General features: G+C 72.1%; 58 protein-coding genes (1 of these 58 only partly in view). 42 read left to right on the top strand and 16 right to left on the bottom strand.

The genetic code is table 11. The annotated features are described in order from the left end of the window. From MY526_RS15320 to MY526_RS15250, 15 genes are all read left to right on the top strand, one after another. Nucleotides 1-542 carry the 3' portion of a LuxR C-terminal-related transcriptional regulator gene (locus MY526_RS15320; protein ID WP_436704360.1) on the top strand. 163 nt of this gene lie to the left of the window's left edge, so the window shows 542 of its 705 coding nt (coding positions 164-705); the start codon falls outside the window, past its left edge; its stop codon occupies nt 540-542. A 164-nt stretch (nt 543-706) separates the two neighbouring features. Beyond that, entirely contained in the window at nt 707-1,483 is a 777-nt protein-coding gene (locus tag MY526_RS15315; RefSeq protein ID WP_436691793.1) for a ribonuclease HII, read from the top strand. Continuing rightward, nucleotides 1,480-1,800, top strand: a complete 321-nt coding sequence (locus tag MY526_RS15310; RefSeq protein ID WP_091445653.1) for a DUF2469 domain-containing protein — start codon at nt 1,480-1,482, stop codon at nt 1,798-1,800. Before MY526_RS15315 ends, MY526_RS15310 begins: the two co-directional genes overlap by 4 nt. Before the next feature lie 131 nt (nt 1,801-1,931). Then, nucleotides 1,932-2,291, top strand: coding sequence for a YraN family protein (locus tag MY526_RS15305; RefSeq protein WP_436704359.1), 360 nt, complete (start codon nt 1,932-1,934; stop codon nt 2,289-2,291). Then, nucleotides 2,288-2,551, top strand: coding sequence for a magnesium chelatase domain-containing protein (locus MY526_RS15300; protein ID WP_436704357.1), 264 nt, complete (start codon nt 2,288-2,290; stop codon nt 2,549-2,551). The genes MY526_RS15305 and MY526_RS15300 overlap by 4 nt, the downstream gene beginning before the upstream one ends. Before the next feature lie 15 nt (nt 2,552-2,566). Continuing rightward, the gene (locus MY526_RS15295) at nt 2,567-3,991 is read left to right on the top strand and encodes a recombinase family protein (protein ID WP_436704355.1); all 1,425 of its coding nucleotides are present in this window, start codon (nt 2,567-2,569) and stop codon (nt 3,989-3,991) included. Further along, entirely contained in the window at nt 3,988-4,431 is a 444-nt protein-coding gene (locus tag MY526_RS15290) for a hypothetical protein (protein WP_436704353.1), read from the top strand. Before MY526_RS15295 ends, MY526_RS15290 begins: the two co-directional genes overlap by 4 nt. 169 nt (nt 4,432-4,600) lie before the next feature. Next, on the top strand, nt 4,601-4,813 hold the full coding sequence (locus MY526_RS15285) for a hypothetical protein (protein WP_436704351.1): 213 nt from the start codon (nt 4,601-4,603) through the stop codon (nt 4,811-4,813). Beyond that, nucleotides 4,810-5,085, top strand: coding sequence for a hypothetical protein (locus MY526_RS15280; RefSeq protein ID WP_436704350.1), 276 nt, complete (start codon nt 4,810-4,812; stop codon nt 5,083-5,085). Before MY526_RS15285 ends, MY526_RS15280 begins: the two co-directional genes overlap by 4 nt. Then, the gene (locus MY526_RS15275) at nt 5,082-5,264 is read left to right on the top strand and encodes a hypothetical protein (RefSeq protein WP_436704348.1); all 183 of its coding nucleotides are present in this window, start codon (nt 5,082-5,084) and stop codon (nt 5,262-5,264) included. The genes MY526_RS15280 and MY526_RS15275 overlap by 4 nt, the downstream gene beginning before the upstream one ends. 5 nt (nt 5,265-5,269) lie before the next feature. Continuing rightward, the gene (locus tag MY526_RS15270) at nt 5,270-7,102 is read left to right on the top strand and encodes a hypothetical protein (protein ID WP_436704346.1); all 1,833 of its coding nucleotides are present in this window, start codon (nt 5,270-5,272) and stop codon (nt 7,100-7,102) included. Nucleotides 7,103-7,514: 412 nt separating this feature from the next. Continuing rightward, complete coding sequence (locus MY526_RS15265) at nt 7,515-7,910, top strand: hypothetical protein (protein ID WP_436704345.1); 396 nt, start codon at nt 7,515-7,517, stop codon at nt 7,908-7,910. Next, nucleotides 7,907-8,200, top strand: coding sequence for a hypothetical protein (locus tag MY526_RS15260; RefSeq protein ID WP_436704343.1), 294 nt, complete (start codon nt 7,907-7,909; stop codon nt 8,198-8,200). Before MY526_RS15265 ends, MY526_RS15260 begins: the two co-directional genes overlap by 4 nt. Before the next feature lie 184 nt (nt 8,201-8,384). Next, entirely contained in the window at nt 8,385-9,761 is a 1,377-nt protein-coding gene (locus MY526_RS15255) for a phage major capsid protein (protein ID WP_436704341.1), read from the top strand. 297 nt (nt 9,762-10,058) lie between these two features. Next, nucleotides 10,059-10,817, top strand: a complete 759-nt coding sequence (locus MY526_RS15250) for a DUF3800 domain-containing protein (RefSeq protein ID WP_436704381.1) — start codon at nt 10,059-10,061, stop codon at nt 10,815-10,817. Between the two features lie 260 nt (nt 10,818-11,077). Here the strand turns inward: MY526_RS15250 and MY526_RS15245 are convergent, their stop codons facing one another. Next, nucleotides 11,078-11,917 (bottom strand): TSUP family transporter, encoded by an 840-nt coding sequence (locus tag MY526_RS15245; RefSeq protein WP_436704339.1) that lies wholly within the window; start codon nt 11,915-11,917, stop codon nt 11,078-11,080. 243 nt (nt 11,918-12,160) lie between these two features. On the opposite strand from MY526_RS15245, the gene MY526_RS15240 reads away from it, so the two are divergent. Beyond that, nucleotides 12,161-13,435: a YifB family Mg chelatase-like AAA ATPase gene (locus tag MY526_RS15240; protein ID WP_436704379.1), complete on the top strand. Its 1,275-nt coding sequence runs from the start codon at nt 12,161-12,163 to the stop codon at nt 13,433-13,435. After that, the gene (locus MY526_RS15235) at nt 13,432-14,058 is read left to right on the top strand and encodes a DNA-processing protein DprA (RefSeq protein ID WP_436704337.1); all 627 of its coding nucleotides are present in this window, start codon (nt 13,432-13,434) and stop codon (nt 14,056-14,058) included. Before MY526_RS15240 ends, MY526_RS15235 begins: the two co-directional genes overlap by 4 nt. Nucleotides 14,059-14,194: 136 nt before the next feature. Here the strand turns inward: MY526_RS15235 and MY526_RS15230 are convergent, their stop codons facing one another. The 6 genes from MY526_RS15230 to MY526_RS15205 form a co-directional block, all read right to left on the bottom strand. Beyond that, nucleotides 14,195-14,581: a hypothetical protein gene (locus tag MY526_RS15230; RefSeq protein ID WP_436704336.1), complete on the bottom strand. Its 387-nt coding sequence runs from the start codon at nt 14,579-14,581 to the stop codon at nt 14,195-14,197. A 422-nt stretch (nt 14,582-15,003) separates the two neighbouring features. Then, nucleotides 15,004-17,157, bottom strand: a complete 2,154-nt coding sequence (locus tag MY526_RS15225; protein ID WP_436704335.1) for a hypothetical protein — start codon at nt 17,155-17,157, stop codon at nt 15,004-15,006. Beyond that, entirely contained in the window at nt 17,154-18,893 is a 1,740-nt protein-coding gene (locus MY526_RS15220) for a hypothetical protein (protein WP_436704333.1), read from the bottom strand. Before MY526_RS15220 ends, MY526_RS15225 begins: the two co-directional genes overlap by 4 nt. A gap of 92 nt (nt 18,894-18,985) precedes the next feature. Next, nucleotides 18,986-20,500 carry a hypothetical protein gene (locus MY526_RS15215; RefSeq protein WP_436704331.1) on the bottom strand — a complete coding sequence of 505 codons (1,515 nt, stop codon included), beginning with the start codon at nt 20,498-20,500 and terminating at the stop codon, nt 18,986-18,988. 445 nt (nt 20,501-20,945) lie between these two features. Continuing rightward, a complete protein-coding gene (locus tag MY526_RS15210; RefSeq protein ID WP_436704329.1) occupies nt 20,946-21,275 on the bottom strand; it encodes a hypothetical protein in 330 nt (109 codons plus the stop codon). Between the two features lie 261 nt (nt 21,276-21,536). Beyond that, nucleotides 21,537-21,851, bottom strand: coding sequence for a hypothetical protein (locus MY526_RS15205; RefSeq protein ID WP_436704327.1), 315 nt, complete (start codon nt 21,849-21,851; stop codon nt 21,537-21,539). A gap of 221 nt (nt 21,852-22,072) precedes the next feature. Here MY526_RS15205 and MY526_RS15200 point away from each other — a divergent pair, with 221 nt between their 5' ends. The 8 genes from MY526_RS15200 (at nt 22,073) to whiG (ending at nt 31,997) form a co-directional block, all read left to right on the top strand. After that, nucleotides 22,073-22,579 carry a helix-turn-helix domain-containing protein gene (locus MY526_RS15200; protein ID WP_436704325.1) on the top strand — a complete coding sequence of 169 codons (507 nt, stop codon included), beginning with the start codon at nt 22,073-22,075 and terminating at the stop codon, nt 22,577-22,579. A gap of 270 nt (nt 22,580-22,849) precedes the next feature. Beyond that, the gene (locus MY526_RS15195) at nt 22,850-24,610 is read left to right on the top strand and encodes a site-specific DNA-methyltransferase (RefSeq protein WP_436704323.1); all 1,761 of its coding nucleotides are present in this window, start codon (nt 22,850-22,852) and stop codon (nt 24,608-24,610) included. Between the two features lie 5 nt (nt 24,611-24,615). Beyond that, entirely contained in the window at nt 24,616-27,099 is a 2,484-nt protein-coding gene (locus tag MY526_RS15190) for a DEAD/DEAH box helicase family protein (protein ID WP_436704321.1), read from the top strand. 347 nt (nt 27,100-27,446) lie between these two features. Further along, nucleotides 27,447-28,454, top strand: a complete 1,008-nt coding sequence (locus tag MY526_RS15185) for a ComEC/Rec2 family competence protein (RefSeq protein ID WP_436704320.1) — start codon at nt 27,447-27,449, stop codon at nt 28,452-28,454. Nucleotides 28,455-28,464: 10 nt separating this feature from the next. Beyond that, nucleotides 28,465-29,169, top strand: a complete 705-nt coding sequence (locus tag MY526_RS15180) for a hypothetical protein (RefSeq protein WP_436704318.1) — start codon at nt 28,465-28,467, stop codon at nt 29,167-29,169. Between the two features lie 179 nt (nt 29,170-29,348). Further along, complete coding sequence (locus MY526_RS15175; protein WP_436704377.1) at nt 29,349-30,065, top strand: DNA-processing protein DprA; 717 nt, start codon at nt 29,349-29,351, stop codon at nt 30,063-30,065. 85 nt (nt 30,066-30,150) lie between these two features. Next, nucleotides 30,151-31,086 carry a tyrosine recombinase XerC gene (locus MY526_RS15170; protein ID WP_436704316.1) on the top strand — a complete coding sequence of 312 codons (936 nt, stop codon included), beginning with the start codon at nt 30,151-30,153 and terminating at the stop codon, nt 31,084-31,086. A gap of 116 nt (nt 31,087-31,202) precedes the next feature. Further along, the gene (gene whiG / locus MY526_RS15165) at nt 31,203-31,997 is read left to right on the top strand and encodes an RNA polymerase sigma factor WhiG (RefSeq protein ID WP_436704315.1); all 795 of its coding nucleotides are present in this window, start codon (nt 31,203-31,205) and stop codon (nt 31,995-31,997) included. A 71-nt stretch (nt 31,998-32,068) separates the two neighbouring features. On the opposite strand, the gene MY526_RS15160 is transcribed toward whiG, so the two are convergent. Beyond that, nucleotides 32,069-32,560: a M23 family metallopeptidase gene (locus MY526_RS15160; protein WP_436704313.1), complete on the bottom strand. Its 492-nt coding sequence runs from the start codon at nt 32,558-32,560 to the stop codon at nt 32,069-32,071. Nucleotides 32,561-32,864: 304 nt separating this feature from the next. Between MY526_RS15160 and rpsB the strand changes: the two genes are divergently transcribed. From rpsB to MY526_RS15135, 5 genes are all read left to right on the top strand, one after another. Then, entirely contained in the window at nt 32,865-33,794 is a 930-nt protein-coding gene (rpsB, locus tag MY526_RS15155) for a 30S ribosomal protein S2 (RefSeq protein WP_436691800.1), read from the top strand. A 112-nt stretch (nt 33,795-33,906) separates the two neighbouring features. Continuing rightward, complete coding sequence (gene tsf / locus MY526_RS15150; RefSeq protein WP_436691801.1) at nt 33,907-34,722, top strand: translation elongation factor Ts; 816 nt, start codon at nt 33,907-33,909, stop codon at nt 34,720-34,722. 160 nt (nt 34,723-34,882) lie between these two features. After that, nucleotides 34,883-35,668: a UMP kinase gene (gene pyrH, locus MY526_RS15145; RefSeq protein WP_436691802.1), complete on the top strand. Its 786-nt coding sequence runs from the start codon at nt 34,883-34,885 to the stop codon at nt 35,666-35,668. A 74-nt stretch (nt 35,669-35,742) separates the two neighbouring features. Continuing rightward, a complete protein-coding gene (frr, locus tag MY526_RS15140) occupies nt 35,743-36,300 on the top strand; it encodes a ribosome recycling factor (RefSeq protein WP_436691803.1) in 558 nt (185 codons plus the stop codon). Nucleotides 36,301-36,320: 20 nt separating this feature from the next. Then, nucleotides 36,321-37,331 (top strand): phosphatidate cytidylyltransferase, encoded by a 1,011-nt coding sequence (locus tag MY526_RS15135; protein ID WP_436691804.1) that lies wholly within the window; start codon nt 36,321-36,323, stop codon nt 37,329-37,331. Between the two features lie 11 nt (nt 37,332-37,342). Here MY526_RS15135 and MY526_RS15130 read toward each other — a convergent pair whose 3' ends face one another. Continuing rightward, the gene (locus MY526_RS15130) at nt 37,343-38,113 is read right to left on the bottom strand and encodes a polyphosphate kinase 2 family protein (protein WP_436691805.1); all 771 of its coding nucleotides are present in this window, start codon (nt 38,111-38,113) and stop codon (nt 37,343-37,345) included. A gap of 23 nt (nt 38,114-38,136) precedes the next feature. Then, on the bottom strand, nt 38,137-38,799 hold the full coding sequence (locus MY526_RS15125) for a TrmH family RNA methyltransferase (RefSeq protein WP_436691806.1): 663 nt from the start codon (nt 38,797-38,799) through the stop codon (nt 38,137-38,139). A 162-nt stretch (nt 38,800-38,961) separates the two neighbouring features. On the opposite strand from MY526_RS15125, the gene MY526_RS15120 reads away from it, so the two are divergent. From MY526_RS15120 to MY526_RS15110, 3 genes are all read left to right on the top strand, one after another. Beyond that, nucleotides 38,962-39,945: a hypothetical protein gene (locus MY526_RS15120; RefSeq protein ID WP_436691807.1), complete on the top strand. Its 984-nt coding sequence runs from the start codon at nt 38,962-38,964 to the stop codon at nt 39,943-39,945. Between the two features lie 64 nt (nt 39,946-40,009). Next, nucleotides 40,010-41,185 (top strand): 23S rRNA (adenine(2503)-C(2))-methyltransferase RlmN, encoded by a 1,176-nt coding sequence (gene rlmN / locus MY526_RS15115; RefSeq protein WP_436691808.1) that lies wholly within the window; start codon nt 40,010-40,012, stop codon nt 41,183-41,185. Next, on the top strand, nt 41,182-41,898 hold the full coding sequence (locus MY526_RS15110; RefSeq protein ID WP_436691809.1) for a VIT1/CCC1 transporter family protein: 717 nt from the start codon (nt 41,182-41,184) through the stop codon (nt 41,896-41,898). The genes rlmN and MY526_RS15110 overlap by 4 nt, the downstream gene beginning before the upstream one ends. A gap of 76 nt (nt 41,899-41,974) precedes the next feature. Here MY526_RS15110 and MY526_RS15105 read toward each other — a convergent pair whose 3' ends face one another. From MY526_RS15105 to MY526_RS15095, 3 genes are all read right to left on the bottom strand, one after another. Next, nucleotides 41,975-42,895 (bottom strand): LPXTG cell wall anchor domain-containing protein, encoded by a 921-nt coding sequence (locus MY526_RS15105; RefSeq protein WP_436691810.1) that lies wholly within the window; start codon nt 42,893-42,895, stop codon nt 41,975-41,977. A 129-nt stretch (nt 42,896-43,024) separates the two neighbouring features. Then, nucleotides 43,025-43,915, bottom strand: coding sequence for an LCP family protein (locus MY526_RS15100; RefSeq protein WP_436704310.1), 891 nt, complete (start codon nt 43,913-43,915; stop codon nt 43,025-43,027). Between the two features lie 115 nt (nt 43,916-44,030). Then, nucleotides 44,031-44,366: a DUF2631 domain-containing protein gene (locus MY526_RS15095; protein ID WP_436704308.1), complete on the bottom strand. Its 336-nt coding sequence runs from the start codon at nt 44,364-44,366 to the stop codon at nt 44,031-44,033. A gap of 81 nt (nt 44,367-44,447) precedes the next feature. Here MY526_RS15095 and dxr point away from each other — a divergent pair, with 81 nt between their 5' ends. The 5 genes from dxr to MY526_RS15070 all read left to right on the top strand — a co-directional run bounded on the left by dxr (nt 44,448) and on the right by MY526_RS15070 (nt 51,106). Further along, complete coding sequence (dxr, locus tag MY526_RS15090; protein WP_436704306.1) at nt 44,448-45,644, top strand: 1-deoxy-D-xylulose-5-phosphate reductoisomerase; 1,197 nt, start codon at nt 44,448-44,450, stop codon at nt 45,642-45,644. Further along, nucleotides 45,583-47,013: a M50 family metallopeptidase gene (locus MY526_RS15085; RefSeq protein ID WP_436691814.1), complete on the top strand. Its 1,431-nt coding sequence runs from the start codon at nt 45,583-45,585 to the stop codon at nt 47,011-47,013. The genes dxr and MY526_RS15085 overlap by 62 nt, the downstream gene beginning before the upstream one ends. 65 nt (nt 47,014-47,078) lie before the next feature. After that, nucleotides 47,079-48,239, top strand: a complete 1,161-nt coding sequence (gene ispG / locus MY526_RS15080) for a flavodoxin-dependent (E)-4-hydroxy-3-methylbut-2-enyl-diphosphate synthase (protein WP_436704304.1) — start codon at nt 47,079-47,081, stop codon at nt 48,237-48,239. An 8-nt stretch (nt 48,240-48,247) separates the two neighbouring features. Next, the gene (locus tag MY526_RS15075; RefSeq protein ID WP_436691816.1) at nt 48,248-49,099 is read left to right on the top strand and encodes a GNAT family N-acetyltransferase; all 852 of its coding nucleotides are present in this window, start codon (nt 48,248-48,250) and stop codon (nt 49,097-49,099) included. Nucleotides 49,100-49,216: 117 nt separating this feature from the next. Beyond that, nucleotides 49,217-51,106, top strand: coding sequence for a penicillin-binding transpeptidase domain-containing protein (locus MY526_RS15070; RefSeq protein ID WP_436704302.1), 1,890 nt, complete (start codon nt 49,217-49,219; stop codon nt 51,104-51,106). Here the strand turns inward: MY526_RS15070 and MY526_RS15065 are convergent. The 3 genes from MY526_RS15065 to MY526_RS15055 form a co-directional block, all read right to left on the bottom strand. Next, nucleotides 51,097-51,816, bottom strand: a complete 720-nt coding sequence (locus tag MY526_RS15065; RefSeq protein ID WP_436704300.1) for a hemerythrin domain-containing protein — start codon at nt 51,814-51,816, stop codon at nt 51,097-51,099. The two genes, MY526_RS15070 and MY526_RS15065, sit on opposite strands and share 10 nt — an antisense overlap. Before the next feature lie 107 nt (nt 51,817-51,923). After that, a complete protein-coding gene (locus MY526_RS15060) occupies nt 51,924-52,388 on the bottom strand; it encodes a ferritin-like domain-containing protein (protein ID WP_436704298.1) in 465 nt (154 codons plus the stop codon). A gap of 27 nt (nt 52,389-52,415) precedes the next feature. After that, the gene (locus MY526_RS15055; protein WP_436704296.1) at nt 52,416-52,919 is read right to left on the bottom strand and encodes a hypothetical protein; all 504 of its coding nucleotides are present in this window, start codon (nt 52,917-52,919) and stop codon (nt 52,416-52,418) included. Nucleotides 52,920-53,139: 220 nt separating this feature from the next. On the opposite strand from MY526_RS15055, the gene rimP reads away from it, so the two are divergent. The 4 genes from rimP to MY526_RS15035 form a co-directional block, all read left to right on the top strand. After that, nucleotides 53,140-53,724, top strand: coding sequence for a ribosome maturation factor RimP (rimP, locus tag MY526_RS15050; protein WP_436695928.1), 585 nt, complete (start codon nt 53,140-53,142; stop codon nt 53,722-53,724). Beyond that, the gene (gene nusA / locus MY526_RS15045) at nt 53,721-54,854 is read left to right on the top strand and encodes a transcription termination factor NusA (RefSeq protein WP_436695929.1); all 1,134 of its coding nucleotides are present in this window, start codon (nt 53,721-53,723) and stop codon (nt 54,852-54,854) included. Before rimP ends, nusA begins: the two co-directional genes overlap by 4 nt. An 8-nt stretch (nt 54,855-54,862) precedes the next feature. Further along, nucleotides 54,863-55,270, top strand: a complete 408-nt coding sequence (locus MY526_RS15040) for a YlxR family protein (protein WP_436704294.1) — start codon at nt 54,863-54,865, stop codon at nt 55,268-55,270. Between the two features lie 61 nt (nt 55,271-55,331). After that, a partial coding sequence (locus tag MY526_RS15035) for a translation initiation factor IF-2 N-terminal domain-containing protein (protein ID WP_436704292.1) occupies nt 55,332-56,082 on the top strand: 751 nt, incomplete at its 3' end.

The raw sequence follows: 56,082 nt of genomic DNA, 5'->3' as shown, positions 1-56,082 counted from the left end.
AGACCGCCCGCCCCGACGCCGTCGTGGTCGAGCTGGGCTCCGGCCGGGCCGCCACCCTCAACGCCTGCCGGGACCTCCGTCGCCGGTTCCCGCAGGTCACGATCGTGGCGCTGGGCACCTCCGAGGACCCCGCGATCGTGAACGAGGCGCTGGCCGCCGGTGTCCGCGGTTACCTCCTGATCAACACGTCGCCGACCCTGCTGGGCTGGGCCATCCTCGCCGCCCGCGCCGGCCGCACCGTGGTCGACCCGCAGATCCGCCGCGTCGAGCCCTCCGCGACCCCGGCCTCGAAGCCGTTCGCGCCGGAGGTGCCGCTCACCCGGCGGGAGTCCGACGTGCTCGACGAGCTGATCCAGGGTCAGTCGAACCGGCAGATCGGCCGCAACCTGTTCATCAGCGAGGACACCGTCAAGTCCCACGTCAAGGCCATCCTGCGCAAGCTGGGTGCCCGGGACCGGGCCCACGCGGTCTCCCTGGTGCTCTCCTCGCGGACCCCGGGCTGCTCCTGCGGTGCGCACAGCCTGGCCGCCGCCGAGGTCTGATCGATCCCGACTCCGGGCCGCACCGCGGCACGGTGAGCCGGCCGCTCCGCGGCCACCGCCACAGGCCGGTCCCCTCTGACCCCGGGGCCGGCCTGCGGCGTCTGGCGGACCCGTGGCGGGAGGTGCGCCGTCCGGTCACCGGGCCGTCGTACTGTCGGATCCCGATGGCCGTCCGCACCACCACTCCTCCCGTCGAGCGGACCGTCCGCACCCGGTCCGTCCCGCTCGCCGACGACCGTTCCGACGCCCTGTGGGACATGGAGCGCTCGCTGCGCCGCCGCGGCTTCTCCGCCGTGGCCGGCGCCGACGAGGCGGGGCGCGGCGCGTGCGCCGGCCCTCTCGTGGCGGCCGCCTGCGTGCTCCCCGCGGGGCGCAGGGGGCGGGTGCCGGGCCTGGCCGACTCCAAGCTGCTGACCCCGGCCACGCGCGAGCGGGTCTACGAGGAGGTCCTCGACCGCGCCGTCTCCTGGTCGGTCGTCGTCATCCCGGTCGAGGACCTCGACGCCCGTGGCATGCACGTGACGAACATCGAGGCGCTGCGCCGGGCGGTGTGGAACCTCGAGCCGGGCGCGGACTACGTGCTCACCGACGGCTTCCCCGTGCCGGGCCTGGCGCGGCCGACCCTGGCGGTGTGGAAGGGCGACCGGGTGGCGGCGTGCGTGGCGGCGGCGTCCGTGCTGGCGAAGGTCACCCGGGACCGGATCATGGTCGACCTGCACGAGCGGTGGCCGGAGTACGACTTCGCCGTCCACAAGGGGTACATCACCGAGGCCCACAGCGCCGCGCTCGACCGTCACGGGCCCTGTCCCGAGCACCGCATGCGGTTCATCAACGTCGCCCGCGCTCACGCCGCACACACCCGGCGGGTATCCCACCTGACCGGCTCGGCGCTCATGGTCGATGATGGGGCCATGCGCCCTGTGTCCGGAGAGCCACGATGAGCACCGAGGACCTGGAGAAGTACGAGACCGAGATGGAGCTGCAGCTCTATCGCGAGTACCGGGACATCGTGCGGCAGTTCACCTACGTGGTGGAGACCGAGCGGCGCTTCTACCTCGCCAACTCCGTGGACCTGCAGGTGCGTGAGGCCGGGGGCGAGGTCTACTTCGAGCTCAAGCTCTCCGACGCCTGGGTCTGGGACATGTACCGGCCGGCGCGCTTCGTGCGCAACGTGCGGGTGCTCACCTTCAAGGACGTCAACGTCGAGGAGCTGGACAAGCCCGACCTCGAGCTGCCCGAGGGTCCCCGACTCACCTGATCTCCGTGCCACGCCGGGCAGCCTGCACCGTCCCGGTGTCCGGTTCCGGCTGAGCGTCCACAGGTCGGCCGTCCGTCCACAGACCGCGCCCGGGCCTGGTGCCCGGGCGGCCGCGGGCCGACGGTCGGCCGGTGCCAACGACATCGGACCTCGGCTCCCGCGGGGAGCGCATCGCCGCCGCCTACCTCACCGACGTGGGCCTGCGGGTCCTCGACCGGAACTGGCGCTGCCGCGACGGCGAGCTCGACATCGTCGCCCGCGAGGGCGACGCCCTCGTCTTCTGCGAGGTGAAGACCCGCCGCGCCGTCGGCTTCGGGCACCCGGTCGAGGCGGTCGGCCGGGTCAAGCAGCGCCGCCTGAGGACGCTGGCGCAGCGCTGGCTGGCCACCCACGACGAACACGCTCCCGACCTCCGCTTCGACGTCGTCGGCGTGCTCGTGCGGCCCGAGGGGCCGGCGCTGGTCACCCACCTCCGGGGAGCGTTCTCATGACGCTGGCGCGGACGTGGTCGGTCGGGCTCTCCGGGGTGCACGGGGCGATGGTCGACGTCGAGGTCGACATGTCCGCCGGCGTTCCGCAGGTCGTGCTGGTCGGTCTGCCCGACGCGGTCGTGCGCCAGTCGGTGGACCGGGTGCGCGCGGCCGTGGCGAACGCGGGCGGCCGGTGGCCGCTGCGGCGGATCACGATCGGCCTGTCCCCGGCGGCGATGCCCAAGCAGGGCAGCGGTTTCGACCTAGCGAAGGCGGGGTAAAGCTACGCTTAGGCCATGAGTCGCCGGGTGATCATCTACACGCGCATGAGCAAGGACCGCGAGGGCGCTGGTCTCGGGGTTGATCGCCAGTGGCAGGACTGCGTCGAGCTGGTGGAGCGTCTCGGCTGGCAGGTGGTCGGGCATCGCACCGACAACGATCTGTCGGCGTACTCAGGCAAGCCGCGCCCCGACTACCAGGCGCTGCTCGACGACCTGGAGGCCGGGCGCGCCGACGCGGTCGTCGTCTGGCACACCGACCGGCTTCACCGCCGTCCCGACGAGCTGGAGCACTACATCGGAGTCTGCGACCCCCGGGGCGTAGTGACCCAGACGGTGAAGGCCGGTCCGCTCGACCTGGCCACGCCGTCGGGGCGGATGGTCGCGCGGATGCTCGGAACCGCTGCGCGCTACGAGGTCGAGCACGCGATCGAGCGGATGCAGACCGCCAAGCGCCAGGCGGCCACGTCGGGGCGCTGGAAGGGGGGTCGGCGACCGTTCGGCTACGAGTCCGACGGCGTGACCGTCCGCGAGACCGAAGCCGCCGAGATCCGCAAGGGTGCCGATGCACTGCTGGCCGGGATGAGCCTTCGTGCTCTCGCTCGGGAGTGGAACGCTCGCGGCGTCACGACGTCGACCGGCGGCCCCTGGAAGCCGACGGAGGTGCGCAAGCTGCTCGCTCGTCCTCGGAACGCTGGCCTGATGGAGCATCGCGGCGAGGTCGTCGGCCCCGCCGAGTGGCCGGCCATCGTCGATGAGCCTGTGTGGCGCGCGGTGCGTGCCCTGCTCGCCGACGAGGGTCGCCGCACGACGACCGGGAACGCCCGGCGGTGGCTCGGGGGTGGCCTCTACCTCTGCGGCGTCTGCCAGAAGCCGTTGCGGGCGTCCACGACCGGGACGGGCAGGCAGGGGCGCTCGGTCGCGGCCTACCGCTGTGACGAAGGGGCGCACGTCGTACGGCGTTGCGCCGACCTCGACTTCTTCGTCGAGATGTCGGTCGTCGCGAAGCTTGTGGACGCCCACGTGACACCGCCCGTGGTGACCGAAGACACGGCCGCGATCTACACCGAGCGGCTCGACGTCCAGAACCGGCTGACCGAGCTGGTCGACCTCTTCACAGGTCGCAAGATCACCGGCGCTCAGATGGAGCGGGGCACAGCGACGTTGCAGGCGCAGCTCGACGAGCTGAACCAGCGGTTGGCCGCTGCTGCGGGGTCGTCGGCCCTGGACGGCGTCGCTGGCCCGGACGCCGCGACGGTGTGGCCGACGCTCGACCTGTCGCGCCAGCGGGCGATCATCGAGGCTCTGGTCACCGTGACCGTGCATCGGACCCGACGAGGACGACCGCAGGGTTGGAAGCCGGGAGACTCGTACTTCGATCCGCGCGGGATCGACCTCGACTGGATCGGCTCGGAGATCGTGGAGCAGGAGCGCTCGGCGTGAGCGAAGAGGACGCGGGGCGGATGAGCCGCTACACCACGGCCTACGAGGCGATGTCCGCGAAGGAACGTCGACGGGTGACGCTGGTCGAGTACCGCTGCCGTCTGCGCGGCTGTCTGCTGCTCGCGGTCTGGACGGGTCCCGAGGGGGGTCTCGTCTACCAGCCGAGCAGTCGGCACTCCCCGCTCCGCAACACCGGGCAGTCTGCTGCCGAGGCGCGAGCCGAGCGGGGGGCGTCTCGCTTCCCCTCTTCTACCCGGTCGATCGACGACCCCTACCGGTGGGTCGCCCCCGGCGAAGCTCCGATGTCCCTGGTTACGGACGGGGACTCGACGTCGGTCTCCTGCGATCACGTCCGGCGCGCGCTCTCGCGCGCGCAGGTCGTCGAGGACGTCTCGACCGCCCGCGCCGGCCACCCGACCACCCGACGCATCTCGGCCTGACGGCGGCCCATCGACGCCCCGCCAGCACCTGCTCGCGGACGCGAGAGCGTGACCTAACATCTCGGTCAGCGGTGCTACCGTCCGTAGCACTGCACTCACGGCCCGGCATGGAATGCCACCCCTCAGCATCAGCACCACGGCGGCTGGGGACCCAACAAGGGGTCCTTCCATGCCCGCGAGTAGTCCTGAGCTGCGGCACGCCGTGGCCAAGGCCGCCGCCGCCGTCCGGTGGCGCGGTTCCGATGCTGACGAGGCGCGCCGCGACCTGGCTGCCGAGCGCATCGCCGTCTACGTCGAGCGCGTGCTGGCCGACGCGCCGCCACTCGACGCTGACCAGCGGACGCGCCTGTCGCTGCTGCTCTTCGGCGGGTCGGCCGCGTGACCGCGAACGAAGGGGCGGCCCCCTCGGGCAAGGTGGCCGCCCCCATCGAGATCCCGACCGCCGCCAAGCAGCTCAGGCTCATCAAGGGTAGCGCCGAGGACCCGCCCGGCACCTACAGCTCCGCGGGGCTCAACGCCTCGGCGGTCGTCCGGGCTCGGAAGCGCTGGAGCGTCCGTGGCTGTCAGTGCGAGCCGTGCCTGCTGCGGCGGGCCGCCGACCGCGAGCGCCGCCGGGTGAAGGCGCTCCGCGAGCAGCAGGACGTCTCCCGATGAACGGCGCGCGGGTTCTGGCGACCATCGACAGGGAGGCGTGGACCGAAGTCATCGCGGCCTGTCCCGACTGCGGTCGGGCGCACCGCTTCCACGTCGGCCAGGACGAGCGGCAGCCGGTCACGCGGCGGTCGGCGTGCGGGCGGTCGACGTTCGTGCTGCTGCTGGACGGTGACCGGTGAGCAGGATGGCCCGCGTCGAGGACGCCGAGGGTCGGTTGATCATCGACCGCCTTCGGCGTGCCGGCCATGACTCGACCTACGAGGTCGACAGCGGTGAGCGCAACCTCTTCCACTACCGCTGCCCCGGGCGGCCTCATCGGGACGCCGAGATGCCGCTGGTGCTCGTCCACTACCCCACGACGACCCAGCGGTGGGACGTCCGATGCTCGGAGTCGTGCAAGTTCGTGGACATCGCCGACGGGCTCGGGCTGGAGGTGTCGACCGCGACCGAACAGCAGGTGGCCGCCGGGGCGACGCGGGAGCCGGACGAGCGGAAGTCGGCGGCGACGATGCTCGTCGAGATCGCTGAAGAGCTGTACGACTTCGGGATCAGCGCCGACGGCGACACGTTCGGCGTCCCGAGGTCCGGCCCGAAGCTCGTCCGGATGGTGCGCGGCGGAGGGACGTCGCTGCGGGCTCAGCTCGCCCGCGAGCACTTCCGCCGGCTCGGCCGGACGGCGTCCCAGCAGGCGCTGACCGACGCGCTGGCGGTCGTTGAGGGGATCGCCGCCGACGGCGCGGAGCAGCGGCTTGACCTTCGGGTCGCGCGGCGCGACGGGGCGCTGTGGCTCGATCTCGGCGACGCGACCGGCCGGGCGGTTCGAGTCACTGGCTCTGGCTGGTCGGTCGAGCCGACCGCCCCGGTCCTCTTCCGGCGGTCGGTGATGACCGCCGCGCTGCCCGAGCCGCAGCGCGGCGGCGGGCTCGCTGATCTCTGGCGCTGGCTGAACGTGACCGAGGCCGACCGTCCGCTGGTCGCCGCCTGGCTGGTCGCCGTGCTCTTCGCCGACGTCCCGCACACGGTGCTGTCGATCTTCGGCGAGCAGGGGTCCGGGAAGAGCACGGCGGCGAAGGTGCTCGTCGGGCTGCTCGACCCGAACCCGGCCGCGCTCCGGAAGCCGCCCCGGGACGCCGAGTCCTGGGTGACCGCCGCGTCCGGTTCCTGGGTCGTCGGGCTGGACAACCTCTCGACGATCGCGGACTGGCTCTCGGACAGCTTCTGCCGCGCCGTGACCGGGGACGCCGACGTCCGCCGCCGTCTCTACACCGACGGCGAGCACGCGCTGTTCGCCTTCCGCCGCTGCCTGGTGCTGAACGGGATCGACGTCGGAACCGTCCGGGGCGACCTGGCCGAGCGGATGCTGCCGATCCACCTGACGACGATCTCCGAGCGGGAGCGGCGCGGCGAGGAAGACATCTGGCCGGCCTGGGAGCGCGAGCATCCCCGGCTGCTCGGTGCCCTGCTCGATCTCACCGCCCGCGTGCTCGCCGCCCTGCCGACCGTCGAGCTGGAGCGCCGCCCCCGGATGGCCGACTTCGCCCGCGTGCTCGCCGCCGTCGACCAGGTGCTCGGGACCGACGGGCTCGGCCGGTACCTCGCGAAGCAGGGCGAGGCTGCCGTGGACAGCCTGACCGGCGATCCGTTCATCACCGCCGTCGCCGCCCAGTTCGCCGGGCAGACGTTCGTCGGGACGGCGGGCGAGCTGCTCAAGGCGATGTCGCCCTTCGGGAACGTCCGGCCGGGGAAGGGGTGGCCGACGACCGCGCGGCTCGTGACCACCGCGCTCCGGCGGCAGGCACCGACGATGCGGAAGGCCGGGTGGTCGATCGAGGACGACGACGCGAGCAACCACGACAAGGTCATCCGCTGGACGATCACCCCGCCCCCGCCGGCCACCTGCCGGGTCTGCGGTCACCGGCTCGACCCGGCCCTCGGCCCCGACGGTCTCCACCCGCTCTGCGCCGAGGTCGTACAGCTCGCCGAGACGTCGGCCAGCGTGGGCCAGAAGTGCGGGTGACGCGGGTGTCCGTGCGGGTCTCGCGGGTCAGGCGCGGGGCTGAGACCCGCACCCGCGGGAGTCTTCCCCCGCAGGTCACGTCGGCGCTGCGGGTCTTGCGGGTCTCGCGGGTCTCCCGTGCAGACCATCTCCCGGTGGGTCTCGCGGGTCTGCGGGTCTCGGACCCTGCCCTCCCTCTGTTGAGTACGGGAGAAGAGAGGGGAAGGGAGCCCGTCGCGGCCTCGACGTCGACCCGCTCGGAGAAGGCGTGCATTGCCGACCCGCGAGACCCGCGTGACCCGCAGCCGCTGCTGGCCCTTCTGTCCCCGGACGACGAGCCGGGCCGGGGAGGGCGGGTCGGATCTTCGGCCGCTCGACCGACCGGGACCGCTCCGTCGACGTTTCTCTCCCCGTTTCCTGAGCAGGAGGACCCATGACCAAGAGCGGGACCGCCGAGCGTGCCGCGCAGGCGCTGGAGCTGCACCTCGCGGGTGCCGGCTACGACCGGATCGCCGCCGTGCTCGGCTACGCCAACCGTGGCGGTGCGTACAAGGCGGTCCAGGCCGCGCTCGCCGCCCGTCCGGCCGCACCCGAGCACTCGGAGGTCATCGCCGTCGAGCTGGCTCGGCTCGACGCGCTGCTGACCGGGCTCTGGCCGAAGGCTCGCCGGGGCGACGTCCAGGCGGTCGATCGAGTCCTCAAGATCGACGAACGTCGGGCCGAGCTGCGGGCGCTGGTGCCCCGGCCCGCGCCCGCCGCCGACAGCCCGGCGGACCCGCTCGACGAGCTGCGCGCCCGGCGGGACCACAAGCGGGAGGACCGCGCGTGAGGCTCGGTCAGCACGACGTGGCCGACCTCAGCGACGACCAGATCCGGCGGATGGTCGTCCGGCTTCGGGACGCCGCCGACGGAGCGCCCGTGTCGGCCCGCAGGTTCACCGACCGGCTCGCCGCCGCGCTCGTCCGGGCGCTCGCCGACCGCCGCCGCATCCTGGCCGTCGTCGAGCTGGCGATGACCGAGACCGACGACGAGGGCGACCTTGTCGGCCCGGGCGACGACCCGGTCGGCGACGCGCTCGCCGAGCTGCGCCGGGACGAGCCCCGGGGATCGGTACCATGATCACGACGGAACGCGCCCCGACGGAGTGCGGAGCCGCCGTCCACACCACGGGTCTCCCCGCCGCAGAGTCGGCCGGGATCGCCGGGCAGGCCACGGAGCGGGCCGCCCGACGCCGGAGACGCCAAGGGACACCCCCCTTGATGCCGCGCGCCTTCTGCGCGCTCTCTCCGACTGGAGCAGCACCATGACCATCACCCTGACCAGCCTCCGGAACAGCAACGACACCGCGCTCCGGACCCTCAAGCCCGCCGACATGCTCGACGCCCGCCGGGTCCTCCGCGACGCCAGCGACCAGCACCTGGCGACCATGCGCCGGATCACTGACGCCGTCGAGGTCGCTGGCCGGTCCGAGCTGACCAAGGCGCAGCGCGCCGACTACCAGGCCGCCGAGAACGGCCTGGACGAGCTGACGCCGATCGCTCGCAAGATCGAAGACGAGATCGCCATGCGGGCGATCCGCGAGCAGTCCGGCGGGCTCGGCACCGGCGAGTGGGTCGACCACCGGGGCAACCGGACCCCGATGGACGGCATCCCCGGCACCGGCGGCGAGTACCGCGACGGCGCGCCGCTCAACGACCGGCAGTCCTTCGCCGGCTTCGTCCGTGCCACCGGCCAGGTCCGCGAGGACGAGAGCGGCCTGAGCCTGACGAAGTACCTCCGGGGCGCGCTCTTCGGCGACTGGCGCGGCGCGGACGACGAGCGCCGCGCGATGTCCGGCGTCGCGGCGGCCCAGGGCGGTCTGCTCGTCCCGCCCGTGCTGGCCGCCGAGATCATCGACAAGGCGCGCGCCGCGACCCGGGTGATGCAGGCCGGAGCCCGGATCGTGCCGATGGCCAACCGGACCGTCGACATCGCCCGGTGGGTCGACGACCCCGAGCCGACCTGGCGCGGCGAGGGCGACCCGATCACGGTCGACGACGCCACGCTCGACGCCCTGGAGCTCAAGGCTCGGTCGCTCGCGGTCGTCACGAAGGTGACCCGTGAGCTGCTCGAAGATGCACAGGAGGTCGAGCAGCAGCTCAGGGCCGCGTTCGCCGCGAAGTTCGCCGAGAAGATCGACGCCGCCGCGCTCTACGGAGCCGGTGGCGACGAGCCGACCGGGCTGATCAACACCACCGGGGTCACCAAGACCAACGTCGCGGCCAACGGCGGCCCGCCGACCTTCGACCAGCTCGTCGACTCCGTCGGCCGCGTCCGTGACGCCGCCGAAGAGCCGACCGCTCAGATCCTCGCCGACCGGACTGCCCGGAGTCTTGCGAAGGCGAAGGACACCGCCGGCCAGTACCTGCCCGCCCCGAGCTACCTCGACGGCGTCCGCCGGCTCACCACGTCCGGCGTCCCGGTCAACCTGACGACCGGCACGAACGCGGACACCAGCGACGTGTTCACCGGCGACTTCTCCAAGCTCTACGTCGGCGTCCGGACCGAGCTGACGATCACCGTGCTCTCCGAGCGGTACATGCAGGAGGAAGGGTCCTACGGGCTCGTCGCCTGGTACCGGGGCGACATCGGCGTCGCGCGGCCCAAGGCGTTCGACATCGTCCGGGGCGTCCGCGCCTGACCGTGACGCACTAGACCTCGGTCGGGGTCGCGCGCCGTTGCTCACGCGGAGCTGCTGGCGGCCCGCGCCTCGACCGAGCACCCCAAGGCGTCAACGTCACCCCCACCCTCGGCATCCGGGGCAGCGGGGAGCGATGGTCGGCGAGGGGCACCTTTCCGCCCCCGTGACCCGTCCAGCGCCGGTGGGACCGCGCCCCGGGAGACGCCCCGACTCGTCTCCCGGGGCGCTTCCGCGTCCGCTCCTCGACCGGCGGCTCCCGGGAGCGTCGGTCCGACAAGGCATCATCAGGCCGTGCTCATGGCCTACGTCGACGAGTCCGGTGACTCCGGTTACTCCGGCTCCCGGACCTACACCCTCGGCTGCGTCTTGGTCGAGGCGGACAGGTGGCCGGACACGTTCGACTCCTTCATCTCCTTCCGGCGGTTCGTCGCTGCACGCTTCGGCGTGCGGGTCCGTGCGGAAGTCAAGGCCAACCACCTGGTCGGAGGCCGGGGGGCTCTGTCCGGGCTCGGGGAGAAGCAGCGGCACGCGATCTACCGACAGCACATGCGGCTGGCCGAGAAGCTCGGGCTCCGCGTCTTCGCGGTCGTGATCCAGAAGGACAAGATCAAGAACCAGAACCGGAACCCTCGGGACATCGCGTGGGAGTTCCTGTTGCAGCGCTTGGAGCGGGCGTCCGACGCCTTCGACCAGCCGATCTGGCTCACTCATGACGAGGGTGAATCGGCCGCGATCCGGAAGCTGGCTCGGAAGGCTCGGCGCATCGGTAAGGCGGGCAGCCGCTTCGGGACCGGCACTCTGAAGGTGCCCTTCCGGCTGCTGCTAGATGATCCGGTGCCTCGCGACTCCGCGCAGTCGTACTTCATCCAGCTGGCGGACTTGGCCGCGTACGCCGCCTTCCGGAGCGTCCAGCCGCCGTCGCCGAAGCGGGCGACCGTCTGCCCGCAGACGATGTGGAGCGAGCTGGGCAAAGCCCGGCATAGCGAAGCCAACGGGCTTGCGCGGACGACCGGCGACGCGGCCGAGCCGGGCGTAGTGGTGTGGCCCCGAACGTAAGAACCCCCCAGCCCTAGGGCCGGGGGGTGAGCGCGGGCCTACACCCCCCGCAACGGGAAGTTCAGTCCGCAACAGCAACCTACACAGCGGGTCGGTGGCAGTCGATGCGAACTCGCCCGAAGGGGGTCGGCGTGACTGAAGGGACCTGCTCGCAAACTCTCTGTTACGTAGGCCGCGAGCGGTACAGACGTCCGCCGGTTCCTCGGCCATCAGTGACCCGCCGGGAGTTTTGGCCGCTGGTCACGGCGGCCGTCCAGCGGTTAGGAGTGCCGCCAGACCTTCACGGACGAGATCAGCAGCAGCGCGATCACGAGCGGCACGAGGACTGCCTGCGAAACAGTGCCCAGGAGCAAGCCACCGGCGACGGAGCCCGTCACGGACCCGGCGGCCATCGCGATGACGAAGCCGCTGTGCTGCCGGAGCACGCCGAACGCCTGGTCGCGGCTGTAGCGGAAGAACGCGACGAGCATCGTCGGTAGGGAGACCAGCAGCGACAGGCTGCCGGCCAGCTTCACGTCGACCGCGTACAGCAGCGTGATCGTCGGGATCAGCAGCTCGCCACCGGCCACGCCCATCACTGCGGCGACGACGCCGATGCCGAATCCGGCAACGACGCCAGCAGCCCCCTGCGCGGCGATCGGTAAGTCAAGCTGCGGGATGACGTCGAGGTGGTGGGCGGCGAAGACCGCAGCGATGACGAGCAGGAGCACGCCGAGGACCCGGTAGAGGGTCGCCGCCCGTATCCGGGTCGCCCAGGACGCCCCGACCCAGGCTCCGGGCAAGCTGCCCAGGAGCAGGCTCAGAGGAACGAACCACTGGGCCGCGACTGCGTCGAGCGGAACTGCGACCAGCCGGGACGGCAGCGCCGCGAGGACGACGACGAGGCTCATCGCCTTGTTGACGATCACGGCTTGCAGCGCAACGAAGCCGAACAGTCCGATCAGCAGCGGCAGGCGGAACTCTGCGCCGCCCAGACCGACGAGTCCGCCGAGCAGCCCGACAGCGGCTCCGACGAGGAAGCTCGACCACGCCGGACGTCTGATCGTCCGGCGCTCGGGGAGGCCGACACTCGACGTCGTTCCGTCCCCGGTCGCGGTCACCGGGGCACCCTAGAACGGTGACGACGCCGACGCCCGTCCTGCTCTCGGCCGCCGACGCCGCGACCTACGCCGGGGTTCCGGCCGGCCACTCTCCGGGTCTGGCGGCACCGCTACGGCCTGGAGCCCCGCTGGACCCCGGACGGGGCGTCGCTCTACTCGCTCGACGAGCTGGCTGGCGTCCTCGCCCGGCGGGCGGGGGAGTCCGCCGGCTAGCTTTAGAAGCGTCCTAGGGCGGCCTCCGACCTGGCGCTGGCCGCGGCCGTGCTCGCCGCCGACGGCGCGGTGCCCGCGGAGTCGGTCGGTCGCCTCGTGCTGCTGGGCGAGCTGGGCCTCGACGGCTCGGTTCGGGCGGTCCGCGGCGTCCTCCCCGCCGTGCTGGCCGCGGCCCGGGCCGGGCACCCGACGGTGGTCGTCCCGGCCGGCAACGCCGACGAGGCGGCGCTGGTCGACAGCGTCGAGGTGCTGGCCGCGGGCACGCTGGCCGAGCTCGTCGCCCACCTCCGGGGTGCGGCGGCGCTGCCCCGGCACACGCGGAGCCCGCTGCCCCCGCCACCCCCGGGGCCGGACCTCGGGGACGTGGTGGGTCAGGCGGTCGGCCGCCGGGCCGTGGAGGTCGCCGCCGCCGGCGCGCACCACCTGTTCCTCACCGGTCCGCCGGGGGCGGGCAAGACGATGCTGGCGGAGCGGCTGCCCGGCCTCCTCCCGGCGCTGGACGAGCAGGCGGCCCTGGAGGTCACCGCGATCCACTCCGTGGCCGGGACGCTGCCGCCCGGGGCGCCGCTGGTGACCCGGCCGACGTTCGAGGCGCCGCACCACTCGGCGACGATGGCGGCGCTGGTCGGGGGCGGCTCGGGGCTGATCCGGCCGGGCGCGCTGTGCCGGGCCCATCGCGGCGTGCTCTTCCTCGACGAGGCGCCGGAGTTCCCCCGCGCGGTGCTCGACACCCTCCGCCAGCCGCTCGAGCGGGGCCAGGTGACGATCTCCCGGGCCAGTGGCGCGAGCACCTTCCCGTGCCGCGCGCAGCTCGTGCTGGCCGCCAACCCGTGCCCGTGCGCGAGCGCGGCCGGCGATGCCGCGTGCACCTGCAGCCCGGTGGAACGGCGCCGCTACCAGTCGCGGCTGTCCGGGCCGCTGCTCGACCGCATCGACCTCCGGGTGGACCTCCCGGCGGTCACGCGGGTGGCCTGGCTGGAGGCCGGGACCGTCGCCGAGCCGACGTCGATGGTCGCCCGACGGGTGCAGCACGCCCGGGACGCCGCGGCGGAGCGCCTCCGTGGCACCGGCCTCACCGTGAACAGCCAGGTGCCCGGCCGGATGCTGCGGGAGCGCTGGTCGCCGCCCCGCCCGGCCCTCCGGCTGGTCGAGCGGGCGCTGGAACGGGGCGTCCTGTCGGTGCGCGGCTACGACCGGGTGCTGCGCGTGGCCTGGACCCTCGCCGACCTGGCCGGCCGCCCGCTGCCCGGCTCCGACGACGTGGCCGAGGCCCTCGGGATGCGCCTGCAGCGGGCGGCGGCATGAGCGCCGTGCCGAGCCTCGACGAGGACATGGAGCAGGGGCTGGTGGACGGTGCGGCGGCCTCGCCGGCGGTGCGGCGGGCCCGGGCCTGGCTGAGCCGAGCCGCGGAACCGGGCAGCGTCGCCTTCTGGCGCTTCGTCGAGGACGCCGGCCCGGTGGAGGCGGTGCGCCGGCTGCGCGCCGGCCGGGCGCCGGACATCGTCCGGGCGATGGTGGGGGCCCGGGCCGAGCAGGACGCCACGCCGGCCGACCTCCTCCGTGCCGAGCGGAGCGGTGCGCGCCTGGTGGTGCCGGAGGACGACGAGTGGCCCGGACTCCTGCTGCACGGCCTGACGGTGGCCACCAGCGAGGAGCCGGACGACCCGCGGCACCACTCGCCGCGGACGACCGCCCCGGTGCCGCCCCTGGCGCTGTGGGTGCGCGGGCCGGGTCGGCTCGACGAGCTGGCCGACCGGTCGGTGGCGATCGTCGGGTCCCGCGCCTCGACCGCCTACGGAGAGCACGTCTCGGGCGAGCTCGGGCACCAGCTGGGGGAGCGGGGCTGGACGGTGGTCTCCGGTGGGGCATCGGTTCTCTGGACACGAAGGGGTGTTGCAACCGCTCCCAGGTGGGCACGTCCGACCTGACACCACGGTCACGTTGCGTGAGGGTCGACTCGGTCATCCGGATCCCGGGGCCAAGCGGGGGGATGGCCCCACTGCTCGGACCCACGGGCCTGAGTCGCCTTATCGACCCCGTGAACCTCGGCAGCGGGAGGGGCGGTCAGCGAGGGCGGATGGGACGGACCTTGTCGCTCCCAATCGAGTGATCGAGTTGCAGTCGCAGTTCCTCGATCACGTAGGCGTAGGTGTCGAGTAGTTGCTCTAGTTCGGCATTCCGCTCACGGAGCCGCTGGTATGTGCCTTGCAGTGCGTCGTACTTCTCCTGAAGTGACGTGACAGCCGGGCTGCTCACGCCCCACTTCGCGTCGACGGCCCTCAAAAACTCGTCCTTCAAGTCCCTGTGCCGGTGGGTCAGGATCCAGCGTTGTACGCCCACTCGCTGGCGCAGGTCCTCGATCACTGGGCGCTTCCCGTCTGTACGAGCCAGGAGTTCCTCGGCGGCCCTCCGAATCTCTTTCCGCTCAGCCTCATGCTTCTCGTCACCCATGTCGCTTCACGTTCTCGCTCACGGTCCGCCCTCTGAAGTGGTGGTACCGAGGACGGCGGTTGTAAGTACACGCTGGCAAGCGTCGTCGAAGGTGCACCAGGTGCGGGACGGCGAGCGGCGTCTCCAGCGCCACCTGGCGGGGCAAGATCACTCGAACGCCTCGACGGATCGTGACGGCCGAGGGTCACGCTCTGCGGCTGGGCGGCGCGGGCGGGGGGTGACGCGGAAGAGCGCGAGCAACCGGTCGGTCTGGATGGCGGACAGTCCGATTTCGCGGAGGAGCGCGCGACGAAGTCGGAGTTCCCGGCCGAAGGCTTGACGGCAGGCGTCGCCGCAGTATTCGCGCGCCCGGCCTGGAGCGCGCGCGGCGTGCTGCAACTCGGCTCCGCAGTGCTTGCACCAGCCTGGTGCAGAGATCGCCATCAGGTCTTCGCCTGGCTTGGCCGAGGGACACGCGTCCGCTCGTGTTCATCGATGATTTTGGTGACCCGGTCGAGTTCCGCCCGCTCGCGCTCGACGCGCAGTGGCGGCACGAGGGGATCCCCGACGATCTCGCGGAGCGGAGGGACGCGCTCTCGGAGGACATCGACATCGGAGTCGGTCTCAGCGATGTTGAGACAGTTGGGGTGGCAGTCGTCGAGGTCCGGCGTGATCTGCTCGTCAACCTGGCCCTGCCTCAACCTGCAGCGCGCCCGAGCGGGATCGAAGACGCAGGTCATACCCCGCCCCTCGTACACCTGGAGAGTCGGGCTTCGCAGAAGGCCGCGAGCCTGGTGGCCGCTGGTCAGCGTGATGCCAGGAAAGCGGAGGCTGGCATCGCCAAGCCGCTGGCGGTAGACATCCGCGCTGGGTCCGCTGACGTGCTCTCCGTCGTCGAGGCGACGCTGCGCATCACCCAGTGCCTCCAGCCGGGCTAGAAATCGCTCAAAGGCGTAATCGTCCGGGAACCCCGAGGCGGCGTTGCCCGCGTAGCCGAGGGTGACGGTGGTGAATAGGTGCCCGTACTGGATCGAGGCCGCAACGAGTCCGCGCGGTCGGCGGCAGATGTACCAGGCGAGCGTCCGCCGGAACCGGCTAAGGGAGATGCGCTCAAGTGATCGGTCGGCGGGGATGCTGTCCCGGCGCCCGCGTTCCAAGCAGTAGGCGTCGACCCATGCGATGAAGTCGGCGATGAAGCGCGGCGCCCGGTCGGTGGACAAGGCCCCACCCTCGCGCTGCTGTTCGCCCAGAACGGTCCGAGGAAATAGGACCTCGCGATCGTGCAGGCGCTCCATGACCCGGATGGCGTTCGCAACAGGCTCAACCACCACCCAAGGCACTTCCCGTTCGACGCCTCGGACGGCCTTGTCGCCTGTGTCCGTGCGGGCGCCCTTGAACGCCCGACCGACGACGCTCCACATGCCCGTCCGTTCGTCGTGGTGAAGGCAGCCACGACGAAGATTGAGCAACTCGCCAGGTCGCATCCCCGAGAGGTAAGCGGTCACGATGAGGCAGGCGGCGACCAGCATTTTCACGAAGCCCGGCACGTCGTGGTAGCCGATGGGCTGCTGGAGCCAGGGCTCATTGTCGATGAGGCCGGTGGGGTGAGAGGTGACTGCGGCACAAGCAACTAGCGGCAAGCCGCTGTGCCGGAACACATCCCCGGTTGCCAAGTCGCGAATGCCCCAAGCCGTGGCGTCGAGAAGTCGGGCGAGGTGGTAGTAGTCCAACTCGATGCCTGTGTCGGTCATCCGGCCTGGAAGTGGGCGGCCGGTGCGCCTGTACTCCCGTACGAGTACGTGGGCCTCCTTAACGAGGTCACGCCTGGGGACCGAGTCCAAGCCGCGCGCCTTGCGGCGCTTGCCCCTCGGTGCAAGCCGGTTGTATTCGTGGGCGGCGGCGATGATGTCGCCGGAGAAGTCGTCCACAAAGCGCATCGCCCAAGTCAGCAGAGCGTTCATCGTCCGCTCGTCGATTCGCGGCGTTCGGTTCTCGTCAGTCCGGTTCCGTTCGCCGAAAAGGTCTTCGATCTCCTGTCCATCCCAGGGCGGCGCCTCGGGCAGGCGCATGGCTGGGGGCAGCAGGTGACGGTGCCCCCACAAGCGGCGCACCTCCAGGGCGTAGTCCTCCTTGCGGGGTCGGCTGATGTCGGCGGCGTCGACAGCGCTGACGTACTGGTCGAGATCGTCCTCGGTGACCTCGGAGAAGTGGCTCCTGCCCCGAGCCGCGAGGAACTCGGCGAAGTCGCGAAGTGGCACGAGGGTTGTCTGAACGGTCATGAGGGAGAGCCGTCGGTACCCGGTGGCCAAAGCCTCATCGGTTGGCTCGTAGTTGATCAGCATCCAGGCGTACGTCTTGAGCGCATCGCGGAACACCGGCGCGGCCTTCGTCCAGTTCAGCCGTACTGGCTTTGCGTGAGCCTCGAACAGGCCCGGGGTGAGGTACCAGTGATCGTCTCCGTACCTGGACATGGCGCACTGGCGGTCGCGCAGCGGGCGGTTCGCAAGGACAAGGGCGTCCGGACCTGGCGCTTCGAGAACCGCGCCTTCAGCGGGCGCCGGCGTCGCGACACCCCTCTGGTACCCCCGGCGCGTCATGCGTCCAACCTGCGGTTGAGCAGACGCTCGACGAGCGTGCGCTCCTCCTCAGTGACCCGTTCCCGGGCCTGATCCACGGTCCCATGGGGCTGCTTGTCGAGGATGTCGCGCAGACGCGACCACGCCAAGCCGTACCGTTCGGCCCAGTCCAGCGGCGTCGTTTCTGAGCGGCGATCGAGGATCGCGTCGTGCGCCGCAACCTGCACAGTCAGGTGGTGCGGGAGCGCGACTGCGCAGGGGCAGTCGGTGCACAGGAGGAACGACGCCTGGCAGGCGCGCCCGGGCGTGTACGGGCCATTGGTGTTGTCCTTACAGGCGGCGACCACCGTGTCGAGCCGCCCGGAAAGTAGTCGCTTGAGAGTCCGGACGTTGACGCCCAGGCGGTCAGCGACGGGCTGTGGGTCTTTCCTGGCCTGCTCCAAGTCTTCAGCGGTGAGGTAGGCCAGGCGCGCTGTCTCGCGGGCCTCCCGAACCCGCTCGGCCAGCGTGTCCGCGACCACCCGCTGGTAGCGGGACAGGTCGGCGCGGTCCTTAACCTGGTAGTCCTTGTGCAGGGTCTCGCGCGTGTGCGCGACCGGTTCGTTGTGCTCCTGCACGAACGACAGGCGCAACCGGTCAAAATCCAACGCGAGTGCGGCGCCGTCGTCGGTGCGCAGACCGTGCCGACGCACCCATGCGGGGTTGTGGCCCTCGGGCGGCTTCAACCGGATTCCGCGCCCGCGCCCTCGGCCTCCTGAGTGCGCATACCAGGCGAACAGCCGGTCCGAGCGGACCAAGTCACGGGCGGGGCGGCCTAGTTCGCCAAGGAGCAAGAACACGCCGAGCGGGGTGAGCAACTCCTTGCGGCCCGCCGTAAGTGGCTGCGCAGGCAGTGGCAACCACCGCGGAGTGTCCTGGATCGGTACCGCCATGTGCGACCTGGACTTGCCGCGACGAGGCTTGAGTAGGTCGACGATGGCGACGGCGCCAACGTCGTTGCCGGTGCGGTGGTGGTGGGCAGGGGCCCGTCCCACTGTTCCGGCGTTCTGCCCAGTTAGCCCGACTAGGAGGATCTGGAAGGCAAGCGTTTCCCCGGCACCGAGGAACAGCAGCCCCAGGGCTTCAGTCCCCGTGCGTAGGCCCGCCTGGCGGATCACCGCGTCATCTGGACTACCCCGCCGACCCTTGCGGGGGAGGTCTCCTGTGCGCGCCACTTCGTCCAACAGGGCGCCGAGCGCCCAGGCGGTTGGCTCGGCCTCGCTGTCGATTTCGCCACGCAGCCAGCGATCCCTGTGCGCTAAGTGACGACGGATTCGTGCTCGTGCTACCCGGATGTCCGCCCGCGCCGCGGCGAGGACGCGCTTCACCTCCTTCGGGGAGTAGCCCTCCCGCGAACTGGAAGACCGGGGGCCGTGGGGGACCTTCAGCGCCGCCCGGAACTCGTCGGAGTAGGAATCACCGGTACGCCTGAGAGCGTTCTTGAGCGAACCGAGAGGTCGCGACTTACGGCCCACGACCAGGTGGAAGGCGGCCAGATGCGCGGGTCGCAAATCCTCCGGCCGGAGCGGCGGCGAACTGCTCCGCTGCAACGTCTGCGCGAAGCGCAGTAGTTGCCGGTAGGCGGTTTCCGCGGTCGCGGCCGACCGCCATGTGCCGGAGGGGCGGCATCCCTCAGCGAGGCACGCGGCGAAGTGCTCGCGTAGCGGCGCGGCCACCGGTAAAGTCGAAAAGTCCCAGGTCGTGGTCTCGTGGTCCACAGCGCTGCGGAAGGTGACGACAAGACCATTCTCTTCCCGTGCTCGCCGTGGCCGGTAGTCGACGGGGGGCAGCGAGGCTGGTCGTCCTGCCATCAACCGGCTGCGACCGTCTGAACACGCGCGTGGCCCCGCAGGAGCGCGGCCATCAGGTCGGTCACAGATTCGTCGGCTGCATGGTCCAGCAGCATCTCGATGTCGAGCGTCTGGAACGGCTCCAGGTAGATGTTCTGCGTCGTGCTCGTGTGACGGTGCCCAAGCAGGGTCTGCACAAGTTTCCAGTGCGATCCCATCTCGGCCCGCAGGTCCTGGGCTTCTTCGGCCGTGAGGAAGGACATGCGTTGATCCCAGAGCAGTCGCGCAACGACGAACCAGCGGAGCGCGAAACTGTGCCGCAGTCGGTGTGGTGTCAACTTGGCCATGGGATACCCGAGCAAGTCGATGCGGGCGTTTGCGCGGGCGAAGGTGCTGTTCCAACGCTCGATCGGACGGGGTGTGCCGTCGCGGTTAAGCCACAGCATCGCGGGCTCCAGGTAGACGTCCCCCTGGTCTGTTCGGCGGCGCCAGAACAGACGCTGCCGGTCCTGGGGGGACAGGTCGTCCAAGGGGCGCTGCGCCACCTTTCCCGACGGCTCCCGCACGATCAGGTCGTCGCCAAGTTGGCGCAGGACAATGGCCTTGCCGTCCATCGCTTGGTACTTGGCCTGCCCGGCGCTCACTACCTGAGCGCGCTCGCCGATGACGTAGGCGTAGGTGTCCGATACCACGGAGGCAGGCACCCAGTAGGTCCGGCCCCGCTGGCGCTTGGCGCAGAACTTCGCGAGGTGGAGCGTGTGCCAAGGGCGCGCGTGGTCGCGTGCATTTGGCCACTCGGCGCCAAGCAGAACGCTTCCGGCCTCCTGGACTCGCAGACCGGTGCGGTAAAGGGCGTCGCTGAAGGCCATGTCCCGCTGCACGTTCCCGGCCCGGAACGTTGAGTCAGGAGTGCCGTCCGGCAGGTGACCGCCCAGGCCGACGTCCCGCCACATCGCGTATCCCTGCGGGTCGAACCATTTGACGTCGGAGGACCGCACGTAGGCGCCACCGGTGTCGTGCAGGTCGTCGTCCACGTCCGGCAACGGGTTGTCGATCCCGAAGCGCGAGGCGTACCCGTACAACGCCCTGAACACAGCGGAGTCCTTCTGCCACGTCGCATCCTGTACGTAGTCCTCGTTCTGCTCGGTGTCGAGGACTCGCCAGGTGTAGACGGCGTCGATGTCCTCCGAGTCGACCTCGCGCCAGGACAGACCCCATTGGTGTAGCAGGTTCAAGTAGCCGCTTAGGCAATAGGCGTATGTGCGCGGCGATTTTCCTGTCAGCCTGCGGGTGCGTCCGCGACCGCGTGTAAAGAAGTCGTTGATGATGCTGTCCGGGTGCCCGTCCGGGCCGACCAAGAACGGACGTCCAGCGGGAATGGCGCGCTCACTGCGCCGGGCAAGCGCCTCATTGATAGTGCTGGCTGCAATCGGCGAATCCTGCCGTGCGGCAGGAACGGTGGTCGTGTGGAAAAAGACGTTCCACCGCCCTACTCGTGTCCCCCTGGTCAACGGTGAGGTGAGGGTGGAGTGCACTCGCGATCCGCGACCTGACCGCGGCAAAGAGGTATCGGTGCCAGGGAACACCAGCGTGGGGGGTTGTCGGAAGAAACCGACGGCGAGTGTGTGTCCATACCTCTTGCCTATCGCATGGATTCCCATCCCACAACCGAGACATTGGCATACCTTGCGTCAAGAATGGTCGCATCGACTAAACGCATACGTGGCGGCAAGAACTGATTCTGGTTGCCTGTAAGGAGTCTGGCGTAAGCATTGCTTTCTGAGTACGCCTCCAAGAGCGACGCCGGGGGCTGCGCCGAAGTCGTGAGATCCTGGTCACACGCTAGGCGGTGCGTCCCCACGACCTGGCCAATGGGGCGTTCGTCGGGCAGCGCGGCGTCCGGCGGCTGGTTCTCTACGCAGTCGAGCGCCGGGAAGGCGCCGACCGGGCCCTTGTGCGGAGCAGGGGTCGGGTCAGGGCTCAGTCCCAGGTGATACCGAGTTCGAGCCGAGGGTGCGATGCGCAGTCGGCGTGATCGTCGAGGAATGCCCAGGCGCCCTCGGCGTCACGTACTGGACGCCACGCAGCGATTGCGTACGCCTCCGGCATCGTGAGGCCATCCGGGGGCAGTTGTCGCCGGAGGGCCTCGCGGCGGACCTCCTGGCAGGAAATGCATATCCCCATCAAGGGGGCATCCCAGTAGTCCTCGGCGTCCTCGTCCGCGCGCTCGATGAGTCGCAGGCCATCGTCGGATGTGAACCCTTCGGCCAAGATGAGCAGGATCCGAAGCGTCTCGATGTCCGGGGGCATCCGTCCACTGGTCATTCGGTGAGGACTTCCTCGATGTCGTGTGATCCCTAGGCGAAAGCGCAGCGCGGTCTCAAGGTTGCATCCACGAGCATGGTCCGCTCCGGCTCCCTGCTACGAGGGGCCGGAGCGGACCCCCAAGCCGCTTTGCGCGCGGCTCGGGCCGCCTCCTGGGCCGTCAGTCATCCGGTCCAGAAGTTCACCTCCTGACCAGATCCGCACGGGGCGGTGGTAACCGCGTGCCGTCGATCAAGGTCAGTCCGATCATGGCTGGAGCGTCAGGCACGGCTTGCGCAGGAGGGCGACGGCGACCGAGACGTAGTGGTGCTCATCGACGATGGCGGACATCCATACCCTGCCGTTCGGTATCGCCGAGGGCTGCCTGAGGAAGCGGGCGACGGACTCGACGACTCTGAGCGGATCCGGGGCCATGACTGGCATCACGGACTGCACCTCCGAGCGGGCGATCCGTACCGCCGAACCCTCGTCGGTAGTGAGCAGGAGAGCGAACCCCCTGGGTTCCGAGTACCAGGCGATGCCTGGGCGGCCTTCGACGCGCTGTCCGTCAACGGTGGTCACGGCCACTCGCTCATTGATCTCCAGCCACGCCGCCGGCCGCGAGCGTCCGGCCCCGTCCGGCAGGCAGGAGCACGTGCACTTGCTCGCATCAGCCACGACAGCCCCTTCGGCATTGCTTGCCCCACGGAACCGTCTCGCCACCCCTGGACGAGACGACCACCACTCCAACCCAACATATATGGCCTGGTAGACATCCTGACAGGTGCCAAGCGTTGCTTGCTGTGCCTGGCCTCAAGTCCGCTCGACACCTCACCCTGCCTCCGGACCGGCGTCGGGATCTTGCTGAACGCGTGCGGCAAGCCCGGCAGGCTGCGGACTTCACACAGGAGACCCTGGCTCGGGCTTCGGGAGTGACGGTCCAGCACATCCAGAGGATCGAACGCGCGACAGCAAACCCAACGTTGACAACGCTCTATGCGATCAGTGACGCCTTGGGCGTCGACGTGCGCACCCTTGTGGCACGTGGCGACCTCGTCGAGCCGGACTCTCGCGGCAACTTGCCCCTTAGTCGGAGCCGCGCGCTCGCCGAAGGAGTCCGGAGGGCTCGCCAGGCTGCCGACGTCACGCAGGAGTACCTATCGCAAGCCTCGGGTGTGACGGTTCGGCACGTTCGACGCATCGAGCGAGGGGAGGCCAATCCGTCCCTCGCCACCCTCTGCGCCATCGGCGACGCCTTGGGCGTTGACGTAGGAACCTTCATGACCGGGGGATCCCCGGGTGGAGCGTGAGTCGCGCGTTCGGCCCCCAGCCCACAGGTAGCGGGCGACGAGGCAGAGTGGCCAGTCGTCGTCAGGGGTGACTCCAGGAGGTGTCGGAGCCGCGCGGCATGATCGGGCGCCGGGACAGGCTCGGTACGCCGATAGACCTCTAAGGACCGCGGTCGGCGGCGCATGGCTTCGAGGCGGACGGTGCAGCGTGCACCAGGGCATGGCAGACGAGAGGTACTTGTGAGGGTCAACGGAAATCAGCGTCCCCAGGGGCAACTTGCGCTGACCTGGATGGGCAAGGACCTCGCGCTCATTCCTTCCGAGCAGGGCAAGTACGACTACGCATGGGCTGACCGCTGGGACCCTCGCGCCTGTGACGTGAAGAGCATCGAAATAGTGGAGCGCGTCGGCGAAGTCGACGGTCCGACCTCAGCAGCCGAGAACCTGCTGATCATGGGGGACTCGGGGGACGCTCTCCGTTCGCTGGGCACGGTCCCCGAGTACGTGAACATGTACCGCGGCAAGGTCAAACTTGTCTACATCGACCCGCCATTCAACACCGAGCAGGCATTCGAGCACTACGCTGACCAGTTGGAGCACTCCGTCTGGCTGACGATGATGCGTGACCGCATTAGGGACATTAAGCCGCTGATGGCCGAAGACGCGTCAATCTGGGTGCATCTCGATGATGCTGAAGTGCACCGCATGCGAGTGCTATTGGATGAAGAGTTCGGTGAAGACAAGTTTGTCGCGACGATCGTCTGGCAAAAGAAGTATTCCCGTGACAATCGGCCCGCCATTGGCACCGTGCACGACTACATCCTCGTCTACGCCATGCAAGGGGCTGCGCAATGGAAGCATGCGCGGAATCGCATCCCCCGAGTGAACGCATCCCAGTATCGAAACCCCAACAATGACCCCGAGGGTGCTTGGCGCCCTATCCCCCTTGACGTGCAGGGTGGGCATGCGACCGCGAGCCAGTTCTATGACGTAGAGACACCCAGCGGCAAGGTCGTGCGCCCCGCCAATGGTCGGGCATGGAGCGTCACCGAGCCCGTCATGCAGGCCATGATCGAACGCGGCGAAATCTACTTCGGTCAAAAGGGTGACGGCATGCCCAACACCATTCGGTATTTGAAGGATGACGAGGGCCTCGTTCCGTGGACCTGGTGGCCGCACGACGAAGTGGGAAACAACGACGACTCCAAAAAGGAAATCATCGCCCTCTTCGGTGACGAGAATCCCTTCGATACCCCGAAGCCTGAACGGTTGATGGAGCGAATCATCCACATCGGCTCCAACCCCGGCGACCTGGTTCTGGACTGCTTCGGCGGGTCCGGGACTACGGCAGCGGTGAGCCACAAGTTGGGGAGACGCTGGATCACTGTCGAGTTGAGCGAACGGAACGCCGAAGCCTTCATCCGCCCACGCCTGGCTGGCGTGGTCGCAGGCACCGACAACGTGGGCATCAGCGTGAGGGACGGCGAAGGCTTCACGGACGAGGTGTTCAACGGCGTCATCAAGCCTGCCGACGCCAAGATTCTGCTTCGGGCGTTCTCGGCCTTGGCGAAGACCGGCTCGCTCAAGTCGGTGGCCGAACCCGACGCGGATGCTCTCGCCAAGGAACTGCGGCAACGGTTGAAGCCTGCGCCGGAACCGGCGGCCGTCCGCTCCGGAGGCGGCTTCACGGTCGCCCGGATGGGGCCGTCGATGTATGAGGTGGACGACGAGACAGGCGAGGTCTACCTCTCGCCTGACGCTACGACCGAAGCCTGGTCCAAGGCGGTCGCCGGCCAACTCGGCTACACCTATACCCCCGACGACCCGGTCTTCTGTGGAGTTAAGCGGAGGATGCGCCTCGCAGTAATCGACGGCATCGCTGATGCGCAAGTCGTGCGCACCGTTGTCGAGCACTTAGGGGAGGGGGAGCGGGCCATGGTTGTCGCTAAGGCCGTGATCCCCGATGCCGAGACGCTTCTGAAGGAACTGTCTCCGGGTTCCCGACTGCGGAAAGCGCCCGACGATCTGTTTCCGAAAGCGACGGTGAAGTAAGAGTCGTGGAAATCACCTACGACGAGGCGTTGATTTTCGAGATCGCTGCCCGTTTCGATCTGCGCGAGCCGAACCGACGCGCGCTGGACGCCGTCGTCCAGGCCATCGTTGCTGCAGGTGGCGAGTTCACTGAGATGGTGGCTGACCTGGCTACCGGCGTCGGCAAAACGTTCCTGATGTCCTCCCTCGTCGAGTACCTGGCAACTCAGGGAGTCCGAAACGTCCTCGTCGTCACGCCGAATACGACCATCCAGAACAAAACGATCGCCAACTTCGACGCTGCGTCAGCAAAGTACGTGTCCGGCGCCGAGATCGCCCCACTGGTCGTCACGCCGGAGAACTTCCAGACGGCATCGGTCGGGGCGGCGTTGCGGGACAGCAGTCGCCTCAAGGTCTTTGTCTTCAACATTCAGCAGTTGATCCGTCCCACGGACAAGGTCTCCCGACGTGTCCGCGAGGAGGACGAGAATCTCGGCGGTGCGCTGTACTCGTACCTGGAGAATACCGGCGACTTGTTCGTGATCGCGGATGAGCACCACATTTATCACGAGCGGGCGCAGGCTTTCTCCGCGGCGATGCGCCAACTTCACCCAGTTGCTCTCGCCGGTCTTACTGCGACGCCCGATCCGGCGGACATTTCGAAGATTGTCTTTGAGTACACGCTCGGCGAGGCGATCGCCGACGGACACGTCAAGATTCCCGTCATCGTGTACCGAAAGGACGGTCAGAAGGACGAGCGCACACAGTTGGCCGACGCTTGTCATCTGCTCCGACAGAAGGAAGTCGCCTACCAGCAGTACCGGGACATGCAACCGGGTGCGCCGAAGGTGCGGCCGGTACTGTTCGTTGTTTGTCAGACGATTGAGCACGCCACTGAGGTCGGCCAACTCCTCGCGGGCTCCAACTTCATCGGTGACGCGCAGGCTGTCCTGGAGATCACCTCAGAGTCCTCCGAGAAGGCGCTTCAAGCCTTGGCGGATGTCGAGGACGATGAGTCGCCCATTCGCGCCATCGTCAGTGTGAATAAACTTCGCGAAGGCTGGGACGTAAAGAACATTGCGGTCATCGTTGCTCTGCGCCGACTCGCGTCTCAGACGCTGACTGAGCAGATTCTGGGTCGTGGCCTCCGACTGCCGTTCGGCGAACGCACCGGCGTATCCATGGTCGACCAGGTCGACCTTGTGGCTCACGACTCTTATCAGCAGTTGCTCCAGCAGAAGGACCAACTCCGTACGCGCCTTCAAACTCCGGCAGCCCTGACCCCGGTTGACGAGCATGGCGCGGCCACCGGAACCGAGCCCCTGCCAGCGGGGGACTCGGCCAGTGTCGTGCCGGACGCGTCCCAGGGTGGCGAAGCAGTGCAGCCCGGCATTCCGGGCATCCCCGTCACTGCTCCCGCGCAGCCGACGTTGTTCGGCCTCGACGGCGAAGTCGAGTCGGACTCCGATTCGTCACCTTCTCTCCTCTTCGAGGAGGTGGAAGCCCGGCAGGAGGCGGCAGCACCGGAGGCCCAGGGCCGCACCGAAGGGGCGCCACAGATCAACTTCCCGCGGGAGGCCACCCGACTCGTGATCACCCCGTTCTCGCTGGTGGATGTGCCTGACGGCGACGCGGAGGCGGCGGGTGCTCGATTCATTCTGGAGGTGCCAACCTTCATTTACCGCGACGCTCTCGTGGCGAAGCGGACCGGGGCCGACGTGCGCATCACCGTCACGCCTCAGGCCAACGCCGAGGCGCAACAGGTATACGAGGGCATCGATATGGTGCGTCTCGAACTCAGCCACGAAATCATGCGGCAACCGGAAGTCACCGCAGTAAGGCGCGAGGCGAACGCCGCTCGCCGCCTCGTCAACGCCTTTCTCAAGGGCGCTGGAGTGTCCTCCTCGGAGCAAGCCACGGCCGAGTGGGGACGGCAGAGGCGGCATCAGGCCGTCGAAGGACTACGCACGCTCATCCGCTCGGCCATCGGCGCGCGCAAGCAGGAGCGCCAGGTCGCGCTCGAATCCATCACGTTGCCGATCGAACCGGTGCTCGTAGACCCGAACGCGCCGAACGCGTACAACGACCCTTACGTGAAGGGCGTGCACTTCCAGGGATGGCGAAAGTCCGTCATGCCGACGGCGGCGTTCGACGCGAAGACCACCGAGTGGGAACTCGCCCATCTTCTAGATCGCGACGATGAGATCACCTGGTGGCTTCGCCTCTACACGAACGGCCCGGCGTTCATCCCGACTGACACTGGCCGGTACTTCCCCGACTTCATCGCCATCGACAAGCACGGCACCTACTGGGTCATCGAAGGTAAGGCGGACAGCGACGCCAAGAACGCTGACGTCCTTGCCAAGAAGGTCGCCGCCGAACGGTGGGCACGACTCGTTCGCGACGAAGAGGACTACGGCACCTGGCGGTACATGTTCGTCACGGAGTCCAACATCAAGTCTGCTGCGGGTTCGTGGAACGGGCTCTACACCGCCGCCAACCCGGAGTGACTGGCCTCAGTCAAGCGTCCGCGTGCCCAGCGGGCGCCCATGGAGCCGGCCCGACCTGAACGTCAAGAGGCCAGCAGGCGTCGTCCTCCCGGGGCTGGGCCGCTAGCCAGTTGGGGCGGATCGCTGGCCGGAGGGACGCTGGTGAGCGCCCGCCGATTTCGGGTGGGTACGCAGCGAGCGACAGCCAGGCCGCCAGATCCGCCAGAGTGCCACCTGCGCTGATCTGGAGTGCCCACCCGCGAGGCGACTGCCCCCCGAGACGATGACCCGCAGTCATACCGTCGCCTCGTTCTGTCAGTGGCTCTGCGTACGGTCGCCGACATGGTGAGGCAGCGGGGAGGAACGCAGTGATCGACATCGACTTTCTCTGGGTCGGAGAGAAGCAGAAGACTGGCGACGCCATCACGTGTCAGTTCACGGATCCGTCCACCGGACAGGACGTGGTCGTTGTCATCGATGGCGGCTTCCGCGACGACGGTGAACGCATCGCCAGCCATGTGCGCCGCTACTACGGCACCGACCGGGTCGATCTCGCGATCTGCACCCACCCCGACGATGACCACATCCGAGGCTTGTTCGGGCTGATCGAAGAACTCGACGTTTCGCGCCTACTTATTCACCGGCCCTCTCACTTCGGCTACACGGGTGACGACGTCAAGGCACCCTTGGTCGATGACTTGATTGCCACCGCGCGCGCCTGGGGAACGACCGTGGATCACGGCTTCACCGGTACTACGTATTTCGGCGGTGCCCTGACGATCGCGGGTCCATCCGAGTCCTACTACCAGCAACTGCTGGACGAGCAGGTCCACTACGGCTCGTTGACCGCGTCGATCGGGCGCGCGTTCTCCAAGGCAGCCAGCAGTGTCATGGAAGTGATCCGCAGTCTCGGGAGCGATCCTGGCGAGACGATGACCGATGACAACGGCGGGACTACCCCTCGCAACAACAGCAGCATCATCACGGATCTGTCGGTTGATGGTTACCGTGCACTCTTCACAGGCGACGCTGGGGTGCCTGCGCTGAACCAGGCGGCCGACTACCTCGACCTGATGGGGAAGTCGACCGCCCCCGACTTTTTCGATGTCCCGCACCACGGTTCCCGTCACAACCTGGATCCCCAGACCCTGGACCGCTTGCTCGGACCGATCGTCGGGGATGCCGAGATGGGATCAGCCTTCGTGAGCGTTGGAAAGGAGGCGGATGACCACCCCCGTCCCGAGGTCGCCAACGCGATCCGTCGGCGCGGGTATCCGGTTCGGGCAACGCGCGGGCAGAACATCAGGTGGAACCGCGGAGGCGCCTATCGCCCTGAGTACGGCCCCATCGGGGCGATCGACTGGCTTGCAGAGTGAGTCGATAGACATGGACGCCTACGACCGCAAGGCGCGCCTCTACCCGGCCGCCGTCGTCATCTTCCCGTTGACGCTGCTCGGTTTGCTGTTGTTCAGCCTGCCGGACTGGTGGAAGGGACTCGCCACCTTCGCAGCCGCCGGTGGCTTGCACGTTCCCGTTATGCATCTGGTCCGAGACCGCGGTGCTGGCAAGCAGGACGCCTTGTGGGAGGGGTGGGGCGGGCCGCCCACGACCCTGCTTTTGCGATGGACGGGCAAGACGAACGTCATACAGCAGAAGCAGCGTCACACCGCGGTCGCCAGCGCAACCGGCCTTAGCCTCCCATCACCGGAGGAGGAGACAGCCAATCCGGCCGATGCCGACGCGGTCTACGAGTCGGCCGTCGACCTGCTTCGTGCCAAGACACGGGGGGAGGTCTTCTCCCTCGTGCAGGCGGAGAACGCCAACTACGGCTTCCGAAGGAACCTGTACGGCTGTCGAGCCTTTGGGATTGCGGTCGCACTGATCATTGCCATCGCCGAAGGTGTGCTAGCCATTCTTGGGATTCGTCATGTTGTCGAGGTGTCCCCGGCGTTGATGTTCGTCGCAGCGGGAACAAGCCTCTTGTGGCTTGCTGGATGGATCTTCACTGTCACACCCGCCTTCGTGAAGCGCGATGCCGACCGGTATGCGTTGGCCCTCGTGCTGGCGGCCGCGACCGTTGAAAAGGGCTGACTGACGCGTCGCCCGGCCGGGCAACCACGCCCGGTCGGTGTCGCCAGCGGCGGCGGGAGTAGGCAGGGGCTACGCGCAGGGTCGGCAAGGCAAGAGGTAGGGGGAGAGGACAGGCGATCGGCCTGCCCTCTGCTTCGGCTCACGCAACGTGACCCTGGTGTCAGGTCGGACGTGTCCACCTGGGAGCGATTGCAACACCCTGGAGAGAGCAGAGAACCTTCGGCATCGACGCCGCCGCCCACCGCGGTGCCCTGGCTGCCGACGCACCGACCATCGCCGTGCTCGCCTGCGGCGTCGACCGGGCCTACCCCGCCGCGCACAGCGCCCTGTTCCACCGCATCGCGGAGGAGGGGCTGCTGGTCAGCGAGTGGCCACCCGGTGCCGCGCCGCACAAGCACCGTTTCCTGGTGCGCAACCGGCTGATCGCCGCGCTGACGCGGGGAACGGTCGTCGTGGAGGCCGCGGCCCGGTCCGGCGCCCAGGCCACGGCCCGCCGCGCGCAGAAGCTCGGCCGGCCGGTGATGGTCGTCCCGGGTCCGGTGACGTCGGCGATGTCCGTGGGCTGCCACGAGTTGTTGCGCGAGGCGGAGCTCGGCGCGGTGCTGGTGGGCAGCGCGGCCCACGTCGTCCAGGAGGTCGGCCGGGTGGGGGAGGGCCTGGCCGATCCGCCGGACCGCCCCTCCGGCCCCGGGGACGGCCTCTCCGACCTGGCCTGCCGGGTGCTCGACGCCTGTCCGGTCCGCGTCGGGGTCGGCCCGGAGCGGCTGGCCGCGATCGCCGGCTGCGACGTGCTCGACGTGATGCGGGTGCTGCCGGCGCTGGAGCTGGCGGACCTGGTCCAGTGGACCGGGACCGGCTGGCGGCTGAGACCGCCGGAGCAGCAGACGCGGGGGTGACCGGTGGACCCGAGGGCCGGGTGGGCCCGCTCGACGGGCGGCGCGGCGGCTTGACCCCCGGCGCCCGCCGTCGGACGGTTCCCCGGTGACCGCCCGGACAGCTGACGCGCGCGCGGCCCTGCCGCCGCCGCTGGCCGAGGCCCTGGCCGGCTACGAGGAGCACCTGCGCACTCAGCGGGACCTGTCCGAGCACACCGTCCGCGGCTACGTGACCGACGTCGTGTGGCTCCTCGACCACCTCGTCCGGCGCGGCGGCACCGGGGTCGGCGAGCTCGACCTGGGCACCCTGCGCGGCTGGCTCGCACAGGGGCGCACCCGGGGCGCCGAGCGGGCCACCACCGCCCGGCGGGCGGCCTCCGCCCGGTCGTTCACCGCCTGGCTGCGCCGGGCGGGGCTCATCCCCGAGGACGTCGGCCTGCGGCTGGTCAGCCCCAAGGCCCGGCGCACCCTGCCCGACGTCCTGGCCCCGGACCAGGCGCGCGCCGTCGTCGAGTCCGCGGCCGGCGCCGAGGAGCCGGTCGGACTGCGCGACGCCGTCGTCCTCGAGCTGCTGTACGCCAGCGGCATCCGGGTCAGCGAGCTGGTGGGACTCGACGTGGACGACGTCGACCGGGGACGCCGGCTGCTGCGGGTGCTCGGCAAGGGGCGCAAGGAGCGCAGCGTGCCCTACGGCGTCCCGGCCGAGCGGGCCCTCGACGCGTGGCTCACCCGCGGGCGGCCGGCCCTGGCCACCGACCGGTCGGGCCCCGCGCTGCTGCTGGGCCTGCGCGGGGGCCGGCTGGACCCGCGGGAGGTGCGGCGCACCGTGCACACCGCGGTCGCCGCGGCCCCCGGCGCGCCGGACATCGGCCCCCACGGCCTGCGGCACTCGGCGGCGACGCACGTGCTGGAGGGCGGCGCCGACCTGCGTTCGGTGCAGGAGCTGCTCGGGCATGCCAGCCTCGCCACCACGCAGATCTACACGCACGTGACCGTCGACCGGCTGCGGGCGGTCCACGCCCAGGCGCACCCGCGCGCCTGACCGGAGTACCGCCGGTGTCTGAGACAGTGGTCGTGCGCGCGATGCAATCGACCACCGCCGCAGTGCCCACCCCGAGGCCTCCCACGGCAGGCCTCCGACGTACGGGAGTGCAGACCGTGCCCGAGGCCACCATCCACCGGCTCGACGAGGCCGATGCCGACGCCGCGCTGGCCGCGCTCTGGGCCACCTACGTCGAGGACCGGGACCCGGTGTTGCGGGACCGGCTGATCCTGCACTACGCGCCGCTGGTCAAGTACGTCGCCGGACGGGTCGGCAGCGGCCTGCCGGCCCACGTCGAGCAGGCCGACCTGGTGTCCTACGGCACGTTCGGGCTCATCGACGCCATCACCCGGTACCAGCCCTCCCGTGAGGTCAAGTTCGAGAGCTACGCGATGGCGCGCATCCGCGGCGCGATCATCGACGAGCTGCGCAGCACGGACTGGATCCCGCGGTCGGTGCGGATGAAGGCCCGGCAGTTCGAGCGCACCGTCGCCGACCTGGAGAGCCGGCTGCAGCGCAGCCCCAGCGAGGAGGAGGTGGCCGCCGAGATGGACATGGACGTCGAGGAGGTCCGCAAGTTCCTCGGCCAGCTCTCCCTGGTCAACGTCGTCGCGCTGGACGAGCTGCTGTCCGACGACGACGGCGGCGCCCCCCGGCTGGTGGACACCCTGCAGGACACCAGCGCGCTGGACCCGCAGGCGATGGCCGAGCACGGTGAGGCGCGGCAGCTGCTGGCCCGCGCGGTCGAGCAGCTGCCCGAGCGCGAGAAGGTCGTCGTCAGCCTCTACTACTTCGAGGGCCTGACCCTCGCCGACATCGGCCGGGTGCTCGGGGTGACCGAGAGCCGCATCTGCCAGCTGCACACCAAGGCCGTGCTGCACCTGCGCACCAAGCTCGCCGACATCGCGTGAGTCGCGCGCGGGCCATCGCATGACGACGGCGCGGGGTCGCGCCCGGGACGTCGCCGCCCAGGGCTGAGGCGTCAGCTCATCGGCAGCAGCCGGACCTCGGGCGGCTCGAGCAGCGCCAGCGGATCCAGGTAGACCTCGCCCCGGCGCAGTCCCCAGTGCAGGCAGGCCGCGACCGGGCAGCCCTCGTGCCCCGCGGCCAGCGTGCCGATCGGCGACCCCCGGGCCACCACCTGGCCGGCGCCCACCGCGGGCTCGACCGGCTCGTACGTCGTCCGCAGCCCGCCGGCGTGGTCGACGCTGACCACCGGGCGCCCGGCCACCATCCCGGCGAAGACCACGACGCCGTCTCCGGCGGCGAGCACCGGGGCGCCGGGGGGACCGGCGACGTCCACGCCGCGGTGCCCGGCCGCATAGGGGTCCGGGAGCTGGTCGAACGGCCGGGTCACCGGGCCGTCGACCGGCCGCACCCACAGCGCGCCGACCCCCGCGGCGGGCTCGGCGACCGCGCCCGCCGGGGCGGACACCCAGGCGGTGACCAGCAGCAGGACGGCGAGCGCACGCATGCGAGGAGCCTGCAGCCGCGACAGCCGGCGGCGCCCCGTCGGCCGGTGGCTGTGGACGACGCCGGCCGCTGGGGAGGCCGACGTCCCACGAGGCGTATGCTGCTCGGTGCGATCCGTCTCGAACGGGTCGACTTCGCGCGTCCTCAGTCCCGCCGGTCCGGCGGGTCAGTCGCCACCTCGGTCCCCGCGGGAGCTCCCCGCGGGGTGGTGTGGCGCCTCGGACGCCAGGGCGGTGCACCACCCGGTGCCCGCGACAACCGAGGAGCGCGGCCGCCCGGCGGCCGCGCGCGACAGAAGGGCGACCATGGCAGTCGTCAGCATGAAGCAGCTGCTCGACAGCGGCGTCCACTTCGGGCACCAGACCCGACGGTGGAACCCGAAGATGAAGCGGTTCATCTTCACCGAGCGCAACGGCATCTACATCATCGACCTGCAGCAGACGCTCGGGTACATCGACAACGCGTACGAGTTCGTCAAGCAGACCGTCGCGCACGGCGGCTCGATCCTGTTCGTCGGGACCAAGCGCCAGGCGCAGGAGGTCATCGCCGAGCAGGCGCAGCGCGTCGGCATGCCCTACGTCAACCAGCGCTGGCTGGGCGGCATGCTCACCAACTTCCAGACCGTGCACAAGCGTCTCCAGCGGCTCAAGGAGCTCGAGGACATGGAGCAGACCGGCGTGCTGGTCAGCCTGTCCAAGAAGGAGCAGCTCGGCCTGACCCGGGAGAAGGCCAAGCTGGAGCGCAGCCTCGGCGGTATCCGCGACATGCAGAAGGTGCCCAGCGCCGTCTGGATCGTGGACACCAAGAAGGAGCACATCGCCGTCGGCGAGGCGCGCAAGCTCAACATCCCGGTCGTCGCGATCCTCGACACCAACTGCGACCCCGACGAGGTCGACTACAAGATCCCGGGCAACGACGACGCCATCCGCAGCGCCGCCCTGCTGACCCGCGTGATCGCCGACGCCGTCGCCGAGGGCCTCATGGCCCGCTCGGCCGCGCAGGCCAACGCCGGCCGCGAGGCCGGCGAGCAGCCGGCCATCGGTGGCGACGAGCCGCTGGCCGACTGGGAGCGGGAGCTCCTCACCGGTCAGCAGGGTGACGCCGCCGGCGCCACCGAGCTGCCCGAGACCCCGGCCGCGCCGCCCGAGGTCACCGCGGACGAGGTCGCCCCGGTCGAGGGCGTCCCCGCCACCGGCGACGCGTCCACCGGCACGCAGGGCGCCCAGAACGGCTGACCGCGTGGCGCCGTCCCCGCTGGTGCGGGGACGGCGCCCCGGCACGTCCGGACCCCGTCCGGAACCCACAGACGCGCGCACCACACCCACTCCAGACCCAGAGGGAAGTGACATGGCTGGCTTCACCGCTGCCGACGTCAAGCGTCTCCGTGACGCCACCGGCGCCGGGATGATGGACTGCAAGAAGGCCCTCACCGAGGCCGACGGCGACTACGACAAGGCCGTCGAGTTCCTCCGCATCAAGGGCGCCAAGGACGTCGGCAAGCGCCTCGAGCGCTCGACGACCAACGGTGTCGTCGTCAGCAAGGACGGCGCGCTGCTCGAGCTGGACTGCGAGACCGACTTCGTCGCCAAGAACGCCGACTTCGTGACGCTCGCCGACCGCCTGCTCGACATCGTCCTGGACAAGCGCCCGGCCGACGTCGAGGCGCTGCTGGGCACCGAGGTCGACGGCCAGACCGTCGCCGCGCTGGTCGAGTCCGAGTCCGCCCGCATCGGCGAGAAGCTGGTGCTGAGCCGCTTCGCCGTCTTCGAGGGCACCACCGCCACCTACCTGCACAAGCGGGCCACCGACCTGCCCCCGGCCATCGGTGTCGCGGTGCAGTACAGCGGTGGCAGCGAGGACGCCGCGCGCAGCCTGGCGATGCACATCGCCGCCGCGCGCCCGCGCTACCTCAGCCGCGAGGAGGTCCCGGCCGAGGCCGTCGAGACCGAGCGGCGCGTCGCCGAGCAGACGGCCAAGGAGGAGGGCAAGCCCGAGCAGGCGATCGTCAAGATCGTCGAGGGGCGGGTCAACGCCTACTACAAGGACTTCGTCCTGCTCGAGCAGCCGTCGATCACCGAGCCCAAGCGCACGGTCAAGCAGATCGTCGACGAGGCCGGCCTGACCGTGGAGCGGTTCGCCCGCTTCGAGGTCGGCCAGGCCTGAACGAGCACCACCGCAGCACGCCGACCTCTGGCCCCGTCCCGCTCGTGGGACGGGGCCAGTGGTCTGTCCGGGGCCGGGCGCGGGTACCCCCGCCCGCGACCACCGGCCGCACGCCCATGCGGCAGGATCAGGTGAACGCCGCCGAGCGAGGGAAGAACCGTTGACCGAGACCGCCACGACGGGCGCCGCCGTGCCCCTCTCCGCGCCGACCGCCTTCCAGCCCGCCGACCGGGCCGGTTACAAGCGGGTCCTGCTCAAGCTGTCGGGGGAGACCTTCGGCGGCGGGAAGGTCGGCGTCGACGCCGACATCGTCCGGGGCATCGCCACCCAGCTGGCCGAGGTCGTCGGCAAGGGCGCGCAGGTCGCCGTCGTCATGGGCGGGGGGAACTTCTTCCGCGGCGCCGAGCTGTCCCAGGCCGGCATGGACCGCACCAAGGCCGACTACATGGGCATGCTCGGCACGGTCATGAACTGCCTGGCGCTGCAGGACTTCTGCGAGAAGGCCGGCCTCGAGACCCGCGTGCAGTCGGCGATCACGATGGGCCAGGTCGCCGAGCCCTACATCCCCCGCAAGGCGATCCGGCACCTGGAGAAGGGGCGCCTGGTCATCTTCGGCGCCGGCGCCGGCATGCCGTACTTCTCCACCGACACCGTGGCCGCCCAGCGGGCCCTGGAGATCGAGTGCCAGGTGCTGCTCATGGGCAAGAACGGGGTGGACGGCGTCTACGACGACGACCCGCGGCACAACCCGGCCGCCGTCATGTACGACGACCTCGACTACGCCACCGTCCTGGCCAAGCAGCTCAAGGTGGCCGACGCCACCGCGATCAGCCTCTGCATGGACAACCGCATGCCGATCGTCGTCTTCAACCTGCTGAGCGACGGCAACATCGCGCGCGCCGTGGCAGGTGAGAGGATCGGGACGCTGATCAGCGACCCGGCCTGACCCGTCGGGGCAGAGAGCCCGCAGACCCGCGACACCCGCGGCGGACCCGTCCGCCGCCCCAGGAGGAGAGACCCGTGATCGACGACACCCTGCTCGACGCCGAGGAGCGGATGGACAAGGCCCTGTCGGTCGCGCGGGAGGACCTCGGCTCGGTGCGCACCGGCCGCGCCGCCCCGTCGATGTTCAACAAGGTCCTGGTCGACTACTACGGCACCCCGACCCCCGTGCCGCAGATGTCCTCGATCACCGTGCCCGAGGCGCGCATGGCGGTCATCAAGCCCTACGACACCGGCCAGCTCTCGGCGATCGAGAAGGCCATCCGCGACAGCGACCTCGGCGTGAACCCGACCAACGACGGCCAGATCATCCGGGTGGTGTTCCCGCAGCTCACCGAGGAGCGCCGGCGCGACCTGGTGAAGGTGGCCCGGTCCAAGGGGGAGGACGCGCGGGTCGCCATCCGCAACGTCCGGCGCCGGGCCAAGGAGGAGCTGGACCGCATCGCCAAGGACGGCGAGGCCGGCGAGGACGACGTGCGCCGCGCGGAGAAGGAGCTCGACGACCTCACCTCCAAGCACACCCACGCCATCGACGAGGCGGTCAAGCACAAGGAGGCCGAGCTCCTCGAGGTCTGAGGGCGACCGCATCCCCGCTGATGACTCCCGACCCCGACACCGGGCCGATCCCCGTCACCGGCCGGCGTCCCGCACCACCGCCACCGCCGCAGGCGGCGCGATCGGAGGCCGACCTCCGGACGGCGGAGCTCGGCGTGGACGAGCCGGCGACCACTGAGGCGCCGGTGCCGACGTCCACCACCGAGTCGATCGGGCCCACGCTCGTCCCGGAGGCCCGGAAGTCCTCGCGCGCCGGGCGGGACATGGTCGCCGCCGTCGGCGTGGGCGTGGGGCTCGCCGCGGTCATCGTCGCCTCGCTGCTGGTCTACCGGCCGGCGTTCCTGCTGGTGGTGCTGGCCGCGATCCTGGTCGGCATCGTGGAGCTCACCCGCGCCCTGGAGGCCGGCGGCGCCCGCGCTCCGCTGGCCCCGGTGCTCGTGGGCGCTGTGGCGATGCTCGGCCTGGCCTGGACCCGCAGCACCTCGGGCCTGGTCGTGGCGTTCCTGCTCACCGTCCTGGCCGTGCTGCTGTGGCGGCTGGGGGACGGGCCCGAGGGCTACCTCCGAGACGCCTCGGCGGGCGTCCTCGTCGTCCTCTACGTCCCGCTGCTGGCCGGCTTCGCCGTGCTGCTCCTGGTCCCGGACGACGGTGTCGCGCGCGTGCTGCTGTTCATCGCCACCGTGGTCGGCAACGACGTCGGCGGGTTCGCCGCCGGCGTGCTGTTCGGCAAGCACCCCATGGCCCCCACGGTCAGCCCCAAGAAGTCGTGGGAGGGCATGGCGGGCTCGGTGCTGGCCTGCGTGCTCGTCGCCACCCCGATCGTCACGCTCGCCCTCGACGGCCCGTGGTGGGGCGGGGTCGCCTTCGGCGCCGCACTGGCGGTCACCGCCACCGCCGGCGACCTCGGGGAGTCGCTGATCAAGCGTGACCTCGGGATCAAGGACATGGGCGCGCTGCTGCCCGGCCACGGCGGGATCATGGACCGGCTGGACTCGCTGCTGCCCTCGGCCGCGGTGGCCTACCTGCTGCTCACCTGGGTGGCGCCGGCCTGACGGCTGCGCCGTCAGGCGCCGGCCAGCGGCGGATCCGGGTCGATGCCGGCGGCGGCGAGCGCGGCCTCGATCTGCTCGCAGACGGTGCGGACCACCTCCACGCGGGCCGACCGCTTGTCGTCGCCGGCGACCACGTGCCAGCGCCCACCGTCGTGGTCGGTGCGCTCGAGCATCTCCTCGACGGCGGCCTCGTAGGCGGTCCGCTGCTCCCGGTTGCGCCAGTCCTCGTCGGTGAGCTTCCACGCCCGGTAGGGGTCGCGGCGGCGCGACTCGAAGCGGCGCAGCTGCTCCTCGGGGGAGACGTGCATCCAGAACTTGACCAGGATCATGCCTTCGGCGGCCAGCGTGGTCTCCAGGTCGACGATCTCCTCGTAGGCGCGCTGCCAGGCGTCCTCGGAGGCGAAGCCCTCGACCCGCTCCACCAGCACCCGGCCGTACCAGGTGCGGTCGAGGACGGCCATGCCGCCCCAGCCGGGCAGCACCGGCCAGAACCGCCACAGGAAGTGGTGCCGCTTCTCGTCGTAGGTGGGGGCGGCGAACTGGGCGACCCGCACGTGCCGGGGGTCCAGCTCGTCGACCAGCCGTTTGATCGCCCCGCCCTTGCCGGAGGCGTCCCAGCCCTCGAAGAGCACGCACAGCGGCGGCCCGAGCTCCCCGCTGCCGATCTGACCGCCCAGCAGCAGTCGCAGGTGCACCAGGCGCCGCTGGGCCTCCGCGAGCTGCTTCTTGGCGTCGGACTTGGACAGGCGGGCGCTGAGGTCGGCGTCGGCGAGACGGCTCATGCGTGCAGCCTGACAGGAGCCGGTCAGCGCGGCGCGGTGTCGAAGGTGCCCTGACCTCCCCTCCCGTGCTGGCGGATCCAGGCGTGCATGGCGATGCCGGCCGCGACACCGGCGTTGATCGACCGCGTCGAGCCGAACTGGGCGATGGACAGCACCCCGTCGGCGGCCGCCCGCGCCTCGGGCGTGAGCCCGCTCCCCTCCTGGCCGAAGACCAGCACGCAGGCGCGGGGGAGCGGCTCGGTCTCCAGCGGCCGGGCGCCGGGGAGGTTGTCGACGGCGAGCAGCGGCAGGCCCTCGGTCCGCGCCCACGCGGCGAGCGCGCCGACGTCGGGGTGGTGGCGCACGTGCTGGTAGCGGTCGGTGACCATCGCCCCGCGCCGGTTCCACCGCTTGCGCCCGACCACGTGGACCGCGGAGGCGAGGAACGCGTTGGCGGTCCGCACCACGGTGCCGATGTTCAGGTCGTGCCGCCAGTTCTCGATCGCGACGTGGAACGGGTGCCGGCGGGTGTCGAGATCGGCGACGATCGCCTCGACCGTCCAGTACCGGTACCGGTCGACGACGTTGCGGCGGTCGCCGGCGGTCAGCAGCTCGGGGTCGTAGCGGGGGTCGTCGGGCCAGGGCCCCGCCCAGGGGCCGACGCCCACGCTGTCCAGCGGCGCGGCTTCCCTCTCGGCCTCGGTCACCGGGCCGACGCTAGTGCCGCTCCCTGCAGCCGCTCCGCGGCCCGGCCCGTGGGCCGTGTGGGCGGACTCGCGCGCGACACCCGGCCGCGCCTCCGCCCATCGCCAGGACAGGTCCGTCACCATGGCCCGACTGCACTCTCTGTTAGCAAGGAGCAACACTGAGTGGCTGACCTGGAAGACGGGCGGGACACCGACCTGCCGACCGTGCCCGGGAACGCCTCCGGCGCACCGCCGGCCGACGCGGCTCCCGGCCCGGAGACCGCGGAGCGGTCCGAGGTGGGGGACTGGGACCGGGCCTGGCTCCCGGGCTGGGTGACCCCCACGGCGGCGGACGCCGGGAAGGAGGCGGTCCCCGGCGGTACGACGCCGGAGCGAGAGCCGGCGCCCGCCGCCGAGGCGGACCTCCCCGCCGGCGCCGGAGCCGTCGACGAGGGGCTCCTGCCGCGGGTCGTCGTCGGGCCACGGGTGCGGCCGCGGCGCCGGGCCGGGCTCGCCCTGGGCATCGGCCTCCTCGCCGCGGGCGGCATCGCGGGCGCGGCCGTCCTGGCGACGTCCTCGCCCGGCGCGGTCGCCGCCGCCGACCGGCACTCCGCCGACGCCGAGATCTCCGTCCCCACCCGGGCCGGTTCGACCCCGCGGTCCGCCGGCATCGGGGACGCCGCCTGGGCGGCCGCTCCGACCGTCGTGCCGGTCCCGAGCCCCCTGCCACCCAGGCCCGAGGCCCCCACGCCGGATCCCCCGCCGGTCGAGACGGTGCCACCGGCCGCGGTCGCGGCCGCTCGGCCGGCCGACGAGCCGCCGCCCGGCGACGTCCTCCCGGACCCCGTGACGGTGCCGGCCGAGGTCCCGGCGCCGGACGCCGTCGCCGTGGCGGCGCCGACCGCCCTGCCCACGGCGGAACCGACGTCCCCGAACACCGTCACCCCGGTGCCGACCGGGACGCCGACGCCCACGGGGACCGGCGACCCGGCCGACGACACCCCCGGCGACCCGGCCGACGACCCCACCGGCGATCCGGCAGAGGACCCTCAGCCCACACCGACGGACACGTCTCCGCCGACCTCCGTCATCCCGCCCACCGCGACGGACGGGCAGGACCCGGCCACACCTCCCCCGGCGGCGGCCCGCCCCGGACCCCGGGCGTAGGCGGGCTGCGAGGGAGCGACGTCACTGCGGCCGGGCCGGTGGGGGTGGGACCATGGGAGCCGCCATGACTGCCCTGCCGCTCGTCTTCGACGCCCCCCGCCGGGGCAAGCCGCCGCGCCACCTCGCCGACCTCAGCCGCGAGGAGGCCCGCGCGGCGGTCGCCGAACTCGGCCAGCCGGCCTTCCGCGCCGACCAGCTCGCCCGGCACTTCTACCGCGGCGTCACCGACCCGGCGCAGATGACCGACCTGCCGGCCGGCGTCCGGGCGACCCTCACCGGCGAGCTCCTCCCCGGGCTGCTGACGCCCGTCCGGCACCAGTCCGCCGACGCCGGGCGCACCCGCAAGACCCTGTGGCGGCTGCACGACGGCGCGCTGGTCGAGAGCGTGCTCATGCGCTATCCGGACCGCGCCACCGTCTGCATCTCCAGCCAGGCGGGCTGCGGCATGGCCTGCCCGTTCTGCGCCACCGGTCAGAGCGGGCTCACCCGCAACCTGTCCGCCGCGGAGATCATCGGCCAGGCGGTCGCGGCCGCCGCGGCGATGGCGAACGGCGAGATCCCCGGCGGGCCGGGGCGGCTGTCCAACGTCGTCTTCATGGGGATGGGGGAGCCCCTCGCCAACTACGCGCGGGTGCGCAAGACCCTCGACGCGCTGGTCACCCCCGCCCCGCACGGGCTCGGCCTCTCCCAGCGGTCGATCACCGTGTCCACGGTCGGCGTCGTCCCGGCCGTCCGCCGGCTGACCGAGGAGGGCCTCAACGTCACTCTCGCGGTGAGCCTGCACGCGCCCGACGACGAGCTGCGCGACACCCTCGTGCCGATCAACACCCGCTGGAAGGTCGGCGAGGTCGTCGCCGCGGCCGACGCCTACGCCGAGCGCACCGGCCGCCGCTACTCGGTCGAGTACGCGCTGATCCGCGACGTCAACGACCAGCCGCACCGGGCCGACCTGCTCGGCCGGCTGCTGGCCGGGCGCCGGGCGCACGTCAACCTCATCCCGCTCAACCCCACCCCGGGCAGTCCCTGGGACGCCAGCCCGCTGCCCGCGCAGCGCGAGTTCGTCGCCCGGCTGCGCGCGGCCGGGGTGCCGACGACGGTCCGCGACACCCGGGGGCAGGACATCGACGGCGCCTGCGGTCAGCTGGCCGCGGCCGACCGGGTGGCGGGTGTCCCCAGCGTCGCCGTCCCGGTGCCGTCCCTGGAGCCGCCGGTGGAGTTGGGCGCCGAGGCGGACGAGTGACCTCGGAGGCCCCGGCGGCCGAGGCGCACGAGCACAGCCACGCCGACGTCTCCGGCGGGTGGCTGCGGGCCGCCGTCTTCGGCGCCATGGACGGCCTGGTGACCAACACCGCCCTGGTCGCGGGCGTGGGCGGCGGCGGGGCCGCGCCGCGGGCGATCGTGCTGTCCGGGGTGGCCAGCCTGGTCGCCGGTGCCATCTCGATGGCGCTGGGGGAGTACACCTCGGTCAAGACGCAGAACGAGCAGCTCGACCTCGAGGTCGACAAGGAACGCCGCGAGCTCCAGCGCAACCCGCGCGGGGAACTCGCCGAGCTGGTCGAGATGCTGCGGGTGCGCGGGGTGGAGCCCGAGCTGGCCCAGCAGGTCGCCGTCCAGCTGCACCGCGACCCGGACACCGCGCTGCGGCTGCACGTCGTCGCGGAGCTCGGGCTGAACCCGGCGGACAAGCCGTCGCCGTGGACGGCGGCGGTCTCCTCGTTCCTCACCTTCGCGACCGGCGCGGTCATCCCACTGCTGCCGTACCTGCTCGGCTTCTCGCTGCTGTGGGTGGCCCTGGTCTGCGGCGGGGTGGGGCTCGCGCTGGCCGGGGCGCTGTCGTCGCGCTTCACGCCCCGGCCGTGGTGGTTCGCCGCGCTGCGCCAGCTGCTGTTCGGCGCGGCCGCGGCGGGCGCCACGTACCTCGTCGGAACGGCGATCGGCGTCGCCGCGAGCTGACCGCTCCCGGGCACGACGCAGCGGACGCCGGCCAGGAGGTCCTGGCCGGCGTCCGCCGGTGGTGCGGTGAGGGAGGTCAGGCCTGGGTGGCCTCGGCCTTGCGACGACGGGCGGCGAAGACGGTGGCACCGCCGAGGGCGACGAGGCCGGCGCCGGCGAACAGCGGGAGCTTCACGTCAGCGCCGGTGTAGGCCAGCTGGGAGCCCGAGCCGGTGCGGGCGACGGTGAACGCCTCCTGGAAGTAGGTGTTCTGGTCGCCGTTGTAGACCAGGGTGTGCTGGCCCACCGGCGTCCCGGCCGGGACGGTGAACTGCACCCGGACGACGCCCTGGGCGTCCGCGGTGAACGTGCCCGCGACCCACGGGGTGGAGTGCAGGGTGACGGTGACCTTCTCGAAGGGCTTGAAGCCGCGGAGGACCTTCACGACCACGGCGCCGGGGGCGGAGCGGTCACCGGTGGCCGCGCCGGTGTCCGGGCTGGTCACCCCGGCGGTGTTGGCGGCCGTGCCGCGGATCGCGCCGACGGCCGGCGTCGCCGCCGGGGCGGCCGGGGTGCTCGTGGCCGGGGTCGAGGGCTTGGCGGCCGGGTCGACGACGGTCACCGTGGTGGTCGGGTACTCGACCTCGTAGTCACCCATGTACGACACGCACAGCGAGATGACGTCGTAGACACCCGGGGCGAACCCCTCGGGGATGCCGAGGGTGAGGGTCCACGCGCCGTCGGGGTCGGCCTCGCCGCCGTTGCCGATGCCCATCTGGGCGTCCGGGCCGAGGTCGAGGAACGCCACCGCGCCGATCGGGTTGGCGGGGTCGGAGCTCTGGTCGCAGTCGACGCCGGAGACGGTGAAGTCCTCGCCCGCCTTGACCGACGTGGGGTTCACGACGGGCGCGGCGGGGGTGGGCACGGCGAGGGCGGCCGGCGCGGCGACCAGCGTGGAGCCGGTGACGGCCAGGCCGAGGAGGGCCCCGGCGGCGATACGGGTCGTGGTGCGGGACATCGGCGGCTCTCCGCTCGTCAGGAGTCCGGTGCTCCGGACTTCTCTGAGCTGCTTATCGGCAGGGAGTTGGCCGAGATGGAGCTGGAAGCGGGCAGTTCTCGACAACGGGACGTAACGGTTCAGTAACGCTCAGCGGGAGCAGGAGAGCCCAGCGGCGGCGAGCGCCGCCGCCGTCCCGTCGGTGGCGATCCGCACCGGCACCTGGGGGTTCGGCTCGCCGGCCGGGAGCACCTCGATGTCCCCGAGGTCGGCCCCGGCGAGGGACGCCAGGTCGGTCGCCGAGGTCGCGGCGTCCACGGTGAGCGAGCCGGACGCCGCCCACGCGACGCGCTGGAGCAGCCAGGGCCGCACCCCGGCCTCCCGCACCGCGCCGACCAGGGCGGTCAGCACCGTCCCTGCCGCGGTCGCCCGGCCGTCGGGGTCGACCGGTGCCGGCTGCCACGCGCCGTCCACCAGGTGCTCGGGGTGCCGGGACCGCACCAGGGCCAGGGCGGTCCGGCCGTCGACGTGCTGCCTGCCCGCCTCCGCGATGAGCAGCCCCGCGGCCGGGTCCCGCACGGGCCGCGGGACGTCGAGGTCGAGGCCGCCGGCCGCATCGACGACGGCGGCGAAGCCGGCCAGGTCGACGGTCACGAGGTGGTCGGTCGGGACGCCGAGGTCGCAGAGCGCGTCGACGGTCGACTGCGGGCCGTCCAGCCAGGTCAGGGCCAGCCGGCCGGGGCCGCCCGCGCCCCGGACGAGGAGGTCGCGGGGGATCGAGAGCACGCCGCCGTCGTGCACGACGAGGACGACGTCGGCCCGGCTGCCGGGCACCTGCTCGGTCGTCCCGAACTCCGAAGCCGCGGCCCCCTCGGGCAGCGCGGCCCGGGAGTCCAGGCCGAGGAGCACCCACGTCGTCCCGGTCCCGGGGTGCAGGTCGACGGTCACCCGGTCGATCCGCGTGACGAGCAGGGCGGCGTCCCCGGCGAGCACGGCCACCGCCGCCACGAGGGCGACCAGGGCGACGCGCAGGGCGGTCATGGTGGTCTCCGGTCTCGCCAGGTGTCCGCACGACGGTCGTCCGCGGCGGGCTGCCCCCGACCGACGAGAGGCCCGCTCCGTGGGGAGCGGGCCTCTCGTCAGACGCAGCGGGCGGTCACTGGCTGCGCCAGGCGTTCTTCCGCCGGAAGTAGTCGTAGACCTTGAGCAGGATCATCAGGGCCGCGATGGCGATGAGCCAGTAGTCCTCCATGCGGCCCTCGTGGTTGCCCACCAGGTAGGCGAGCAGGAAGAGGATCGCGATCCAGGAGGCGATCCGCCCGGCGCGGCCGGTCTCGCCGTGCCAGCCCCAGTCCTCCGGGCGCTCGTGCTCGACGGGGTGGGCGTCGTGGCGGACGACGGCCTCCTCGCGCCCGGGCTGGTTGACCCGCGTGGTCGCGGGGTTGTCCGTGGCGATCCGCTCGCGGTGGGTCTGCTCACTCACGATGCGCATTCTGGCAGCCCCGGTTCCCGGGCACCCGTCGAGGTGGGACGGCGCGCCGCGACGGGGGGCGCCGTCGGGGAGGATGGACCCGTGAGCGACCTGCGAGAGGTGACCGTCCTGGGGTCGACCGGCTCGATCGGCCGGCAGGCGATCGCGGTGGCCGCGCAGAACCCCGACCGGCTCCGCATCACCGGGCTGGCCGCCGGCGGCGGGGACATCGCCCTGCTCGCCGAGCAGGCGCTCACGCTCGGCGTCCGCACCGTCGCGGTGGCCCGGGCCACCGCCGCGCAGGACCTCCAGCTGGCCTTCTACGCGGCGGCGTCGCAGCGCGGATGGGCCACCGGCCAGTACAGCCTCCCGGAGATCCTCGCCGGGCCCCGGGCCGCCGAGGAGCTCGCCGCCCGCCCCGCCGACGTCGTCCTCAACGGCATCACCGGGTCGATCGGGCTCGGCCCCACCCTGTCCGCGCTCCGAGCCGGCCGCACCGTCGCCCTGGCCAACAAGGAGTCCCTGGTGGCCGGAGGCGACCTGGTCACCGCTGCAGCCGCTCCCGGGCAGCTGGTGCCCGTCGACTCCGAGCACTCCGCGCTCGCCCAGTGCCTGCGCGGCGGCGCCCGCGACGAGGTCGCCCGGCTGGTGCTCACCGCCAGCGGCGGCCCCTTCCGCGGCCGCAGCGCCGCCGACCTCGCCGACGTCACCGTCGACCAGGCCCTCGCCCACCCCACCTGGGCGATGGGGCCGGTGGTCACCATCAACTCCGCGACGCTGGTCAACAAGGGGCTGGAGCTCATCGAGGCGCACCTGCTCTTCGGCGTCCCGTACGCCGACATCGACGTCGTGGTGCACCCGCAGTCGATCGTGCACTCGATGGTGACCTTCACCGACGGCGCGACGATCGCCCAGGCCAGCCCTCCGGACATGCGGCTGCCGATCGCCCTCGCGCTGGCGTGGCCCGACCGGCTGCCGGTCGTCCAGCCCGCGCTGGACTGGTCGACGGCCAGCAACTGGGAGTTCGCGCCGCTGGACGCCGAGGCCTTCCCCGCCGTCGGGCTGGCCCGGTCGGCCGGTGCGGCCGGTGGCGTGGTGCCGGCGATGTTCAACGCGGCCAACGAGGAGGCGGTCGCCGCCTTCCTGGGCGGCCGCCTGCGTTTCCCCGGCATCGTCGACCTCGTCGCGCGTACCCTCGACGATGCGCCGGACCTCGGCGCCCCCACCTGCGTGGACGATGTCCTGGCCGCTGAGCGGTGGGCCCGGCAGCACGCCCGCGCCGCCATCGCCGGAGGCTGAACTGAGCGGGTTCCTGCTGACCGTCCTGGGGATCGCCGCGTTCGCCGTCGGCCTGCTGTTCTCCATCGCCTTCCACGAGGCCGGGCACTTCTACTGGGCCCGGAAGTTCGGCATGCGGGTGCCGCAGTTCATGGTCGGCTTCGGCCCGACGATCTGGTCGCGGCGCACCGGCGAGACCGAGTACGGCCTCAAGGCCGTCCCGCTCGGCGGCTACATCAGGATCGTCGGGATGATCCCCCCGGCCGAGGAGGGCGAGAGCAAGCGCGCCACCCGGATGCGCAGCTTCATCGCCGAGGTCCGTGGCCAGGCGCTCAACGACGTCCTGCCCAGCGACGCCGGCCGGGTCTTCTACGGCAAGCCGTGGTGGCAGCGGGTCGTCGTGATGTTCGCCGGCCCGTTCCACAACCTGGTCCTGGCCGCCGTCTTCTTCACGATCACCCTCAGCGCCATCGGCACCAACGTCCTGACCACGACGGTGGGCCAGGTGCCCGCCTGCGTGCTGCCCGCCGGCGCGGCCAGCGCCGGCGCCGAGGATCCGTGCGCCGTGCCGATCACGGCCGACGGCGCGCTGTGCGAGGCCGGCGCGGACGGCTGCGGGCTGCCGCAGCAGAGCCCGGCGGCGGCGGCCGGGCTGCGCCCCGGCGACACGATCGTCGCGATCGACGGCGCCACCGTCGACCGGACGGCGTACGACAGCTGGACGGTGGTGCAGGAGGCGATCCGCAGCAACCCCGGCGTCCCGGTCGCGCTGACCATCGACCGGGACGGCGAGCGGCGCGAGCTCACCGTCACCCCGATCCCCAACACCGTCTACGTCGAGGGCGGCAGCGACGAGACCACCACCGCCGGGTACCTCGGCGTCTCCCCGACGGTCGAGCTGGCCCGGCAGTCGGCCGGCGACCTGCCCGGCTACTTCGGGATGATCGTGGTCAACTCGGTGGAGCGGCTGGTCGAGATCCCCGAGAAGATCCCCCAGCTGTTCCGCGCCGCGTTCCTCGGGGAGGAGCGGGACGAGAACGGGCCGATCGGCGTCGTGGGCGTGGGCCGGATCTCCGGCGAGGTGTTCGCGATCGAGCAGTTCTCCGGGATGGAGAAGCTCAGCTTCTTCCTCAGCCTGCTGGCCAGCGTCAACCTGGTGCTCTTCCTGTTCAACCTCCTGCCGGTCTACCCGCTCGACGGCGGGCACGTGGCGGGGGCGCTGTACGAGAAGGCGCGCTCGGTCGTCGCCCGGCTCCGCGGCCGCCCCGACCCCGGCCCGTTCGACATCGCCCGGCTCATGCCGGTGGCCTACGCCGTCGCCGGGCTGTTCATCGTGCTGTCCGGCCTGCTGCTGGTCGCCGACATCGTCAACCCGATCACGCTGCAGTAGCCACGCGGGCGGGGTCACAGCCGCGGCGGCGGCAGCGCCGTGCACGCCGGGCGATACTGGGCGTCATGGCGACCCCCGTCAGTCTCGGCATGCCCGCTGCACCTCCACCCGTCCTGGCCCCGCGCCGGACGACCCGCCAGCTCGACGTCGGCGGCGTCGGGGTGGGCAGCGACTCGCCCGTCAGCGTGCAGTCGATGACGACGACCAAGACCGCCGACGTCAACGCCACGCTCCAGCAGATCGCCGAGCTGACCGCCGCCGGCTGCCAGATCGTGCGGGTCGCCGTCCCCGACACCGACGACGCCGAGGCGCTCCCGGCGATCGCCAGGAAGTCGCAGATCCCGGTCATCGCCGACATCCACTTCCAGCCGCGCTACGTGTTCGCCGCGATCGACGCCGGCTGTGCCGCGGTCCGGGTCAACCCCGGCAACATCAAGAAGTTCGACGACAAGGTCGGCGACATCGCCAAGGCGGCCAGGGACGCCGGCATCCCCATCCGGATCGGCGTGAACGCCGGCTCCCTCGACAAGCGGCTGCTGGCCAAGTACGGCAAGGCCACCCCGGAGGCGCTGGTCGAGTCGGCGCTCTGGGAGTGCTCGCTGTTCGAGGAGCACGACTTCCGCGACATCAAGATCTCGGTCAAGCACAACGACCCGGTCGTGATGGTCCGCGCCTACGAGCTGCTGGCCGCGCAGTGCGACTACCCGCTGCACCTGGGCGTCACCGAGGCGGGGCCGGCGTTCCAGGGCACGATCAAGTCCGCCGTCGCCTTCGGCGCCCTGCTCAGCCAGGGCATCGGCGACACCATCCGCGTCTCCCTCTCGGCCCCTCCGGTGGAGGAGGTCAAGGTCGGCAACCAGATCCTCGAGTCGCTCAACCTGCGCCAGCGCGGCCTGGAGATCGTCAGCTGCCCGTCCTGCGGCCGCGCGCAGGTCGACGTCTACAAGCTGGCCGACGAGGTGACCGCCGGCCTCGACGGGCTCGAGGTGCCGCTGCGGGTCGCCGTCATGGGCTGCGTCGTCAACGGCCCGGGTGAGGCCCGCGAGGCCGACCTCGGCGTCGCGTCGGGCAACGGCAAGGGCCAGATCTTCGTCAAGGGCGAGGTCGTCAAGACCGTGCCGGAGTCGCAGATCGTCGAGACCCTCATCGAGGAGGCCATGCGTCTCGCCGGCGAGCACACCGACGCCGGCACCCCCTCCGGCTCGCCCGTCGTCACCGTCGGCTGACCGCGCCGGTGCTCCGCACGCCGACGGCCCGGGTCCTCGACGAGGGCGACGAGCCGGCCGTCCGCCGGCTCCTCGCCACCGACCCCGTCGCCGCCTGCGTGATCGCCGCCCGGGTGGAGGCCGCCGGCACCGCGGCCGCCTCCCTCGGCGCGCCGCTGTGGGGCTTCGGCACCGGCCGCTCCCTGGAGGGGGTGTGCCTGGCCGGGGCCAACCTCATCCCCTTCACGGCCCCGGGCGCCGAGCGGGCCGCCGCCGCGGCGTTCGCCGAGCGGGCCCGGAGGGCCGGCCGGCGCTGCTCGACGATCGTCGGCCCGGCCGGCGCCGTCGAGCCGCTGTGGGAGCTGCTCGAGCCGTCGTGGGGCCCGGCCCGCGACCACCGCCCGCGCCAGCCGCTGCTGGCCGTCGAGGGGCCCCCGGCGGTGACGCCCGAGCCCCGGGTCCGCCCGGTGCGCCCGGCCGAGCTTGAGATCCTGCTGCCGGCCGCCGTCGCGATGTTCACCGAGGAGGTCGGGGTCAGCCCGCTGCGGGTCGACGGCGGCGCCGGCTACCGCGCGCGGGTGTCCGAGCTGGTCCGCGCCGGGCAGTCGCTGGCCTGGATCGAGCGCGGCGAGGTGCTGTTCAAGGCGGAGATCGGCGCGGTGTCGCGCACCGTCTGCCAGATCCAGGGCGTCTGGGTGGCCCCGGCACACCGCGGCCGGGGTATCGGCACCGCGGGCACGGCCGCCGTCGTCGAGTACGCCCGGACCGCGATCGCCCCCGTGGTCAGCCTCTACGTCAACGACTTCAACGCCGCCGCCCGGGCCGCCTACGCCCGGGTCGGGTTCGTCGAGGTCGGGCGCTTCGCCAGCGTCCTCTTCTGAGAGGGGAACCCCCTCCTCCCCACCCCGCGCAGGCTCGGGGCGGTACCCGGGAGAGGCCAGCCTCCCGGGGTTGGGTGTCCCCTTCTGGAACGCTGTCTCCTCGTGCGCAATCGACGGGTGAGCGTCCTCGGAACGACTGCCGTGCTGCTGGCGGTGCCGGTGCTGGCCGGCTGCTCGGGCAACCCCGAGGAGGACGTGCGGGCCGCCGCGCAGGCGTTCCTCGAGGACTGGGCGGCCGGGGACACCGCGGCCGCCGCCGACGCCACCACAGACCCCGAGGCGGCCGGCGCGCTGCTCGACCAGGCCGCCACCGACCTGCCCGAGGCCACGCTCACCCCCGAGGTCGGGGACGTCGCCGTGGAGGACGGCGGCGCCACGGTCGACTGGACCGCCACCTGGGACCTCGCCGCCGCCCCCGACTGGAGCTACCCGGCCACCCTGCGGCTGCGCGAGGCCGAGGAGGGCTGGGACGTCGTCGCCGAGCCCACGCTCGTGCACCCGGAGCTCGCCGAGGGGCAGCGCCTGCTCGTCGAGCGGGTGCTGCCCGAGCGTGCGGCGATCACCGACGCGGCCGGCCGCCCGCTGTTCGCCCCCACCGAGGTGGTCAACGTCGGCGTCGACCCGGGCCAGGTCACCGACCTGCCGGCGCTGGCCGCGGCACTGTCGGCGGCCACCGGCGTCGCCGCCGAGGAGATCACCGCCGACGTCCAGGCCGCCCCGCCGGGCCAGTTCGTCCCGGTCATCGCGCTGCGCCGTCCGGACTTCGAGGCGGTCCGGGCGCAGGTCTTCGACCTGCCCGGCGCGGTGTTCCCCACCGAGACCCGGCTCCTGGCGCCGACCTCCCGGTTCGCCTCGGCCCTGCTGGGGCGGGTCGGCCCCGCGACCGCCGAGGTGCTGGAGGAGACCACCGACGAGGACGGCGGCCCGCGCTATGCCGCCGGCGACCAGCTCGGCCTCTCCGGCCTGCAGCGGGCCCTCCAGGACCAGCTGACCGGCACCCCCGGCTTCACCGTGACCGTCGTCAGCACCGACGACACCACCGGCGACGCCGGCCTGGAGGTCGACGCGGTCGCCCCGCTGCCCGGCGAGCCGGTGCAGACGCCGCTGGTCCCGGCGGTCCAGAACGCCGCCGACGCCGCCGTCGCGACCCAGCCGCTCGCCACCCACCTCGTCGTCGTCCGCCCGGGCACGGGCGAGATCCTCGCCGTCGCGTCCAACGAGGCCGCCGTCGCGGCCAACGCCCTGAGCGGGCAGTACCCGCCCGGCTCGAGCATGAAGACGATCAGCGCGACCGCCCTGCTGGCCACCGGGACCCTCACCCCGCAGACGCCGGTGGCCTGCCCGGGCACCTTCGTCGTCGACGGCCGGGAGTTCGAGAACCAGGACCAGTTCGACCTCGGCACGGTGCCCTTCACCCAGGCCTTCGCGAAGTCCTGCAACACCACCTTCATGCAGCAGGCGCTGCAGCTGCCCGACGACGCCCTGGCGACCGCGGCCGCCGGCTACGGGGTGGGCACCGACTGGCAGCTGCCGGTCGACGTGTTCGGCGGCAGCGTCCCGGCCGACAGCACCGGGACGACGAAGGCGGCCAACGCCATCGGCCAAGGCCAGGTGCTGATGAGCCCCGCGCAGATGGCCCTCGTCGCCGCCGGAGTCGCCGGCGGCACCCCGGCCGTGCCCGTGGAGGTGGTCGGCGCCGAGCCGGCCGGCCCGACCCCGGCGACCCCGGACCCGGCGGTGCTCGACGCGCTGCGCCCGATGATGCGCGAGGTGGTGCTCTCCGGCACGGCCACCGCCCTCGCCGACCGCGGCGAGGTCTTCGGCAAGACCGGGACGGCCGAGTTCGGCACCAACACCCCGCCGGACGCGCACGGCTGGTTCATGGGCTACCAGCTGCGCGGGCCCCAGGGAGACCTGGCGTTCGCCGTGCTCGTGGAGGGCGGGCAGTCCAGCAGCCTGGCGGTCGGGGTGACCGACGCGTTCCTCGGCGGGCTGCCTCAGGCGTAGCGGAAGGCGGCGCGCTCGGCCCGCTCGAAGCGGCCGCGGGTCAGCCGCAGCAGGACGCCGAAGGCGCGCCCGCCCTCCCCGAACGCGGCGCTCACCTGCTCGTCGCTGAGCCCGTGCGCGGCCCACGGCAGGAGGAACGGCATCTCCCGGAGGCCGTGCCCGGACTGTGCCGCGCGCTCGGCCGCCGCCCACTCGGCGGTCGTCAGGTGCCGCTGGGCGAGCGGGAGGGCCTCGGTCTCCTCGTGCGCGAGGTGCTCGCCGAGGCGGTCCCGGGCGGCGGTCACCCGCTCGGCGAGCCGGTCGCGCGCGGCGGCGTCGGGGGCGAACGCCATGGCGGTGAAGCCGGTGGCGCAGGAGTCGAGCAGCGGGTCGATCAGCTCGTGCTCGGCCTCCATCGCCTCGAGGGTGGCCCGCCCGGCGGCGTCGACGGCGGCGTCGACGTGGGCCAGGAGCAGCGGCCAGATGGTGGTGTCCTCGATCGTGTGGTGGTGGTGCAGCGTGGTGCCGAAGCGCTCCCACCGCGCCGCCAGCGAGCGCCAGGCGGCGGTGTCCTCCAGCGGCGTCCGCCGGACCGCCGAGGCGAAGCGGCCCAGGTCGCGGCGGAAGGCGTGGTGCATGACGTACATGCCGCCCAGGTCGTGGGGGCCGTGCGCCACGGCGGCCTGACCGGGCAGGTCCAGCTGGGCGCGGGCGTCGGTGCGGGTGCTCATCGCGGGGTCTCTCCTGCGGGGGGACGGAGCCGGGCGTCCTCGCTCCGGCGTCCGCCACGCTCGCGCCCGCGGCTTGCAGCGCGCTTGGAGCCGACTGGGCGCGGCCGTCAGCCCGCGGGCAGACCCGGGAAGGCGGTCGTCGGGGGCGTCTCCCCGGCGGCGGTCCGCCAGCCGACGGCGCGCACCTCGGCCGCGGCGAGCACACCCACGGCCAGCTCGCGGACGGCGGCCCGCGCGGCCTGGTCGAGCACCCGCACCCAGGCGGCGGCGACGCCCTCCTCGAGGACGACGGCCAGCGCGGCGGCGTCGGTGGCCGACAGCACCGGGAACGGCAGCGTGTAGCCGCCCTCGGCCGGCACGGGGTCGGCGTCGCGGCCGTCCAGCAGCGCGGCCAGCCGGTCCCGGACGTCGCGGTGGGCGTTCTCCGCCGCCACCGCGGGCGGACGGCCCTCGGCCGGCAGTGCCGCGCCGACGCTGCCGTAGCCCCAGACGGCGGCGTGCTCGGCGGCCAGCGCCTCGCGCAGCGCGGCGGTCTCGGTGCCCTCGTCGGCGACTCCGTCGTCGTCAGCCATCTGCGGTTCCCCCCACCCCGGCGTCGCTCACGCCAGCGCCGCCTCGTGGCCCCGCAGGCCCGCGGCGATGGAGCCCAGCAGCGCCGCCCGGGCTCCCGTCTGCCCCACGCAGGCCGCCGCGTGCGCGTCGGCGGCGGCCGACACCTGGTCGCGCAGCCACCCGCGCACGTCGCCCCCGGCCGGCGGGGCGGCGGCGGCCGAGGCGGAGGCCGACGCCGACGCCGACGGCGACGCCGACGCCGACGGCGCCGCGGCCCGGAGCGCGTCGAGCTGCTCACCCGCCTGCTGGGCCAGCGCGGTGACCGCGCCGCCCAGGGCGCCGTCCGCGGTCGCCGCCGTCGCGTAGGCGTCGACCAGCGCCTGCTGGACCGACACCTGACCGGCGAGCTGGTCGACCTGCGCGGCGCTCACCGGGGGTGTCTCGGGGGAGTCGGAGGTGCAGCCCGCGGTCGCCAGTGCCAGCCCTGCCGAGGCGGCCAGCAGGGCCCGCCGCGAGAAGGCCCGGGAGGCGGGCGGGGGGGAGGGGAGCATCGCCGTCCATCCTCTCAGCCCGGGCCCCGCGGGGCCGGGAGCACACGGCGGGCGGGTCCTCCCCGGCGCCGGGTCTCGGGCCCGCCCCGCGGGCGGTAGCCTGGCCCTCCGGCCGGTGGTGGGCCGACGGCGCGTCGCCGTCGCCCCACGGGGCCCGGGGACGGCTGGTCGCCCGCCCCGCCGCGCACGCGCCGACCGAGCCAGGAGAGGGAGGGAACCCGTGTCCGCCGCTTCCCGCACCGACCCGGTCGCCACCCGGTTGGCCGGCCGGATCGCGCCGGTCGTCGACGCCGCCGGGTACGACCTCGAGGAGCTGGTCGTCACCCCGGCCGGCCGCCGCAGCGTCGTGCGGGTGGTGGTGGACCGCGACACCGGCGTCACCCTCGACGACATCGCCGAGGTGAGCCGGGCGGTCTCCGCGGCGCTGGACGAGAACGACGGCGACCTCGGCCGGGCCCCGTACGTGCTGGAGGTCACCAGCCCCGGGGTCGACCGGCCGCTCACCGAGCCGCGGCACTGGCGGCGCAACACCGGCCGGCTGGTCGCCGTCCCGGTGGGCCCCGCCGGGGACGTCGAGCAGGTGACCGCGCGGGTGCTCGAGGTCGACGACGGCGGGGTCACGCTCGCGGTCGAGGCCGCGGGCAAGCCCGGGGCCAAGAAGCGGCCACCCACCCGGCGGCGCGTGCCGTGGCAGGAGCTCGGCACCGGACGGGTACAGGTGGAGTTCGGCCGGCCCGAGCCGGCCGAACCGGCAGGCGCGCAGCCGGATCCCGCGGACGACGACGACGACGGAGAAGGACAGTGAACATCGACGTGACCGCCCTCAAGGCGGTCGAGCGGGAGAAGGGCATCCCGGCCGACACGGTCATCGAGGCGATCGAGTCGGCCCTGGTGACCGCCTACCGGCACGCCGACGGCGCCGCCAAGCACGTGCGGGTGCACGTCGACCGCAAGAGCGGTGAGGTCGCCGTGCTGGCCCAGGAGCTCGGGCCGGACGGCGACGTCGTCCGCGAGTGGGACGACACCCCCTCCGACTTCGGCCGGATCGCGGCCAGCACCGCCAAGCAGGTCATCGTCCAGCGGCTGCGCGACGCCGAGCACGAGCAGACCTTCGGCGAGTACGCCGGCAAGGAGGGCGACATCGTCAGCGGCATCGTGCAGGCGCACGACCGCCGCAACGTGCAGGGCACCGTGCTCATCGACATCGGCAAGGTCGAGGCCGTGCTGCCGCACACCGAGCAGGTGCCCGGCGAGAGCTACCCGCACGGCAGCCGGCTGAAGGCCTACGTGGTCTCGGTCACGCGCACCTTCCGCGGGCCGCAGGTCACCGTCTCGCGGACCCACCCGAACCTGGTCCGCAAGCTCTTCGCCCTCGAGGTCCCCGAGATCGCCGACGGCAGCGTCGAGATCGTCGCGGTCGCCCGCGAGGCCGGCCACCGGTCGAAGATCGCCGTCCGGACCAAGGTGCCGGGGCTCAACGCGAAGGGCTCCTGCATCGGTCCCATGGGGCAGCGGGTGCGCAACGTCATGAGCGAGCTGCACGGCGAGAAGATCGACATCGTCGACTGGTCCGACGACCCCGCGACCTTCGTCGCCTCGGCGCTCAGCCCGGCCCGGGTGAGCAGCGCGCGGGTGGTCGACCCCCAGGCCAAGGCCGTGCGGGTCGTCGTCCCCGACTACCAGCTGTCGCTGGCCATCGGCAAGGAGGGGCAGAACGCGCGGCTGGCCGCCCGGCTCACCGGGTGCCGCATCGACATCCGCAGCGACGCCCAGCCCGACGACGCGACGCCGTCCCCCGGGGTGGGGCGGGCGCCCCTGCGGTCCGGTGCGCCGCCGGTCCGCGCCGGGGGACCGGGCGGGCGCCCGGGGGCCCAGGGTGGAGGATCACGTCCGGGCTCCAGACGCGCGGAACATCCGGGCCCCGCCGCGCGCTAGAGTGCAGGGTGGCCGAAACGTCGATCCCGGTGCGCACCTGTGTGGGCTGCCGGAAGCGCGCTCCGGTCACCGATCTGCTGCGTGTCGTCGTCCGGAGCGGGGCCCTCGTCCCCGATCCGCGGCGGACTCTCCCCGGCCGGGGGGCGTCCCTGCACCCCACACCGGAGTGCCTGCGCGCAGCGGAGCGACGCCGGGCCTTCGTCCGGGCGCTGCGCAGCAGCACCCCGGTCGAGGCCGGTCCGCTCCGGGTCCACGTCCTCGGTACGCCGTCCGCGGCGGCTCCGGGCGCGGAGGCGGGGTCGGGCGACAACGAACGAACGACAGACCGCAGCAACACAGACGGATCGGCATCGGGTCGGTCCGCAGTCGAGGGCAGGACGTCGTCGGATGAGCAAGCCGTGAAGTCCCCACGATGACCATGCAGGACTAAGCACGAGGTCGAGCGGGCCAGCCGCCGGCCTCACCAAGAGGAGATCCGTGCCAGGCAAAGCCCGCGTACACGAACTCGCCAAGGAGTTCGGTGTCGACAGCAAGACAGTGCTCGCCAAGCTCAAGGAGCAGGGCGAGTTCGTGAAGTCCGCGTCCTCGACCGTCGAGGCCCCCGTGGCCCGCCGGCTCCGGGAGGCCCTCGGCGCCGCCAACGGCGGCACCACGGCGGCTCCGGCCGCCCGTCCCAGCGCACCCGCCGCCCCGGCCCCCGCTCCGGCGGCGCCGGCTCCGGTCGCGCAGACCCCCGCCGGGGCTCCGCAGGCCCCGGCTCCTGCCCAGCAGGCGCCGGCGACCCGTGCCCCTGGCGGTCCCACCCCAGGGCCGCGTCCGGCGGTCGCCCGTCCCGGTGCTCCGACGCCCGGCCCGCGGCCGGCCGCGCCGGCTCCCGCCGCTCCGGTTGCTCCTGCCGCTCCGGCGGCTCCCGCTGCTCCGGTTGCTCCGGCGGCTCCCGTCGCGCCGGCGGCCAGTGCCGGTCCCGCGGCCGGTGCGCCGACGCAGCAGCCGCCCGCGGCACCCAGCGGTCCGCGGCCCGGTCCGGCCGCGCCCCGTCCGGCTGCGGCCGGTGGGTCGGCGCCCGGTGGCCAGCGCCCCGGTGCCGGTGGCCCGCGGCCCGGTCCCCGTCCGGCTCCGCGGCCGGGCAACAACCCGTTCAGCAGGGCGCCGCGTCCGGCGCCGTCCGCCGGCGCGGCGCGTCCCGGGCCCGGTGCGGCCGGCCCCCGGCCGGCGGGCGGCGGTCCCG

This window comes from Geodermatophilus sp. CPCC 205761, from assembly GCF_051383655.1.
Taxonomy (GTDB): domain Bacteria; phylum Actinomycetota; class Actinomycetes; order Mycobacteriales; family Geodermatophilaceae; genus Geodermatophilus.
The sequence above is the reverse complement of the archived record's forward strand: the minus strand, read 5'-3'. Positions and strand labels throughout refer to the sequence as shown.

Bases quoted from the DNA above. Each gene is read 5' to 3' on its own strand.
- MY526_RS15315 (WP_436691793.1), top strand. From the start codon at position 707: ATGGCCGTCCGCACCACCACTCCTCCCGTCGAGCGGACCGTCCGCACC.
- MY526_RS15310 (WP_091445653.1), top strand. From the start codon at position 1,480: ATGAGCACCGAGGACCTGGAGAAGTACGAGACCGAGATGGAGCTGCAG.
- MY526_RS15300 (WP_436704357.1), top strand. From the start codon at position 2,288: ATGACGCTGGCGCGGACGTGGTCGGTCGGGCTCTCCGGGGTGCACGGG.
- MY526_RS15295 (WP_436704355.1), top strand. From the start codon at position 2,567: ATGAGTCGCCGGGTGATCATCTACACGCGCATGAGCAAGGACCGCGAG.
- MY526_RS15285 (WP_436704351.1), top strand. From the start codon at position 4,601: ATGCCCGCGAGTAGTCCTGAGCTGCGGCACGCCGTGGCCAAGGCCGCC.
- MY526_RS15275 (WP_436704348.1), top strand. From the start codon at position 5,082: ATGAACGGCGCGCGGGTTCTGGCGACCATCGACAGGGAGGCGTGGACC.
- MY526_RS15270 (WP_436704346.1), top strand. From the start codon at position 5,270: ATGGCCCGCGTCGAGGACGCCGAGGGTCGGTTGATCATCGACCGCCTT.
- MY526_RS15265 (WP_436704345.1), top strand. From the start codon at position 7,515: ATGACCAAGAGCGGGACCGCCGAGCGTGCCGCGCAGGCGCTGGAGCTG.
- MY526_RS15255 (WP_436704341.1), top strand. From the start codon at position 8,385: ATGACCATCACCCTGACCAGCCTCCGGAACAGCAACGACACCGCGCTC.
- MY526_RS15250 (WP_436704381.1), top strand. From the start codon at position 10,059: ATGGCCTACGTCGACGAGTCCGGTGACTCCGGTTACTCCGGCTCCCGG.
- MY526_RS15235 (WP_436704337.1), top strand. From the start codon at position 13,432: ATGAGCGCCGTGCCGAGCCTCGACGAGGACATGGAGCAGGGGCTGGTG.
- MY526_RS15230 (WP_436704336.1), bottom strand. From the start codon at position 14,581: ATGGGTGACGAGAAGCATGAGGCTGAGCGGAAAGAGATTCGGAGGGCC.
- MY526_RS15225 (WP_436704335.1), bottom strand. From the start codon at position 17,157: ATGACGCGCCGGGGGTACCAGAGGGGTGTCGCGACGCCGGCGCCCGCT.
- MY526_RS15210 (WP_436704329.1), bottom strand. From the start codon at position 21,275: ATGCCCCCGGACATCGAGACGCTTCGGATCCTGCTCATCTTGGCCGAA.
- MY526_RS15195 (WP_436704323.1), top strand. From the start codon at position 22,850: ATGGGCAAGGACCTCGCGCTCATTCCTTCCGAGCAGGGCAAGTACGAC.
- MY526_RS15180 (WP_436704318.1), top strand. From the start codon at position 28,465: ATGGACGCCTACGACCGCAAGGCGCGCCTCTACCCGGCCGCCGTCGTC.
- MY526_RS15160 (WP_436704313.1), bottom strand. From the start codon at position 32,560: ATGCGTGCGCTCGCCGTCCTGCTGCTGGTCACCGCCTGGGTGTCCGCC.
- rpsB (WP_436691800.1), top strand. From the start codon at position 32,865: ATGGCAGTCGTCAGCATGAAGCAGCTGCTCGACAGCGGCGTCCACTTC.
- tsf (WP_436691801.1), top strand. From the start codon at position 33,907: ATGGCTGGCTTCACCGCTGCCGACGTCAAGCGTCTCCGTGACGCCACC.
- MY526_RS15135 (WP_436691804.1), top strand. From the start codon at position 36,321: ATGACTCCCGACCCCGACACCGGGCCGATCCCCGTCACCGGCCGGCGT.
- MY526_RS15130 (WP_436691805.1), bottom strand. From the start codon at position 38,113: ATGAGCCGTCTCGCCGACGCCGACCTCAGCGCCCGCCTGTCCAAGTCC.
- rlmN (WP_436691808.1), top strand. From the start codon at position 40,010: ATGACTGCCCTGCCGCTCGTCTTCGACGCCCCCCGCCGGGGCAAGCCG.
- MY526_RS15105 (WP_436691810.1), bottom strand. From the start codon at position 42,895: ATGTCCCGCACCACGACCCGTATCGCCGCCGGGGCCCTCCTCGGCCTG.
- MY526_RS15100 (WP_436704310.1), bottom strand. From the start codon at position 43,915: ATGACCGCCCTGCGCGTCGCCCTGGTCGCCCTCGTGGCGGCGGTGGCC.
- MY526_RS15095 (WP_436704308.1), bottom strand. From the start codon at position 44,366: ATGCGCATCGTGAGTGAGCAGACCCACCGCGAGCGGATCGCCACGGAC.
- MY526_RS15085 (WP_436691814.1), top strand. From the start codon at position 45,583: ATGTCCTGGCCGCTGAGCGGTGGGCCCGGCAGCACGCCCGCGCCGCCA.
- ispG (WP_436704304.1), top strand. From the start codon at position 47,079: ATGGCGACCCCCGTCAGTCTCGGCATGCCCGCTGCACCTCCACCCGTC.
- MY526_RS15065 (WP_436704300.1), bottom strand. From the start codon at position 51,816: ATGAGCACCCGCACCGACGCCCGCGCCCAGCTGGACCTGCCCGGTCAG.
- MY526_RS15060 (WP_436704298.1), bottom strand. From the start codon at position 52,388: ATGGCTGACGACGACGGAGTCGCCGACGAGGGCACCGAGACCGCCGCG.
- MY526_RS15055 (WP_436704296.1), bottom strand. From the start codon at position 52,919: ATGCTCCCCTCCCCCCCGCCCGCCTCCCGGGCCTTCTCGCGGCGGGCC.